52 protein-coding genes, 1 tRNA gene, 2 pseudogenes and 1 riboswitch (1 of these 56 only partly in view) are annotated in these 55,392 nt (G+C 62.4%); of the genes and pseudogenes, 28 read left to right on the top strand and 27 right to left on the bottom strand.

The features are described 5' to 3' along the window. Positions 1-65: 65 nt before the first annotated feature. The 5 genes from KI241_RS22720 to KI241_RS22700 all read left to right on the top strand — a co-directional run bounded on the left by KI241_RS22720 (position 66) and on the right by KI241_RS22700 (position 7,502). Positions 66-2,228, top strand: coding sequence for a methyl-accepting chemotaxis protein (locus tag KI241_RS22720; RefSeq protein WP_212803034.1), 2,163 nt, complete (start codon positions 66-68; stop codon positions 2,226-2,228). A 257-nt stretch (positions 2,229-2,485) separates the two neighbouring features. Then, complete coding sequence (locus tag KI241_RS22715; RefSeq protein WP_042729261.1) at positions 2,486-4,036, top strand: TerC family protein; 1,551 nt, start codon at positions 2,486-2,488, stop codon at positions 4,034-4,036. A gap of 114 nt (positions 4,037-4,150) precedes the next feature. Then, a complete protein-coding gene (locus KI241_RS22710; RefSeq protein WP_212803033.1) occupies positions 4,151-4,594 on the top strand; it encodes a DUF3592 domain-containing protein in 444 nt (147 codons plus the stop codon). A gap of 4 nt (positions 4,595-4,598) precedes the next feature. Continuing rightward, the gene (locus KI241_RS22705) at positions 4,599-5,186 is read left to right on the top strand and encodes a hypothetical protein (RefSeq protein ID WP_047735976.1); all 588 of its coding nucleotides are present in this window, start codon (positions 4,599-4,601) and stop codon (positions 5,184-5,186) included. Positions 5,187-5,438: 252 nt separating this feature from the next. Beyond that, a complete protein-coding gene (locus KI241_RS22700; protein WP_212803032.1) occupies positions 5,439-7,502 on the top strand; it encodes a calcium-binding protein in 2,064 nt (687 codons plus the stop codon). Between the two features lie 148 nt (positions 7,503-7,650). Here the strand turns inward: KI241_RS22700 and ychF are convergent, their stop codons facing one another. The 8 genes from ychF to KI241_RS22660 form a co-directional block, all read right to left on the bottom strand. Beyond that, a complete protein-coding gene (gene ychF / locus KI241_RS22695; protein ID WP_047735974.1) occupies positions 7,651-8,751 on the bottom strand; it encodes a redox-regulated ATPase YchF in 1,101 nt (366 codons plus the stop codon). A 23-nt stretch (positions 8,752-8,774) separates the two neighbouring features. Then, on the bottom strand, positions 8,775-9,359 hold the full coding sequence (gene pth, locus KI241_RS22690; RefSeq protein ID WP_212803031.1) for an aminoacyl-tRNA hydrolase: 585 nt from the start codon (positions 9,357-9,359) through the stop codon (positions 8,775-8,777). A gap of 161 nt (positions 9,360-9,520) precedes the next feature. Then, complete coding sequence (locus tag KI241_RS22685; protein ID WP_042730406.1) at positions 9,521-10,123, bottom strand: 50S ribosomal protein L25/general stress protein Ctc; 603 nt, start codon at positions 10,121-10,123, stop codon at positions 9,521-9,523. A gap of 143 nt (positions 10,124-10,266) precedes the next feature. Then, positions 10,267-11,208 (bottom strand): ribose-phosphate pyrophosphokinase, encoded by a 942-nt coding sequence (locus KI241_RS22680; protein ID WP_003171603.1) that lies wholly within the window; start codon positions 11,206-11,208, stop codon positions 10,267-10,269. A gap of 47 nt (positions 11,209-11,255) precedes the next feature. Further along, positions 11,256-11,330: transfer RNA gene (locus KI241_RS22675), tRNA-Gln, on the bottom strand. A 37-nt stretch (positions 11,331-11,367) separates the two neighbouring features. Then, complete coding sequence (gene ispE, locus KI241_RS22670; protein WP_047735972.1) at positions 11,368-12,219, bottom strand: 4-(cytidine 5'-diphospho)-2-C-methyl-D-erythritol kinase; 852 nt, start codon at positions 12,217-12,219, stop codon at positions 11,368-11,370. 1 nt (position 12,220) lies between these two features. Beyond that, on the bottom strand, positions 12,221-12,838 hold the full coding sequence (gene lolB, locus KI241_RS22665) for a lipoprotein insertase outer membrane protein LolB (RefSeq protein WP_042730408.1): 618 nt from the start codon (positions 12,836-12,838) through the stop codon (positions 12,221-12,223). A gap of 4 nt (positions 12,839-12,842) precedes the next feature. Next, the gene (locus KI241_RS22660) at positions 12,843-14,567 is read right to left on the bottom strand and encodes a tetratricopeptide repeat protein (protein ID WP_212803030.1); all 1,725 of its coding nucleotides are present in this window, start codon (positions 14,565-14,567) and stop codon (positions 12,843-12,845) included. Between the two features lie 172 nt (positions 14,568-14,739). Here KI241_RS22660 and hemA point away from each other — a divergent pair, with 172 nt between their 5' ends. The 6 genes from hemA (at position 14,740) to KI241_RS22630 (ending at position 20,123) form a co-directional block, all read left to right on the top strand. Continuing rightward, complete coding sequence (gene hemA, locus KI241_RS22655; RefSeq protein ID WP_212803029.1) at positions 14,740-16,029, top strand: glutamyl-tRNA reductase; 1,290 nt, start codon at positions 14,740-14,742, stop codon at positions 16,027-16,029. Continuing rightward, positions 16,026-17,108, top strand: a complete 1,083-nt coding sequence (prfA, locus tag KI241_RS22650) for a peptide chain release factor 1 (protein WP_042730411.1) — start codon at positions 16,026-16,028, stop codon at positions 17,106-17,108. Before hemA ends, prfA begins: the two co-directional genes overlap by 4 nt. A 14-nt stretch (positions 17,109-17,122) precedes the next feature. Next, positions 17,123-17,953 carry a peptide chain release factor N(5)-glutamine methyltransferase gene (gene prmC, locus KI241_RS22645; protein ID WP_042730412.1) on the top strand — a complete coding sequence of 277 codons (831 nt, stop codon included), beginning with the start codon at positions 17,123-17,125 and terminating at the stop codon, positions 17,951-17,953. Further along, positions 17,947-18,702, top strand: a complete 756-nt coding sequence (locus tag KI241_RS22640; protein ID WP_042730419.1) for a molybdopterin-synthase adenylyltransferase MoeB — start codon at positions 17,947-17,949, stop codon at positions 18,700-18,702. Before prmC ends, KI241_RS22640 begins: the two co-directional genes overlap by 7 nt. Beyond that, entirely contained in the window at positions 18,695-19,486 is a 792-nt protein-coding gene (gene murI, locus KI241_RS22635) for a glutamate racemase (protein WP_042730413.1), read from the top strand. The genes KI241_RS22640 and murI overlap by 8 nt, the downstream gene beginning before the upstream one ends. A gap of 118 nt (positions 19,487-19,604) precedes the next feature. Beyond that, positions 19,605-20,123 carry an acyloxyacyl hydrolase gene (locus KI241_RS22630; RefSeq protein ID WP_042730414.1) on the top strand — a complete coding sequence of 173 codons (519 nt, stop codon included), beginning with the start codon at positions 19,605-19,607 and terminating at the stop codon, positions 20,121-20,123. 134 nt (positions 20,124-20,257) lie between these two features. Here KI241_RS22630 and KI241_RS22625 read toward each other — a convergent pair whose 3' ends face one another. The 6 genes from KI241_RS22625 to KI241_RS22600 all read right to left on the bottom strand — a co-directional run bounded on the left by KI241_RS22625 (position 20,258) and on the right by KI241_RS22600 (position 26,119). Beyond that, complete coding sequence (locus tag KI241_RS22625; RefSeq protein WP_042730415.1) at positions 20,258-20,563, bottom strand: YkgJ family cysteine cluster protein; 306 nt, start codon at positions 20,561-20,563, stop codon at positions 20,258-20,260. A gap of 27 nt (positions 20,564-20,590) precedes the next feature. Further along, complete coding sequence (locus KI241_RS22620; RefSeq protein WP_042730416.1) at positions 20,591-21,361, bottom strand: SDR family oxidoreductase; 771 nt, start codon at positions 21,359-21,361, stop codon at positions 20,591-20,593. 141 nt (positions 21,362-21,502) lie between these two features. Continuing rightward, positions 21,503-22,945: a deoxyribodipyrimidine photo-lyase gene (gene phrB / locus KI241_RS22615; protein ID WP_212803028.1), complete on the bottom strand. Its 1,443-nt coding sequence runs from the start codon at positions 22,943-22,945 to the stop codon at positions 21,503-21,505. 12 nt (positions 22,946-22,957) lie between these two features. Next, positions 22,958-23,896 carry a MerR family transcriptional regulator gene (locus KI241_RS22610; RefSeq protein ID WP_042730417.1) on the bottom strand — a complete coding sequence of 313 codons (939 nt, stop codon included), beginning with the start codon at positions 23,894-23,896 and terminating at the stop codon, positions 22,958-22,960. Then, a complete protein-coding gene (locus tag KI241_RS22605) occupies positions 23,896-24,858 on the bottom strand; it encodes a 2-thiouracil desulfurase family protein (RefSeq protein ID WP_047739444.1) in 963 nt (320 codons plus the stop codon). Before KI241_RS22605 ends, KI241_RS22610 begins: the two co-directional genes overlap by 1 nt. Before the next feature lie 274 nt (positions 24,859-25,132). Next, positions 25,133-26,119, bottom strand: coding sequence for an NAD(P)/FAD-dependent oxidoreductase (locus tag KI241_RS22600; protein ID WP_047735967.1), 987 nt, complete (start codon positions 26,117-26,119; stop codon positions 25,133-25,135). A 197-nt stretch (positions 26,120-26,316) separates the two neighbouring features. Here KI241_RS22600 and KI241_RS22595 point away from each other — a divergent pair, with 197 nt between their 5' ends. Further along, positions 26,317-27,216, top strand: coding sequence for a TIGR01777 family oxidoreductase (locus KI241_RS22595; RefSeq protein ID WP_042732253.1), 900 nt, complete (start codon positions 26,317-26,319; stop codon positions 27,214-27,216). Between the two features lie 13 nt (positions 27,217-27,229). Continuing rightward, positions 27,230-28,255, top strand: coding sequence for a ferrochelatase (gene hemH / locus KI241_RS22590; RefSeq protein WP_047735966.1), 1,026 nt, complete (start codon positions 27,230-27,232; stop codon positions 28,253-28,255). A gap of 131 nt (positions 28,256-28,386) precedes the next feature. Here hemH and KI241_RS22585 read toward each other — a convergent pair whose 3' ends face one another. Together KI241_RS22585 and upp are read right to left on the bottom strand one after the other, a co-directional pair. Further along, the gene (locus tag KI241_RS22585) at positions 28,387-29,661 is read right to left on the bottom strand and encodes a uracil-xanthine permease family protein (protein WP_042732255.1); all 1,275 of its coding nucleotides are present in this window, start codon (positions 29,659-29,661) and stop codon (positions 28,387-28,389) included. Between the two features lie 2 nt (positions 29,662-29,663). After that, positions 29,664-30,302 (bottom strand): uracil phosphoribosyltransferase, encoded by a 639-nt coding sequence (gene upp / locus KI241_RS22580; protein ID WP_042732256.1) that lies wholly within the window; start codon positions 30,300-30,302, stop codon positions 29,664-29,666. A gap of 174 nt (positions 30,303-30,476) precedes the next feature. Between upp and KI241_RS22575 the strand changes: the two genes are divergently transcribed. Both KI241_RS22575 and KI241_RS22570 read left to right on the top strand, forming a co-directional pair. Continuing rightward, positions 30,477-31,034, top strand: coding sequence for a hypoxanthine-guanine phosphoribosyltransferase (locus KI241_RS22575; protein WP_042732257.1), 558 nt, complete (start codon positions 30,477-30,479; stop codon positions 31,032-31,034). Between the two features lie 3 nt (positions 31,035-31,037). Further along, positions 31,038-31,511, top strand: coding sequence for a WbuC family cupin fold metalloprotein (locus KI241_RS22570; protein WP_212803027.1), 474 nt, complete (start codon positions 31,038-31,040; stop codon positions 31,509-31,511). A gap of 1,000 nt (positions 31,512-32,511) precedes the next feature. Here the strand turns inward: KI241_RS22570 and dauA are convergent. Then, entirely contained in the window at positions 32,512-34,236 is a 1,725-nt protein-coding gene (gene dauA / locus KI241_RS22565) for a C4-dicarboxylic acid transporter DauA (protein WP_042732372.1), read from the bottom strand. 177 nt (positions 34,237-34,413) lie between these two features. Between dauA and KI241_RS22560 the strand changes: the two genes are divergently transcribed. After that, entirely contained in the window at positions 34,414-34,899 is a 486-nt protein-coding gene (locus tag KI241_RS22560; protein WP_042732371.1) for a hypothetical protein, read from the top strand. Between the two features lie 61 nt (positions 34,900-34,960). Continuing rightward, on the top strand, positions 34,961-35,248 hold the full coding sequence (locus KI241_RS22555) for a PA4642 family protein (protein ID WP_042732370.1): 288 nt from the start codon (positions 34,961-34,963) through the stop codon (positions 35,246-35,248). 115 nt (positions 35,249-35,363) lie between these two features. Here the strand turns inward: KI241_RS22555 and mqo are convergent, their stop codons facing one another. Both mqo and KI241_RS22545 read right to left on the bottom strand, forming a co-directional pair. Further along, a complete protein-coding gene (gene mqo / locus KI241_RS22550) occupies positions 35,364-36,872 on the bottom strand; it encodes a malate dehydrogenase (quinone) (protein ID WP_212803026.1) in 1,509 nt (502 codons plus the stop codon). Positions 36,873-37,609: 737 nt separating this feature from the next. Continuing rightward, a complete protein-coding gene (locus KI241_RS22545) occupies positions 37,610-37,843 on the bottom strand; it encodes a hypothetical protein (RefSeq protein WP_042732368.1) in 234 nt (77 codons plus the stop codon). Between the two features lie 205 nt (positions 37,844-38,048). On the opposite strand from KI241_RS22545, the gene KI241_RS22540 reads away from it, so the two are divergent. Continuing rightward, positions 38,049-38,633, top strand: a complete 585-nt coding sequence (locus tag KI241_RS22540; RefSeq protein ID WP_047735960.1) for a YajG family lipoprotein — start codon at positions 38,049-38,051, stop codon at positions 38,631-38,633. A gap of 127 nt (positions 38,634-38,760) precedes the next feature. Here KI241_RS22540 and KI241_RS22535 read toward each other — a convergent pair whose 3' ends face one another. Then, positions 38,761-38,967 carry a hypothetical protein gene (locus tag KI241_RS22535; protein ID WP_047735959.1) on the bottom strand — a complete coding sequence of 69 codons (207 nt, stop codon included), beginning with the start codon at positions 38,965-38,967 and terminating at the stop codon, positions 38,761-38,763. A 201-nt stretch (positions 38,968-39,168) separates the two neighbouring features. On the opposite strand from KI241_RS22535, the gene KI241_RS22530 reads away from it, so the two are divergent. Further along, positions 39,169-39,453: a hypothetical protein gene (locus KI241_RS22530; RefSeq protein WP_042732190.1), complete on the top strand. Its 285-nt coding sequence runs from the start codon at positions 39,169-39,171 to the stop codon at positions 39,451-39,453. A 175-nt stretch (positions 39,454-39,628) separates the two neighbouring features. On the opposite strand, the gene KI241_RS22525 is transcribed toward KI241_RS22530, so the two are convergent. Then, positions 39,629-40,795 carry a 1-acyl-sn-glycerol-3-phosphate acyltransferase gene (locus KI241_RS22525; RefSeq protein WP_053147695.1) on the bottom strand — a complete coding sequence of 389 codons (1,167 nt, stop codon included), beginning with the start codon at positions 40,793-40,795 and terminating at the stop codon, positions 39,629-39,631. A 139-nt stretch (positions 40,796-40,934) separates the two neighbouring features. On the opposite strand from KI241_RS22525, the gene KI241_RS22520 reads away from it, so the two are divergent. Genes KI241_RS22520 through KI241_RS22510 form a run of 3 tightly spaced genes read left to right on the top strand, consistent with a single transcriptional unit; the run spans position 40,935 to position 42,048 of the window. Then, entirely contained in the window at positions 40,935-41,117 is a 183-nt protein-coding gene (locus tag KI241_RS22520) for a CPXCG motif-containing cysteine-rich protein (protein ID WP_047735957.1), read from the top strand. Positions 41,118-41,128: 11 nt separating this feature from the next. Continuing rightward, entirely contained in the window at positions 41,129-41,389 is a 261-nt protein-coding gene (locus KI241_RS22515) for a DUF2007 domain-containing protein (RefSeq protein WP_042732193.1), read from the top strand. Between the two features lie 35 nt (positions 41,390-41,424). After that, on the top strand, positions 41,425-42,048 hold the full coding sequence (locus KI241_RS22510; protein WP_212803025.1) for an SOS response-associated peptidase: 624 nt from the start codon (positions 41,425-41,427) through the stop codon (positions 42,046-42,048). Between the two features lie 306 nt (positions 42,049-42,354). On the opposite strand, the gene KI241_RS22505 is transcribed toward KI241_RS22510, so the two are convergent. After that, on the bottom strand, positions 42,355-44,493 hold the full coding sequence (locus tag KI241_RS22505) for a methyl-accepting chemotaxis protein (protein ID WP_212803024.1): 2,139 nt from the start codon (positions 44,491-44,493) through the stop codon (positions 42,355-42,357). A gap of 215 nt (positions 44,494-44,708) precedes the next feature. Between KI241_RS22505 and KI241_RS22500 the strand changes: the two genes are divergently transcribed. Next, a complete protein-coding gene (locus KI241_RS22500; RefSeq protein ID WP_042732196.1) occupies positions 44,709-45,524 on the top strand; it encodes a M48 family metallopeptidase in 816 nt (271 codons plus the stop codon). Positions 45,525-45,648: 124 nt separating this feature from the next. On the opposite strand, the gene KI241_RS22495 is transcribed toward KI241_RS22500, so the two are convergent. From KI241_RS22495 to KI241_RS22485, 3 genes are all read right to left on the bottom strand, one after another. Beyond that, complete coding sequence (locus KI241_RS22495; protein WP_042730742.1) at positions 45,649-46,233, bottom strand: TMEM165/GDT1 family protein; 585 nt, start codon at positions 46,231-46,233, stop codon at positions 45,649-45,651. Between the two features lie 90 nt (positions 46,234-46,323). Further along, positions 46,324-46,444, bottom strand: a riboswitch (yybP-ykoY riboswitch). Between the two features lie 50 nt (positions 46,445-46,494). After that, positions 46,495-47,493, bottom strand: a complete 999-nt coding sequence (locus KI241_RS22490) for a class I SAM-dependent methyltransferase (protein WP_042730743.1) — start codon at positions 47,491-47,493, stop codon at positions 46,495-46,497. 33 nt (positions 47,494-47,526) lie between these two features. Further along, complete coding sequence (locus KI241_RS22485) at positions 47,527-48,492, bottom strand: 2-hydroxyacid dehydrogenase (protein ID WP_123579880.1); 966 nt, start codon at positions 48,490-48,492, stop codon at positions 47,527-47,529. Between the two features lie 298 nt (positions 48,493-48,790). On the opposite strand from KI241_RS22485, the gene KI241_RS22480 reads away from it, so the two are divergent. Then, positions 48,791-49,420, top strand: a complete 630-nt coding sequence (locus KI241_RS22480; RefSeq protein WP_042730745.1) for a LysE family transporter — start codon at positions 48,791-48,793, stop codon at positions 49,418-49,420. Between the two features lie 42 nt (positions 49,421-49,462). On the opposite strand, the gene KI241_RS22475 is transcribed toward KI241_RS22480, so the two are convergent. Both KI241_RS22475 and KI241_RS22470 read right to left on the bottom strand, forming a co-directional pair. Beyond that, positions 49,463-50,083: a CatB-related O-acetyltransferase gene (locus tag KI241_RS22475; protein ID WP_042730746.1), complete on the bottom strand. Its 621-nt coding sequence runs from the start codon at positions 50,081-50,083 to the stop codon at positions 49,463-49,465. Then, positions 50,080-50,994: a glycosyltransferase family 2 protein gene (locus tag KI241_RS22470; RefSeq protein WP_042730747.1), complete on the bottom strand. Its 915-nt coding sequence runs from the start codon at positions 50,992-50,994 to the stop codon at positions 50,080-50,082. Before KI241_RS22470 ends, KI241_RS22475 begins: the two co-directional genes overlap by 4 nt. Positions 50,995-51,102: 108 nt before the next feature. On the opposite strand from KI241_RS22470, the pseudogene KI241_RS27890 reads away from it, so the two are divergent. The 4 genes and pseudogenes from KI241_RS27890 to KI241_RS22455 all read left to right on the top strand — a co-directional run. Further along, positions 51,103-51,873 (top strand): annotated as a pseudogene (locus tag KI241_RS27890) (AMP-binding protein); the annotation flags it as partial. Positions 51,874-51,875: 2 nt separating this feature from the next. Then, a complete protein-coding gene (locus tag KI241_RS27885; protein ID WP_244868301.1) occupies positions 51,876-52,928 on the top strand; it encodes an AMP-binding protein in 1,053 nt (350 codons plus the stop codon). 329 nt (positions 52,929-53,257) lie between these two features. Then, positions 53,258-55,114, top strand: coding sequence for a DUF1302 domain-containing protein (locus KI241_RS22460; protein WP_123579879.1), 1,857 nt, complete (start codon positions 53,258-53,260; stop codon positions 55,112-55,114). 25 nt (positions 55,115-55,139) lie between these two features. Next, positions 55,140-55,392 (top strand): annotated as a pseudogene (locus KI241_RS22455) (DUF1329 domain-containing protein); it runs 1,111 nt beyond the window's last position.

Raw genomic sequence — 55,392 nt, 5'->3', positions numbered from 1 at the left:
TCGTGCACAAGTTGGAATGCCGCCGTCGTTGACGCTGGCCCTTTATAGAATCAGTAGGGGTTGATATGAAGTTCAAGTCATTGCAGGCACGTATTTGTGTCACGGCGGGCGTATGCCTGTTCATCTCGTCGATCAGTCTGGTTGTCTACGGGCTCTTTTCCGCTCGTTCCAATGAGCAGTATGTTTCTAACGAAGTGACTACGTTGATTGAAAAATCAACGATCCGGGAAATTCAGAACCTGGCCGGATCCCGGGCCAACGCCATCCAGGCCAAGTTGCAAAATGCCTTGGATGCGGCCCGCACCATGGCCAACACCTTTGCTGCCAGCAAGGCATCTCAGAGCCCGTTGGTGCTGGGGCGCGATCAGGTCAACAGCATCTTGCTCAGTGTTCTCAAGGACAACCCCGAGTTCAATGGCACCTATTCCTGCTGGGAGCCGGATGCGCTGGATGGACAGGATCTCGCGTTTCGTAATGAACGTGATGGCAACAACCCATTGACGGGACGTTTCACGCCTTACTGGACACGCAGCGCCGACGGCCATGTCGCGGTGCAACCCCTGGTGGAATACGACTCGGCAGACCGCCATCCCAACGGCGTACCGAAGGGAGGGTGGTACAGCGGCCCGCGCGACACCCTGAAGGAAAGCGTGTTGGACCCTATCCCTTACGTGGTCCAGGGCAAGAACGTCTGGCTGACCACCTTATCGGTGCCGATCGTGTCCGACGGCAAGTTCCGTGGCGTAGTGGGGGCGGACTTCGACATCGCTTTCATCCAGAAACTCAGCGAGCAGATGTCTGCCGATCTCTACGGCGGCAAGGGCTCCGTATCGATCATGAGCAACCAGGGGCTAGTGGTCGCCGACAGCCAGCGTACCGAACTGATCGGACAGCCCATCAAAACGCTGTTGCCCGACTCTTGGGAAAAAGTGTTACGCGATATCCAGAGTGGTCGTGGTGACGGCCAGCTCAATACGCAAACGCAGAACATCGAAGTGTTGATGCCCATTGAGCTGGGGCGCACAGGCAAGCCGTGGGCGGTGCTCATCCGGCTGCCCAAGGCGGTGGTCATGAGCCAGGCCATCGCCCTGGAGCAGGAGTTGCAGTCGCGCAGTATCAGCAACAGCATCTGGCAAGTGTCGGTGGGGTTGGGTATTTCCCTGTTGGCCCTGGCGGCCCTGTGGCTGGCCGCGGCCAAGATCGTCGGGCCGATTCGCGAGGCCGCGGCCCTGGCCGCCAACATCAGCCTGGGGGATTTCTCCCGGCGCCTGGTGCAGAAATCCGAAGACGAAGTCGGGCAACTGTCGATTGCCCTCAATGACATGTCCGAGAGCCTGCAGCGGCAGGTCAGGGTGGCCGAGCGCATCTCCGAAGGCGACCTGGATCTGGAGGTCCGACTGTCCTCGCCCCACGATACCCTTGGCAAATCGCTGGAGAAGATGGTCGGCAACCTCAACCAGTTGATCTGCGAAGTCCAGGCCAGCGCCACGCAAATCAGCGGCAGCTCGGCGCAGGTCACCGACCTGAGTCAATCCTTGTCCGAGGGGGCTTCCAATTCCGCTTCGTCGATCACCGAGATCAGCGCCGTGATGACGCAAATGGCTGCCCAGACCCGGGACAACGCCGCCAACGCCAAGAAAGCCGACGAGCAGTCCCAGGCGTCGCGCGCCGATGCCGGAGAAAGCGACAAGCTGATGAGCGAGTTGATTGCCGCGATGGCCGACATCGACAGTTCGGGCAAGGACATCACGGCGATCATCACCACCATCGACAACATTGCCGCGCAAACCAACCTGCTGGCGTTGAACGCTGCCATCGAGGCCGCCCGGGCTGGAGAGCTCGGGCGTGGTTTTGCCGTCGTGGCGGACGAGGTGCGCAGCCTGGCTGCCCGCAGTGCCGAAGCTGCACAGCAGACGGCGGCGCTGATTGCCGACTCCTCCGGCAAGACCCAACGCGGCATGGTCATTGCCGGCCGGACCGCCGAATCCCTCAAGAACATCGTCCATGGCACCAGTTCGGTCTCCAACCTCGTCTCGCTGATCTACCAGGCGTCCAGCGAGCAGGCCTCGGGCTTGCAGCAGGCCAGCGTCGGGTTGGAACAGATCGATGAAGTGACGCAGAAAAACCAGTCCAACTCACAGGAATGCGCAACGGCGGCCAAGGACCTGTCCGAGCGGGCCGGCGTGATGCAGCGGGTATTGAGTCGCTTCAAGGTCAAGCGCGCCTGAGGGCGCCAACGGCCTTCTGGCCCAGGCCCAGGGCCTTCGTCCAGGCATGACAAAGCCCCGCATCGGTGCGCGATGCAGGGCTTTGTCAGATCCTGTAATGATTCCTCTCGTATGACGTGTCCTGAAGTTATGTAGGATTTTTTTATCCCCAATTACTTTCAGGTCGATATGAACGCCCACGTGGAACCTCCCGGCAGCTTGCTCCATTTCATCCCCCGCCTTTTTGCGACGTCTTTTCGAGGGAGTGAATAATCCCCATGGAATGGATCGTCGACCCCACGGCCTGGCTTGGCCTGTTGACCCTGATCGTGCTGGAGCTGGTGCTCGGCATCGATAACCTCGTATTCATTGCCATCCTCGCGGACAAGTTGCCGCCCGAGCAGCGTGATCGTGCCCGGGTGATCGGCCTGTCGCTGGCGTTGTTGATGCGCCTGGGTCTGTTGGCCAGCATTTCCTGGATGGTGACCCTGACCGAACCGTTGTTCGAGGTGTTCGGCAAGACGTTCTCGGGCCGGGACCTGATCATGCTGTTCGGTGGCGTGTTCCTGTTGTTCAAGGCCACCATGGAGTTGCATGAGCGCCTTGAAGGCCATGTGGCGCAACGCTCCGGCAACGCGGCCTATGCGCTGTTCTGGCCGATCGTGGCGCAGATCGTGGTGCTCGATGCGGTCTTCTCGCTGGACGCGGTCATCACCGCCGTGGGTATGGTGGAGCACTTGTCGGTCATGATGATCGCGGTGATTTTCTCCATCGGCCTGATGATCGTTGCCAGCAAGCCGCTGACCCGTTTCGTCAACTCGCACCCCACGGTCATCATGCTCTGCCTGGGCTTCCTGATGATGATCGGTTTCAGCCTCACCGCAGAGGGCCTGGGCTTTCATATCCCGAAAGGCTACCTCTACGCCGCGATTGGCTTCTCGATCCTGATCGAGTTGTTCAACCAGCTGGCGCGGGCGCGTCGCAAGAAGAGCCTGCAAGGTCGCCGGCCGATGCGGGAGCGTACCGCCCATGCGGTGATGCGACTGCTCGGTGGGCAGAAGTTGAGTGCCGAAGAAGTGGGCGAGGAAATCGCCGACATGCTCGCCGGTGACGAGGTCGAGCAGGTGTTCGATCGGCGCGAGCGCGTCATGATCAGTGGGGTGCTGCAGTTGGCGGAGCGCCCGATCCGCACGGTGATGACAGCGCGTGCGGAGGTTGACCATATTGACCTGGACGACACGCCGCAAGCGATCCGCACGAAGCTGATGCATTCGTCGTATTCCCGACTGCCGTTGATTCGGGAAGGTCGCGTGGATGAGCCCTTGGGCTTCATCCACAAGAAGGAATTGCTCAAGGAAATGCTCGCCGGCAATGCGCCCAACCTGGAAGCCATGGCGCGCCAGGCCATCAACCTGCTGGACAGCTTCACGATCCTCAACGCGTTGGAGCAGATGCGCAAAGCGTCCACCCACATTGCGTTCGTGGTGAACGAGTTCGGCGACTTCATCGGCCTGCTCACCATGACCGACATCCTCGAATCCATCGCCGGCGAGCTGCCGGACGCCAGTGAAATCGAAGGGCCGAACATCGTCGCGCAGGAAGATGGCTACCTGGTCAGCGGCGCCCTGAACCTTAGCCAGATCCGCGAGCACGTCGGTTTCCAGGCGCAGGCGACCGATGATTACCAGACACTCGCCGGGTGGGTCATGAGCCTGCTGGATCGCTTGCCGGTCATCGGCGACCAATTGCATTGGGAGGGGTGGAACGTGACCGTCGTGGAGGTTCAGGAGCGTCGCGTTACGCGGGTCCTGATGCGCAGGGACGCGTAGGCGCAAGGGTTGACGGTCAGCCAGGTGCTTGGCGAAATGCTTGCCGAGGGTGCGACAGCGTGACACTTCTTGTTATCCTGACGGCCCTCTTTCAAGGACGATTGCGAGACAATCATGGCTAACGACTCTTCGTCACCCCTCGGGAAGATATTACTGGGCCTGCTGTTTGCCCTGATCGGTATCGGCCTGTTGGTCATCACGGTCAATCTCACCCTTGAGCGCCGCGAGTTTCTCGCGCGCGCACAGATCGCCGACGGTGTCGTCAGCCGCCTGAATGCCGGCGGCTCGCACCCTGAGATCGCCTTCACCAGCGCCAGTGGTGAAAAAATATCCTATCCCCAGGGCGGCTTTATCTTTGGCTACCAGCAGGATCAGGCTGTGCGCGTGCATTACCTGCCCGAGCAGCCGGCCGGCAGCGCCATCGTCGATGACCTGGGGGCGCTGTGGGGTACTTCGGCGGTCCTAGGCGCGATCGGCCTGGTGTTCTCCTTCGTCGGCCTGGCCAGCGTCTTGCGTCAGCGCGGCCGCGGTGCGGTTCATTCACATAAAGGATTTTGAACGTATGAGCTACAACATCCCAATCCCGGTCAATGAAAGTCGCTGGCAATACCAGACCGCCAGCGGTGGCGGCGTCACCGTGGCGATCGTGGCGGGCAGTGGCGGTTCGATCATCCTGCGTTCGCCAGAGGGCAAGGACGTCAGCTACTGCTACGGCGGTGTTGGCCTGGGCGTCGGGTTTGGTGCGCGGCTGCCACGCTTCGGCAAGGTCAATTTGCAGATCAAGGGCAAGAGCGTGGGCGCGGCCGGCGCGGCAGAGGCCTTTCCCAGCACTGGCAAGGTGTTTGTCAGCGATGCCTTGGCCAGCCGTGACCTGACCGACGACGACATCACCGGACCTTGCCTGTACACCGAGGTGGGCGCAGGCCTGGTGGTCGGTGGTTCGGCCACCGCCCTGTTGTTCGGGCTCGATCCCAAGCTGCTGGCCTTGTCAGTGGCGATGAGCTCCACTCCGGCCACCTCGCTGATCGCCCATAGCACAGTCAACCGCCAGCTGTTGCAGTCGGCCAAGGGCGCGTTGGTCATGGCGGGTATGAACGCCGGCGTACAGGCCGGTGGCGGCGCGGCCGTCTACATGGGCTATTTGTTCTAGCCCCGCGATTCAACGGGCATTACCCAGGGCAGGTTGATACCCGCCCACAAAAAAGCCGCGAATCAACGCGGCTTTTTTGTGGGCGACTACAGGGTACCGCATGCCAGGCCCGGCTCCTGAGCTCACCAGCGAAGCCAACCGGCCAGCACACGCCGCTCGTCGAGTGGGGCGCGTCGGCGCGTCGGGGCAGCGTGCAAATCCTGAACCCTTTACTAAAGTCACGGGTCCAGCTCCCCCTTAAAGGATTAAGCCATGGCAACCGCCGACAGTACGACGACAAGTACCCATACCGTGAGAACGGGTCCTGGCACTGTCCAGGTCGATCTCAACGGCCTGTTCGACGATAACCAGAGCATCATTATCCAACCGGACGGCAAGATACTGATTGGCGGCTATACCGAATACCTAGCCTGGGGATACCCCGGGGCGCCCGGCGAGGAAAGCTACGGTTACGAACAGAACCACTGCGTTGTTCGCCTGAACGCCGATGGCAGCCTGGACACCGGCTTCCATGACGCAGGCATCGACATTGTCCCTGCCGCGATAGCCCCAGCGTCGCGCTACGAGCTGACGGCGGTGCAGTCCGATGGCAAGGTGCTTGTTGCCGTGGCGCTGAATACCGGTATACAGGTGGAGCGCTACAACAGCGATGGGACGCGCGATGCAACCTTTGGCCAGGACGGTGTCATGACGGTCGGCATCAGCCATGACTTCAAGGATATCGATCTGACGGCCAATACCGATGGCACCTTCCAGGTCAGTGCCCGCGGGTTTGACCAGGCCACCGTGACGAGGATCGGCGACGATGGCACGTTCGTCGATGGCTTTGGCGACAAAGGCGTGCTGACAGTGAACATCCCCGCCGACCCGTACTACAACGGAGGGATTTCGACGGCGGTGCAGGCCGACGGCGGTGTCGTGGTCGCAGCGGCCTACAATGCGGCCGGCATGGGAGAACCGACGTACGCCCTGCAGCGCTTCACCCCTGATGGTCAGCGGGACAGCCATTTCGGTGACAACGGCGTCCTTTACCTGAGCCCCGCCATGGGCTTCGGCGAAGACTCGGTGGTTACCCTGCAGGCGGACGGCAAGATCATTGTCATGGGCCATGTCGCAGGCGACCCCTGGGCTACCGTGGCGCGGCTTAACGCTGACGGTTCCTTTGATACCGGCTTTGGTGCCCATGGCAAGGTAACCTTCGAGGCGGACACCCCGGTGGCCTTGGCGGTACAAGCCGATGGCAAGATCGTGGCTGCCGGCACGAGCAGCGGGGACTTCAGCGTCATTCGCTTGAACGCGGATGGCAGCGTAGATACCGGCTTCGGCAGCCAGGATGGCAATCTTCATGTGGAGGGGGGCGCCGGCGAGGAAATCCTGCAAGGCTCCGATGCCGCCGAGATCATCCACGGCCTGGCGGGCGACGATGTGCTCCAGGGCAATGGCGGGCGCGATCTTCTGCAAGGGGGCGCTGGCGCTGACATCTTCCGTTTTACCGAACTGAGCGACAGCTTCCGTACCGATACGCAAAACAGCAGCGACCGAATCCTGGACTTCGATGCCTTTCAGGATCGCATCGACCTTATAGGCCTGGGCTTCATCGGCATCGGCAATGGTCACGACGCAACCTTGGCCGTGGTGGCCAGCGCCGACGGCACGCGCACCTACCTCAAGAGCTTCGATGCCGACGCCGCTGGGCAGCGGTTTGAGTTGGCCCTGGACGGCAATTGGGTGGGGCAGTTGAACGGCACCCACCTGGTGTTCACCGCGCCCACTGTAGAAGGTTCGGCTACCCAGGACACGATCACCGGTTCTGCCTTGTCGGAAATCATCTATGGCCTGGACGGTAATGATCGCATCAACGGCGGTGCGGGCGCAGATGTCATCATCGGCGGCAGGGGCGCTGACCGCCTCAACGGCGGCGACAGAACCGACCTCTCTCTCTGGACCGATCATCAGCAGAACGCCGACATTTTCCGCTATACCTCCACCGAGGACAGCTATCGCACGGACAGCCAGAGCTTCACCGACCTTATCGAAGGCTTCACGGTCGACGACAGGATCGATGTATCGGCGCTGGGCTATACCGGCTTCGGAGAGGGGACGGGCACGACGCTGAAGGTGGTTTACAACCAAGCATCGGATCGCACCTACCTGAAGGATGTAGAGGCGGATGCACAGGGCCACTGGTTCCAGATCGGCCTTGCTGGAGACTGGCGGGAAAGCCTTGACGAGGACCGCATGATCTTCGCGCCTGATGCCGGGGTAGGGATGGTTGGCGTCGCGCCAGAGGTCGATCCAGGGCATCTGTTGACCTGATGCCTGCTCGAGACGGTCGCGTGGCGGTGGGTTGGCTGCCACGCGATGGCTTCATCCCTGTCGCCAGACAGCGAAAAGCCCCAATGAAGGGGCTTTTCAAACAGCAGCAGAGCTTTTTCCTACTTCCGATTACGCAAGCAGGCAGGCATTAGACGTTGAAGCGGAAGTGCATCACGTCGCCGTCCTTGACCACGTATTCCTTGCCTTCCAGGCGCCATTTGCCGGCTTCCTTGGCACCGGCCTCACCCTTGAACTGGATGAAGTCGTTGTAGGCGATGACTTCGGCGCGGATAAAGCCTTTTTCGAAGTCGGTGTGGATCACGCCAGCGGCTTGCGGAGCGGTGGCACCGACGCGGACGGTCCAGGCGCGGACTTCTTCGACACCAGCGGTGAAGTAGGTCTGCAGGTGAAGCATCTCGTAACCGGCACGGATCACGCGGTTCAGGCCCGGCTCTTCCAGGCCGAGGGCTTCAAGGAACATGTCCTTCTCTTCGCCGTCGTCCAGCTCGGCGATTTCCGCTTCGATCTTGTTGCAGACCGGAACGACCACGGCGCCTTCTTCTTCGGCGATGGCCTTGACCACGTCCAGGTGCGGGTTGTTTTCGAAGCCGTCTTCAGCGACGTTGGCGATGTACATCACCGGCTTGGTGGTCAGCAGGTGGAAGCCCTTGATCACCTGCTTCTCGTCGGCGCCCATGTTTTTCATCAGGCTGCGCGCAGGCTTGCCTTCGGTGAAGTGGGCGATCAGTTGCTCCAGCAAGCCTTTCTGGACCACGGCGTCCTTGTCGCCACCCTTGGCATTGCGGGCGACTTTCTGCAGTTGCTTCTCGCAGCTGTCGAGGTCGGCGAAGATCAGTTCCAGGTCGATGATCTCAATGTCGCGCTTGGGGTCGACGCTGTTGGAGACGTGAATCACGTTCTCGTCTTCGAAGCAGCGCACCACGTGGGCGATGGCATCGGTTTCACGGATGTTGGCCAGGAACTTGTTGCCCAGGCCTTCGCCTTTCGAAGCACCGGCCACCAGGCCCGCGATGTCGACGAATTCCATGGTGGTCGGCAGGATGCGCTTGGGATTTACGATTGCCGCCAGGGCGTCCAGGCGCGCATCGGGCATCGGCACGATGCCGCTGTTCGGCTCAATGGTGCAGAAGGGGAAGTTCTCGGCCGCGATACCGGATTTGGTCAGGGCGTTGAACAGGGTGGACTTACCGACGTTAGGCAGGCCGACGATGCCGCAATTGAATCCCATGGTGTTTCCCCGAGGAGTGAGTGTCAGGCCTTCTGGCTGTGCAGGTTTTTCATCGCGCGGTTCCATTCACCGGCGAGGATATCCGGCAGCACGCCGAGGGCAAAGTCGATGCTGGCATCGAGTTTTTCCTGTTCGGCGCGAGGCGCACGACCCAGGACAAAGTTTGAAACCATGCTGGCAACGCCCGGGTGGCCAACGCCGAGCCGCAGGCGGTAAAAGGTATTCTGATTGCCCAGTTGCGCGATGATGTCGCGCAACCCGTTGTGACCGCCGTGGCCGCCGCCCTGCTTGAGCTTGGCAACGCCCGGAGGCAGGTCGAGTTCGTCGTGGGCCACCAGGATTTCTTCCGGCTTGATGCGAAAGAAACCAGCCAATGCCGCCACGGCCTGGCCGCTACGGTTCATGTAGGTGGTGGGAATCAACAGGCGAACATCCTGACCCTGATGCGAGAAGCGCCCGGTCAGGCCGAAATATTTGCGATCGGCTGCCAGGCTGACGCCTTGCGCGTGCGCGATGCGCTCAACAAAAAGGGCCCCTGCGTTATGCCGGGTCTGTTCGTATTCAGCGCCTGGATTTCCCAAGCCAACGATCAGTTTTATGGCAGTCACGATAGGGGCCCTTCCTGGAGTGTGGATAACGTCGCGGTCAGTTCGAAGCGACAGTGGATGAACAGTGCGGATCTACCGTTAAGTAAACTTCGCGTTCTCGCCCGCTGTCTCGCTACGTTCCAGTCCGCGATGGTTCCGGTCACTCCGGCGACAGAGTGAAATTACTCTGCAGCGCCTTCTTCGGTAGCTTCTGGAGCAACACGTGGAGCGTGGACGTTGGCAACAGCCTTGTCATCGCCGTGTGCCAGGGCAACAAACTCAACGCCTTTAGGAGCCTTGAGGTCGGACAGGTGAATGATCGTGCCGATTTCGGCGTCAGCCAGGTCGACTTCGATGAATTCAGGCAGGTCTTTCGGCAGGCAGGACACTTCGATTTCCGAAGTCACGTGCGAGATTTCGCCGCCTTTCTTGACCGGAGCAGCTTCGTTGATGAAGTGCACTGGAACAACAGCAGTCAGCTTCTGACCGGCAACAACGCGGACGAAGTCGGCGTGCAGCACGTGGCCTTTGGCTGGGTGGCGTTGCAGGGCCTTGATCACGACGTTCTGCTTGGAACCACCTACGTTCAGCTCGATGATGTGGCTGTAGGCCGCTTCGTTTTCGAGCAGTTTGGCAACGTCTTTGGCCAGCATGCTGATGGACTCAGGGGCTTTGTCGCCACCGTAGACTACAGCTGGAACCAGGCTTGCGAGACGACGCAGGCGGCGGCTCGCACCTTTCCCCAGGTCGGAACGCACTTCAGCATTCAGAGTAAAATCGTTCATGTTGTATCTCCAGGATAACCATACTCGCCCCAGCGTTTGCGACCAGCGCTAAAGGCGATATGGGCAAAAAAGCCCCGCCCCGACAGTGAATGCCGGGGCGGGGCGCTTTTCGTCAACGAGATGTCATCGCGAGGGCAGGGCCCTTAGCGGAACATCGCGCTGATCGATTCTTCATTGCTGATGCGGCGAACCGCTTCGGCAACAACCGGTGCGATATCCAGTTGACGGATACGTGCACAGGCTTGTGCTGCTGCGGACAACGGGATGGTGTTGGTCACCACCAGTTCGTCCAGCACGGAATTTTCAATGTTCTCGATCGCCCGACCCGACAGCACAGGGTGTGTGCAGTAGGCAAAGACCTTGGCTGCGCCGTGCTCTTTCAGGGCCTTGGCCGCGTGGCACAAGGTGCCGGCGGTATCGACCATGTCGTCGACCAGGATACAGGTACGTCCTTCGACGTCGCCGATGATGTGCATCACTTCGGAGTGATTGGCCTTCTCACGACGTTTGTCGATGATACCCAGGTCCACGCCCAGGGATTTGGCAACGGCACGTGCACGCACGACACCGCCAATGTCCGGGGAGACGATCATCAGGTTTTCGAAGCGCTGGTCTTCAATGTCATCCACCAGAACGGGGGAGCCGTAGATGTTGTCCACGGGAATATCGAAGAAACCCTGGATCTGGTCAGCGTGCAGGTCAACCGTGAGAACACGGTCGATGCCAACGACGGTGAGCATATCAGCCACGACTTTCGCGCTGATGGCCACACGTGCGGAACGCGGACGGCGATCCTGGCGGGCATAACCAAAGTAAGGAATAACAGCAGTGATACGAGTAGCCGAGGAACGGCGGAAGGCATCAGCCATCACGACGAGTTCCATCAGGTTATCGTTGGTCGGAGCGCAGGTCGGCTGAATAATGAAGACGTCTTTACCGCGAACGTTTTCATTGATCTCGGCAGTGATTTCGCCGTCGGAGAACTTACCGACAGAAATGTCACCGAGAGGGATATGCAGCTGACGTACGACACGCCGAGCCAGATCGGGGTTAGCGTTCCCCGTAAAGACCATCATCTTGGACACGCGCAGTACCTGAAGGCTGAGGGTATACCTGGATGAGTATAGGAAAATGGCAGGGGCGGCTGGATTCGAACCAACGCATGGCAGGATCAAAACCTGCTGCCTTACCGCTTGGCGACGCCCCTGTATCTGTTGCTGCGAGTGCCCAGCACTCGATTCCTTTTAGAGCAGACTTTGCAGCTTGCGGTGCAACATCGAAACGTTGCTTCCTTTTGCTACAAACCCTGTAAGGGTCTCTGTAAGAAGGGCCGAGACTTTATCAGCTTCAGCTTTGCTTGGGAAGCCCCCAAACACACAACTTCCAGTTCCGGTGAGTTTTGCTTCGGTAAATTTACCTAACAAATTCAAGGCGTTACGAACATCTGGATAACGCCTCGCTACCACCGGTAAGCAGTCATTTCGACTGTTTCCCTTGGGAACGGGGCGCACTTTAATGGGAGGAGAGTTACGTGTCAACAGTGGATCTGAAAAAATTTCTGCTGTACTTACAGAGACTTGCGGCACCAGTACCAGGTACCAGGGTTCTTCGGGCTCCACCGGCGTGAGTTTTTCCCCGACGCCCTCGGCAAAAGCGGCGTGCCCACGCACGAAAACCGGGACATCGGCCCCCAGTTCCAGGCCCAGCGCCGCCAGCCGATCGGCGTCCCAACCCAGTTGCCAGAGGTGGTTGAGCCCAAGCAAAGTCGTCGCCGCATTTGAACTGCCGCCGCCGATTCCGCCGCCCATGGGCAGGATTTTTTCGATCCAGATGTCGATGCCCAGCGCGCAGCCGGTTTGTTCCTGGAGTTTTTTCGCGGCCCTGACGATCAGGTTGCTGTCATGGGGCACGCCCTCGAACTCGGTGTGCAGGCGAATCACGCCGTCGTCGCGCACGGCAAAAGTGATCTCGTCACCGTAGTCGAGAAACTGGAAGATCGTTTGCAGTTCGTGATAACCGTCCGGGCGACGCCCGAGGATGTGCAGCATCAGGTTGAGTTTGGCCGGGGAGGGCAGGGTCAGGCGTGAAGCGGTCATGTCATTGCCCCAGCTTGCGCGGCTGCCATTGCTTGATCACCAGCGTCACGTCGAGGTTGCTGCCGTGCAGTTTGATGCGCTCGGGCAGCCAGTAGCCGTTCTGCTGGGCGTAGCTGAGGTATTCGATCTGCCAATCGTCCTGTTCCAGGTTGGACAGGCGGCTGTCGGCGTCAAGGGTCAGGCGACTCTTGCTGTCCGGCGCCGGCAAGCCGCGTACCCACCAGGTCAGGTGGGAAACCGGCAATTTCCAGCCCAGTTGCTCTTCCAGCAAGGCTTCGGGCGTCGGCGCCTCGTAGCGCCCCTGGTTGGCCACTTCCAGCGCCACCTGGCCCGGCCGGCCGGTCAGGCGGGCCGCGCCGCGACCCAGCGGGCCCGACAGGCGAATGTCGTAGTAGTCCTGGCGCTGCAGCCAGAACAGCGTGCCGCTACCAGAATCCTTCGGTGCGCGGATGCCGATCTTGCCGTCGATCTGCCAGCCGTCGAGGCCGCTCAGTTGGGTCTTGTGCTCGCGCCACTGGGCCGGGTTGCCATGGCCCTGGACTGATTCACGGGCACCGAAGCCCGCGCAACCGGCGAGCAGGGCGATGAAGCTGAAAACGATGAAGTGGCGCAAAAACATGGTCTTAGAGGGTCTCTGATCCGGTCAGGCGTTTGATGGTACCGCGCAAGATCGGGCTGTCGGGCTGCTCCTTGAGGAAGCGGCTCCAGATCTGCCGGGCTTCGCGTTGTTTGCCGTTGGCCCACAGGACTTCGCCCAGGTGCGCGGCGACTTCCTGGTCGGGGAAACGCTCCAGGGCCTGGCGCAACAGGCGTTCGGCTTCGTCGAGATTGCCCAGGCGAAAGTTCACCCAGCCCAGGCTGTCGAGCACGGCCGGGTCTTCCGGGTTGATCTGGTGGGCCTGTTCGATCAGCAACTTGGCTTCGTCGTAGCGGGTGGTGCGATCCGACAGGGTGTAGCCGAGGGCGTTCAGGGCCATGGCGTTGTCCGGGTCGCGCTGGATGATCAGGCGCAGGTCTTTCTCCATCTGGCCCAGGTCATTGCGTTTTTCCGCCTGCATGGCACGGGTGTACAGCAGGTTCAGGTCATCCGGGTACTGCTTCAAGGCTTGTTGCAGCACATTCCAGGCCTTGTCGCCCTGATTGTTGGCCGACAGGGTCTCGGCTTCGATCAGGTACAGCTGGATGCCGTAGTCCGGTTGGGCGTCGCGCTGCACGGCCAGGCGGCTCTGGGCCTCGCTGGTCTTGCCGTTGCCCATCAGGATATCGGCCTGGCGCAGCTGGGCTGGCAGGTAGTCGTTGCCTGGGCCGACCTGGGCGTATTCGATCAGTGCGCTTTCGGGGTCGTTGCGTTCCTCGGCGATGCGTCCCAGGTTCAGGTGGGCCGAATCGACGTGGCTTTCCCTGGCGATCAGGTCTTCCAGATAGCCCCTGGCCTCGTCCCAGGCCTTGGCTTCCAGGCACACCAGCGCCAGGGAATAACGCAAGTCGTCGTCTTCCGGGTATTGCTGGACCAGGCTGGAGAACTCCACCTTGGCGTCGTCCATGCGGTTGTTTTCCACCAGCATGCGGGCGTAGGTGAGGCGCAGGCGTTTGTCGTCCGGGTACTTCTTGATGCTTTTTTCCAGCAGCGGCAGCGCTTCGTCACCGCGACTCAAGCCTTGCAGCAGGCGGGCGCGCAGCAGGATAGGCGCCACTTCGCCGGCTTCCGGCGGGTTGTCTTCCAGCAGGCTGAGGGCACCCTGGGTGTCGCCATCCTGTTGCATCAGCAGGGCCTTGCCAAAAATCAGCTGGCCGTTGTTCGGATGACGCTGCAACAGCCGATCGAAGCTTTTCATCAGGCCGTTGCGGGTTTCCTGATCGGTGTCGGCTGCCGACAGCGCCAGGAAGTCGAAATGGGTGTCGCCCTTGCCCAGCAGGACTTTCTCCATGTACATCATGGAGTCGTCGTAGCGCCCGGCCCGCGCCAGTTGCACGGCGGCGGCGCGCTGCGCTTCCAGGTCGTCCGGGGCATTCTTGGCCCAGATCAGTGCGGTATCCAGCGCGGGCTGGTCGGCGCCCAGGTACTCGGCGATGCGAAACGCCCGCTCGGAGATGCCCGGATCCTGGGTATTGATGGCCTGGGTCACATAGTTGTCCAGCGCAATGTCGAAGCGATTGCGCTGGCCTGCCAGTTCGGCGCTCAACAGGCTGAAGATGGTTTCTTCGCTGAACGAGCCGTAGACCTTGGGCTTTTCAGGGGCTTGCGTGCTGTCTTCGACCGGTGGGGAACCGTCTGTCGACACGGGGGCCATGGACTGGCAGCCGCTGAGCAAGGCAAGAGCGAGGAACAACGCGGAAGATCTATTCATATAGGAAGAGGACGACTAACCTGCGGTCGGATCATCATGACACAAGCCTTCGGTCAAACATAACCGCCCCGTCGATTTACGCGCGGGTGTCGGGCGATAGAGATCGAGTGGTTGTTCTGAATCTGGCGAAGTAGGACAATTGCCGGCTTCACGTCACCATCAGCGACCTTGAATGGCCTTCCTTGCACTTGGTATTAACCACAAGACTGCTTCAGTAGACGTCCGCGAGCGCGTGGCCTTTACGCCTGAGCAGCTGGTTGAGGCCCTGCAGCAGCTCTGCCGACTGACCGACAGCCGCGAAGCCGCGATCCTCTCCACCTGCAACCGCAGCGAGCTTTATATAGAACAGGATCACGTTTCGGCCGATTCGGTACTGCGCTGGCTGGCCGGTTTTCACGACCTGAGTCTCGAAGAGCTGCGTGCCAGTGCCTATGTGCACGAAGACGATGCGGCCGTTCGTCACATGATGCGCGTGGCCTCGGGCCTCGATTCGCTGGTACTGGGCGAGCCGCAGATCCTCGGCCAGATGAAGTCGGCCTACGCCGTGGCCCGCGAGGCCGGAACCGTTGGCCCGCTGCTGGGGCGGCTGTTCCAGGCCACGTTCAACGCCGCCAAGCAGGTGCGCACCGACACCGCCATCGGCGAGAACCCGGTGTCCGTGGCGTTTGCCGCCGTCAGCCTGGCGAAACAGATTTTCAGCGACCTGCAACGCAGCCAGGCGCTGCTGATCGGCGCCGGCGAGACCATCACCCTGGTCGCCCGCCATCTTCACGACCTGGGGGTCAAGCGCATCGTCGTCGCCAACCGGACCCTGGAGCGCGCCAGTATCCTGGCCGAACAGTTCGGCGCCCACGCGGTGCTGCTGTCGGACATTCCCGCCGAGCTTGTGCACAGCGACATTGTCATCAGTTCCACCGCCAGCCAATTGCCGATCCTGGGCAAGGGCGCGGTGGAAAGCGCCCTGAAGCTGCGCAAGCACAGACCGATCTTCATGGTCGACATCGCCGTTCCACGGGACATCGAACCGGAAGTCGGCGAGCTGGACGACGTTTACCTCTACAGCGTCGACGACCTGCACGAGGTGGTGGCCGAGAACCTCAAGAGTCGGCAGGGCGCGGCCCAGGCGGCGGAAGAGATGATCACCGTCGGCGCCGAGGACTTCATGGTGCGCCTGCGCGAGCTGGCGGCGGTGGATGTGCTCAAGGCGTACCGTCAGCAGAGCGAACGCCTGCGCGACGAAGAACTGCAAAAGGCCCAGCGCCTGCTGGCCAACGGCGGCAGTGCCGAAGAGGTGTTGGTGCAACTGGCGCGCGGCCTGACCAACAAACTGCTCCACGCCCCCAGTGTCCAGCTCAAGAAGCTGACCGCCGAGGGCCGTCTCGATGCGCTGGCCATGGCCCAGGAACTGTTTGCCCTCGGTGAGGGTTCACCGGATAGCTTTTCGGATAAAAAAACGCAATGAAAGCGTCACTGCTCAACAAGCTGGACATTCTCCAGGACCGCTTCGAAGAACTGACCGCCTTGTTGGGCGACGGCGAAGTCATTTCCGACCAGAACAAATTCCGCGCCTATTCCAAGGAGTACGCGGAGGTCGAGCCGATTGTCGTGGCTTACAAGCAGTTGCTCAAGGTGCAGGGCGACCTTGAAAGCGCCCAGGCGCTGCTCAAGGACAGCGACCCGGACCTGCGGGAAATGGCGGTGGAGGAAGTCCGCGAGGCCAAGGAACAGTTGGTCGAGCTGGAAAGCCGCCTGCAACGCATGCTGTTGCCCAAGGACCCGAACGACGGGCGCAACGTGTTCCTGGAGATTCGCGCCGGCACCGGTGGTGACGAAGCGGCGATCTTTTCCGGCGACCTGTTCCGTATGTATTCGCGTTACGCCGAACGGCGCGGCTGGCGCGTGGAGATCCTCTCGGAAAACGAAGGCGAACACGGCGGCTATAAGGAAGTCATCGCCAGGGTCGAGGGCGACAACGTCTATGGCAAGCTCAAGTTCGAATCCGGCGCCCACCGCGTGCAACGCGTGCCGGCCACCGAATCCCAGGGCCGCATCCACACCTCGGCCTGTACCGTGGCGGTGTTGCCCGAGCCGGACGAGCAGGAAGCCATCGAGATCAACCCGGCGGACCTGCGGATCGACACCTACCGTTCTTCCGGGGCGGGCGGCCAGCACGTCAACAAGACCGACTCGGCGATCCGCATCACGCACTTGCCCTCGGGCATCGTGGTCGAGTGCCAGGAAGAGCGCTCCCAGCACAAGAACCGGGCGCGGGCCATGGCCTGGTTGTCGGCCAAACTCAATGACCAGCAGACCAGCGCCGCCGCCAACGCCATCGCCAGTGAGCGAAAATTGCTGGTGGGCTCCGGGGATCGTTCCGAGCGGATCCGCACCTACAACTTCGCCCAGGGCCGGGTCACCGACCATCGCGTCAACCTGACCCTGTATTCCCTCGACGACATTCTTGCCGGCGGGGTCGATGCGGTCATCGAGCCGTTGCTGGCCGAGTACCAGGCCGACCAGTTGGCGGCGATTGGCGATTAAGCACAGGTGAACACATGACCATCATCGCCAGTTTGTTACGCGCCGCCGAGTTGCCGGATTCACCCACGCCGCGCCTGGATACCGAGTTGTTGCTGGCGGCTGCGCTGGGCAAGTCCCGCAGCTTCCTGCACACCTGGCCCGAGCGGATCGTGCCGAGCGAAGCCGCGCTGCTGTTCTCCGAATACCTGCGCCGCCGCCGTTCCGGCGAGCCGGTGGCCTACATCCTGGGGCAACAGGGCTTCTGGAAACTCGACCTGGAAGTCGCCCCCCATACATTGATCCCGCGTCCCGACACCGAACTGCTGGTGGAAACCGCGCTGACCTTGTTGCCGGCCGCACCGGCGCGGGTCCTCGACCTCGGCACCGGCAGCGGCGCCATCGCCCTGGCATTGGCCAGCGAGCGCCCGGCCTGGCAGGTGACGGCGGTAGACCGGGTGCTGGAGGCCGTGGCCCTGGCCGAGCGCAATCGCCAGCGCCTGGACCTGCGCAACGTCATGGTGCTGAGCAGCCACTGGTTCAGTGCGCTGGAAGGCGAGCGGTTCGGGCTGATCATCAGCAACCCCCCTTACATTGCCGCCACCGATCCGCACCTGGCCGAAGGCGACGTGCGTTTCGAACCGGCCAGTGCGCTGGTGGCCGGCCAGGACGGGCTGGATGACCTGCGCGACATCATTGCCCAGGCACCGGCCCATCTCGAACCCGGCGGCTGGCTGATGCTCGAGCACGGGTACGACCAGGCCGCGGCGGTGCGAGACCTGTTGCAGGCCCAAGGCTTGCGCGAGGTCCACAGCCGCAAGGACCTGGGCGGCCATGAACGCATCAGCCTGGGGTGCCTGCCGTGCTGAACGATCAGGAATTATTGCGCTACAGCCGGCAGATCCTGCTGCAACACGTCGACATCGACGGTCAGTTGCGCCTCAAGCAGAGCCGTGTATTGATCGTCGGCCTTGGCGGTCTCGGCGCACCGGTGGCGCTGTACCTGGCGGCCGCCGGCGTTGGCGAACTGCACTTGGCGGATTTCGACACGGTTGACCTGACCAACCTGCAACGCCAGGTCATCCACGACACCGACAGCGTCGGTCTGGGCAAGGTCGACTCGGCGATGCGGCGCCTGGCGGCGATCAATCCCGAGGTTCGATTGGTGCCGCACCGGGCAGCGATGGATGCCGACAGCCTGGCCGCCGCGGTCGCGACCGTGGATCTGGTGCTCGACTGCTCCGACAATTTTTCCACCCGCGAAGCGGTGAACGCCGCCTGTGTCGCGGCAGGCAAGCCCCTGGTGAGCGGCGCGGCGATTCGCCTGGAAGGGCAGTTGTCGGTCTTCGACCCACGGCGCGCCGAAAGCCCTTGCTACCACTGCCTCTACGGCCACGGCAGCGAGGCCGAGCTGACGTGCAGCGAAGCCGGGGTGCTGGGGCCCCTGGTCGGGCTGGTCGGCAGCCTGCAGGCCCTTGAAGCCTTGAAGCTGCTGGTGGGCTTTGGCGAGCCGCTGGTGGGTCGCTTGCTGCTGATCGATGCCCTGGGCTCGCGGTTTCGCGAACTGCGGGTCAAGCGCGATCCCGGTTGCAGCGTCTGCGGTGGCCGTCATGAGTGAAGCGCCGGTCGGCGTGATGGACTCCGGTGTTGGCGGGCTCTCGGTGCTGGGGGAGATCCGGCGGCTGTTGCCCAATGAATCCCTGCTCTACGTTGGCGACTGTGGGCATATTCCCTACGGCGAGAAGAGCCCGGAATACATCCGCCAGCGCTGCGCGGTCATTGCGGACTTTCTCCTGGGCCAAGGCGCGAAGGCACTGGTGGTGGCCTGCAACACTGCAACGGTGGCGGCGGTGGCCGACCTGCGTCGCGACTTCCCGCAGTGGCCCATCGTTGGCATGGAGCCGGCGGTCAAGCCGGCGGCGGCCGCCACCCGCAGCGGCATCGTCGGTGTGCTGGCTACCACGGGCACCTTGCAGAGCGCCAAGTTCGCGGCGCTGCTCGACCGCTTTGCCGCCGATGTGCGGGTCATCACCCAGCCGTGCCCGGGGCTGGTGGAAATGATCGAGGCGGGGGACTTGCACAGCCCGGCCCTGCGTCAACTGTTGCAACACTACGTCGAGCCGTTGCTCGCCGCCGGATGCGACACATTGATCCTGGGCTGCACCCACTATCCATTCCTCAAGCCGCTGCTCCAGGAAATGATTGCGCCGCACATCAGCCTGATCGACACCGGTGCCGCCGTGGCCCGTCAGCTCCAGCGCCTGCTGGCGGATCGGGCGCTGCTGGCCGAAGGGCCGCCCAGCGAAACTCAATTCTGGAGTAGCGCAGACCCGACACATTTAGGAAAAATCCTACCAATGCTATGGCAATCGTCTGGCGTTGTGCGAAGCTTCGGCCTGTAAGAAAATGTGAAAATTCTGTAAAAAGTGCTGAACTTCTGCTTCAGCGCGGATTTCTATAGCTTTGTCTGTTTGTAACAAAAAACTAACTACTAAGTCTGTTCGGAAAAGGATGTTTCTAATGAAGCGCTTATTCTGCTTTGCCGCGCTTGCGGCTGCACTACTGGGGCACACCTACACCGCACAGGCGGCTGGCGTGGAGTTTGGCATTGGCCAGACCAGCGATTCGACCATGACGTATCGTTTGGGGATGCAGTTCGATTGGGATAAAAGCTGGTTGCAGAGCGATGTCGGCCGTCTGACCGGCTACTGGAGCGGTGCCTACACCTATTGGGAAGGTGACGAGACTTCCAGCAACCACAGCCTGTCGTTCTCGCCGGTATTCGTTTATGAGTTCGCCGGTGAGAATGTGAAGCCTTACATCGAGGCGGGTGTCGGCGTTGCGTTGTTTGCCAACACTGAAGTGGAGAGCAACAAGCTCGGCACGGCATTCCAGTTTGAAGACCGTATCGGCCTCGGCCTGCGCTTCAATGGCGGGCATGAAGTGGGCATTCGCGCCACGCATTACTCCAACGCTGGCATCAAGTCGACCAACGACGGTGTGGAAAGCTTCGCGCTTCACTACACAATGCCGCTGTAACGTCATACCGCAAGACCCTCACTGTGGACGCGAGCTTGCTCGCGAAGAGGTTGAATCAGGTACCGTCAGGGTGCCTGGCGAATCCTCTTCGGGGGCAGGCGCGCTGCCACAGGTTTATTGCAGATAAGTCTGTCCTAGCGATACGCCGTCGCAATTGCCTTGCGCTCTTCAATGCACTCCGGTGCGCCCATCTCGAACTCGCGGCAGATCAGTGGGCGTTTCTCGTAGATCGTGCACATCATGCTGTCGCGGTCCAGGGCTGCGCACCAGCCGTCGTCGAGCCGCCGCATGACTTCCCCGCCCCAATCATCGGTGTCGATGAAACGCTCCGGCACCCCGGTGTCAGTGATCAGCATCACTTCCAACTGGCAGCAGCATGCCGCACACGTCGAACACGTGACGGCGGGTGTGGCGATGTCATGGAGGGGGATGGTTTTCATGCGCGCAGTGTAAGGCAACCGGGGTGCTCAGGGTTGACCCTTGATCGGCGACCGGTTTGTCGAGTCCCCGGGGGCGGCCTGGGCCTGACGGCCGTTGGCGGCAGTCGATAGCGGCCAGAGTGACGACACGGACGAGACCGAGAGTGTCACTTCGGCCGGGCGTTCTGCCAATTGACCGAGCAGGTAGGTCGCGGCATCGCCTGCCGACCAATGGGCCGGCTTGGGGAAACAGTCGTCGACGCTCAGTGACGCACTGTCGACCCCTGGAGTGACCAGCGTCACGTCGGTCCCCTCGGCGACCAATGTCTGGCGAGCCGTCTCGAACAGTTCGCGCAACGAACTGCCACCGGCGGCTTGCAAGGACGTCAGGTAGGTCACGGGGCTGGTAAGGCCCACCAGGTGCGGATAGCTGCCAGCGCCCAGCAATGGCCGGGCCGTCTCGATGCAGAAGCTGGCGGCCAGCAGGTTGCTGCGCACGATGTGCTCGATCATCGTCTGTTCCAAGGGCTGCCCGTGGACGTATTCGGCGGTGCCGGCGTTTAGGATCACCCGGTCCAGGGCGCCCCATTGCCGGGCGATCGTCTCGCCGATCTCGCGCACGGTCTGGCTGTCACTGAGGTTGCCGGGCACGGCGAGGACTTGTCCTGGATAACGGGCCGAAAGGGCTTCGCACGCTTGTGCCGAGCAGGCACTGACTGCCACGCGGGCGCCGGTTTCGAGTATCGCTTCGGCCAATGCAGCGCCAATGCCGTTGCCGGCACCGGTCAACCAATACCGAGGGAGCGAACTTCGATCCATTCCATACTCCTTTTTTCGAAAGGCCGCGTGCTGGTTGATAGGGGTCTCGCGTGAAGTCCATGTGATTAGTAAGACTATAAGCCTGGGCCCTAAATAAACACTGTTTACGCCAATTATTTATGTTCGCTAATCGCACAGCGGCTAAACGGCAGTGTCCTGCCTTTTCGGCAGGTTCTTGAACGCTGCCAGGGCCCGCGCGCGGGACTGGCCAAGATCGACGATTGGCGCGGGATAGTCCACCGCGCTGAACAGATCGCCCCCGTTCCGGCGGTTTGGGTTATGGACCTGCTGGTTGTCCAGATCGTTCAGTTGCGGCAGCCAGTGCTTGATGAACCGCCCTTCAGAGTCGAACTTCTCCGACTGGCTCAACGGGTTGAAGATGCGGAACCAGGGGGACGCATCCGTGCCGGTGGACGCGCTCCACTGCCAGCCGCCGTTGTTGGCCGCCAAGTCGCCGTCGATCAGGTGCTGCATGAAGAAGCGCTCGCCTTCACGCCAGTCGATCAGCAGGTTCTTGGTCAGGAACATGGCGACGACCATGCGCAAGCGGTTGTGCATCCAGCCGGTTTCCAGCAATTGGCGCATGGCCGCGTCAATGATCGGCAGGCCGGTGCGGGCCTGCTTCCAGGCGGCCAGTTCCTGCGGGGCGTCGCGCCAGGCCAAGGCTTCGGTTTCCAGACGAAACGCGCGATGGCGGGAGACGCGTGGGTAGCCCACCAGGATATGTTTATAGAACTCGCGCCAGAGCAGTTCATTGATCCAGGTGACCGCGCCGGCGCTGCCGCTCTCGAACTCGCCCCGGTTGGCTTGCAACGCAGCGTGCAGGCACTGGCGCGGCGAAACCACGCCGGCCACCAGGTAGGCCGACAGTTGGCTGGTGCCGGATTTGGCGGGAAAGTCCCGCTCGCTTTGGTAATAGTCGATCTGCTGGTCGACGAACGTATCGAGGCGCCGCCGGGCTTCCTGCTCACCGGCGGGCCAGAGTGCCCTCAGCGCCTGGCCGGGACGCTCGAAGCCTTCGACGTGCGTCGGCACCGGGTCACTGGCAATGCTGGTGGGGGCCTGGCGGACCGGTGCAGGCACCAGGCCCGGCAGCGAAAAGTGCAGACGGCTGTAGCACACCTTGCGGAACTGGCTGAACACCTGGAAGTAATTGCCGGTCTTGGTCAGTACGCTGCCGGGCTTGAACAGCACCTGGTCGATGTGGCTGTGGAAGTCGATGCCTTCCCCGGCCAGGGCCTGGGCGACCTCGGCGTCGCGCCGGGTTTCGTTCAGGCCGTATTCCTCGTTGATGTGAACGGCGCTGATCTTCAATTCCCGGCACAGCGTGAGCAGCACCTGCGGCGCCTGGTCCCAGTGCGCAGCGGTGCGGATCAGCAGGGGAATGTTCAGGTTGCCCAGGCTTGCGCTCAGCGACGCGAGGTTGCGCAGCCAGAAATCGATCTTGCACGGGGCATCGTCATGGGCGCGCCATTGCTCTGGGCTCAGCAGGTACACCGCTACAACGGGGCCCTTGGCTGCGGCGGCCGCCAGGGCGGTGTTGTCGTGCAGACGCAGGTCACTGCGTAGCCAGATCAATTGCATGTTGTTTTCCATTCAAAGAAGTTCTCGGCGGCTCAGTTCGTGGTAGGCCGATAGCGGGTCTTCGGCCCAGGCCACGTCGATCGCCGACACACCGGTGGATAACCGCGCGTGGTGAATCGAAGCGGCCGGGCCGGCAATGATGATCGGGCAGGCGACACCGACCAGCAGCCGGGGCAGTTGCGACAGGTTGATGGCGTTGCTGGCGTACAGCAGCACGCCGCGAGCCCCGAGGCGCTCGACCGCCAGGGCCAGTTCGCCTGGCGGGATCGGACCGTCGAACACTTCCACCGGGCAATCGGCGCTGCTGACAAGCCAGGCGGTGAGCCACAGGTGCGGCTCCAGGACCTGGTCCGAATGGTTGACCAGCAGCAACGGCGCGCCGCGCAACTGGCGGTTGTTGTGATAGATACGGCTGCCGAATTTGCTGCGCAGCCACGAGTGCAGGAAGACCCGTTCCAACTGCGCCCCGAACTGGCCCTGCCAGCGCAACTGCAGGTCGGCCAACAACGGCAACAGCAATTGCTCGCACACGGTCCGGGGCGGGTAGAGGGCCATGGCCTGGTTGACCAGGTCGTCGATCTGCCGCTCGGCCAGTTGCGTCACCGCCTGCACCAGGGCGTGACGCTGGCGTTGCCAGTCGTTTTCCAACGGTTCGGCGGCCGGCTGCGGGGTGTCGAGCAAGGGCTTGATCTTGCTGACGGCCACGCCGCGGTTGATCCAGGTGAGGATGCTCTGGATCTGCTGGACATGCTCGGCGTTGAACAGTCGGTGGCCCTTGGGGGTGCGGTGCGGCACGATCAAGCCGTAGCGACGCTCCCAGGCACGCAACGTGACGGCGTTGACGCCGGTTTGCCGGGCGACTTCACGGATCGGCAGCCAGCCTTGCGCCAAGGCTTCGGCGAAATCCGTCCCGAGGTCTTCGCTGGCACTGGAATCGGTTGGGCGCTTCATCAGATGGCGTTTCGCAGGCTGAGGTTTTCCGGGTGCGGTTGCAGGTAGACCTGCTGCGCCAGGTACGGGTCGGGATGCAGGCGCAAGTGATGCTTGAGCAGGGTCAGCGGCACCACCAGGGGCACGATGCCGAGGCGATACTGCCCGATGAGGTGCTGCACCTCCTGTTTGTCCTCCGTGCCGATGGCCCGCTTGAGGTAACCGCTCAGGTGTTGCAGCACGTTGGTGTGGGTGCGGCGGGTGGCGCATTTTTTCAGGGCGCTCATCAGCGCGCTGAAGTAACGTCGGCCCAGTTCATCGGGGTCTTCCTTGCCCATGTTGCCCAGCCAATTGCCCAGGGCTTTGTATTGCGCCGGGTTGTGGGCCATCAGCAGGTATTTGTGGCGCGAATGGAAGTCGATCAGGTCGCGGCGGGTCAGGCCCCGGCGACGCAAGGGCTGCCAGGCGGCATAGGCGAACACCCGTGTGAGGAAGTTCTCCCGCAGCACGGGGTCGTTGAGGCGACCGTCTTCTTCCACCGGCAAGTCGGGATGGCGTTCGCAGAAGGCCTGGGCGTAGACACCGCGCCCGCCACCGTCCTGAGGCGCCCCGTTGGGGGCGTAGACCTTGACCCGTTCCAAGCCGCAGGATGGGGATTTCTGCATGAAGATGTAGCCGCAGATGTCATCCAGCTCCCCGGCCATCTGCCGCCCGTAATCGGCCAGCGGTTGCGTGACGTCGAGCTCGCGATTGACCGTGCCCACCGCATTTGGCGCTGTGGGGTTGCCTACCAGGCGGATAGGCTCACGGGGGATGCCCAGGCCGATGGCGACTTCGGGGCACACCGGCACGAAATCGAAGTAATCGACCAGGGTGCGACTGCACAACGACGATTGCTTGTGCCCGCCGTTGTAGCGCACTTCGGCGCCCATGAGGCAGGCACTGATGGCGATTTTTGGTTTGGCGACGGCTTCGTTGGGCATGGGCACCTCGGATGACATAATCTTGTACAGGTAATGAAATTTGTACAATATGTTTCATCATAGAGGTGAAGTTGTACAAGTCAAACGGTTTTGCCGACCTGAGGGCAGCCAGGCGTCTTCGTGCGTGTACGAGCGAGCTCGCGATAGCGGTGGACCTGCCAACAGCATTGTCGGCTTGAGAACCGCTTTCGCGAGCAGGCGGGCATGGGCGATGTTTTTTCAAAGAGGAGCTGCTGTCCGTTTCGACAGCAGCGAGCAGGGCGGGTGAGGCGGTTTACTGCAGGCTGGCGTGCAAGCGACGGGCTGCTTCCTGGCCGCTGAGCCAGGCACCTTCGACCCGGCCGGACAGGCACCAGTCGCCGCACACGTACAGGCCCAGGTCGGCATCGGCCAGGGCGCCCCATTCATGGCTGCCGGCGGGGCGGGCGTAGAGCCAGCGGTGGGCCACGCTGAAGTGCGGGGCGGGCATGGCGCTGTGCAACAGTTCGGCGAAGGCGCCGTGCAGGTGCTCGATCACCGCCTCCTTGGACAGGTCGATGTGCTGCCGGCTCCAGTCGCTGGTGGCGTGCAGCACCCAGGTGTCGAGCGTGCTGTCGCGCCCCGGTTTGCTGCGGTTGCGGGCCAGCCAGTCGAGGGGGCTGTCTTGTACGAAGCAACCTTCCATGGGGGTGTCCAGCGGCGTTTCGAAGGCCAGGGCCACCGCCCAGGTCGGGTCCATTTTCACGCCGGCCGCCACGCCGGCCAGCTTCGGTACGGCCGCTAGCAGTGCGGTGGCCTGGGGCGCCGGGGTGGCGATCACCACCTGGCCGAAGGGGCCGTGGGTGAAGCCTTCGGCGTCCTGCAGATGCCAATGTTCCTGGCCGCGATACACCTCGGTGATCCGGCAGGAGAACTGCACTTGCAGCGTGCCGAGCAGGGCCCGGGTAATGGCGCTCATACGGGGCGTGCCGACCCAGCGGGTCTGCTCGTCCGGCGAGGGGCTCAGTTGCCCGCCTTGGAAATTGTAGAGTTGCGGGTTCCATTCCGCGGCCCAGCCGTTGGCTTGCCAGCGCTGCACTTCCGTGACGAAGCGCCGGTCGCGGGCGGTGAAGTACTGGGCGCCCATGTCCAGCGCGCCGGCGTCGCTGCGCTTGCTGGACATGCGTCCGCCGCTGCCATGGCTTTTATCGAAGAGTTGAACGATGTGCCCGGCCTCCGTCAGGGCCTGGGCGGCTGAGAGTCCGGCGATGCCGGTGCCGATGATTGCGATAGGTACAGTCATGAGGGCCTCGTTTACCTTTTCTGTACAGACTACGCCGTCGTTTAAACCTGTACAATTCGGGTTTTTGGTATAAGTTTTACCGTTCGCGTTCGGATAGGTTGTCCTATTGTTAAACACAGACCCTGTCCGATACGAAAAATCCCTGCTTATAAAAATAGACTAGTGGGCTGGGTAAAACGCGATGCGAGGAACATCTCATGCACATATTGCTGACCGGCGGTACTGGTTTGATCGGGCGTCAGCTCTGCCGCCTGTGGTTGGGACAGGGGCATCGCTTGACGGTCTGGAGTCGTCGCCCCGAAGAGGTGGCGAAAATCTGCGGGGCGCAGGTCAAGGGCATCGCCCGGCTCGATGACATCGTCGAGCCCGTGGACGCCGTGGTGAACCTGGCCGGTGCGCCGATTGGCGACCGTCCCTGGACCCACAAGCGCAAGATGTTGCTGTGGAGCAGTCGCATCACCCTGACCGAAGTATTGCTGGCGTGGCTGGAACGTTGCGAGCAGAAACCGCGGGTGCTGGTGTCCGGTTCCGCCGTGGGCTGGTATGGCGATGGTGGCGAACGCGAGTTGACCGAGGCTTGCGGGCCGGTGAGCGAGGATTTCGCCAGCCAGTTGTGCATCGCCTGGGAAGAAACCGCGCAACGTGCCGAGGCCCTGGGCCTGCGCGTGGTGCTGGTGCGGACCGGCCTGGTGCTGTCCGCCGAGGGCGGCCTTTTGTCGCGGCTGTCGCTGCCGTTCAAACTGGCGCTGGGCGGGCGAATCGGCAATGGTAGGCAGTGGATGCCATGGATTCATATCGACGATCAAATCGCCCTGATTGATTTTCTTCTGCACCAGGACGACGCCAGCGGTCCTTATAATGCCTGCGCGCCGAACCCGGTGCGCAATCGCGATTTCGCCAAGGCCCTGGGTCGCGCGTTGCACCGGCCAGCCGTGGTGCCGATGCCGGAGCTTGCGTTGAAAGTCATGCTGGGGGAGTTGTCATTGCTGTTGCTGGGCGGGCAGCGCGCCACGCCGGCCCGATTGCAGGCGGCAGGTTTCACATTCCGCTTCACCGATTTACCCGCGGCCCTGGATGACTTGTCCAGCCGCCTTTGAAATAGGACGTTGCATGACCGATCACGCGTTGCTGCTGGTTAATCTGGGTTCGCCTGCTTCCACCTCGGTGGCCGATGTGCGCCGTTACCTCAATCAATTCCTGATGGACCCATATGTCATCGACCTGCCGTGGCCGGTGCGCCGCTTGCTGGTGTCGCTGATCCTGGTCAAGCGCCCCGAGCAGTCGGCGCACGCCTACGCATCGATCTGGTGGGACGAGGGCTCGCCGCTGGTGGTGCTCAGCCGCCGCCTGCAACGAGCCATGACCGCCCAGTGGACCCAAGGCCCGGTGGAACTGGCGATGCGGTACGGCGAGCCGTCCATCGAGTCGACGCTGGTGCGCCTGGCGAGCCAGGGGCACCAGAAGATCACGTTGGCGCCGTTGTATCCGCAGTTCGCCGACAGCACTGTCACCACGGTGGTCGAGGAAGCCAGGCGAGTGGTGCGGGAAAACAAGCTCAACGTGCAGTTCTCGGTCTTGCAGCCGTTCTACGACCAGCCGGAATACCTCGACGCCCTGGTCGCCAGCGCCAAGCCTTACCTGATGCAGGATCACGATCATCTGCTGTTGAGTTTCCACGGCTTGCCGGAGCGGCACCTGACCAAGCTCGACCCGACGGGGTTTCATTGCTTCAAGGACGCCGACTGCTGCAAGAACGCTCCACCGGAGGTCATTGCGACCTGCTACCGCGCCCAGTGCATCCGCACTGCCGAGCTGTTTGCCCAGCAGATGGGGCTCAAGCAAGGGCGGTGGTCCGTGTCGTTCCAGTCCCGCCTTGGCCGCGCCAAGTGGATCGAACCCTACACCGAAGCGCGCCTGGAAGAACTGGCCAAAAGTGGCGTGAAGAAAGTGCTGGTGATGTGCCCGGCGTTCGTGGCCGATTGCATCGAGACTTTGGAAGAGATCGGTGATCGTGGGCGCGAGCAATTCCGCGAGGCGGGTGGGGAGGAGTTGGTGCTGGTGCCCTGCCTCAATGACGATCCGCAGTGGGCGAAGGCATTGAGCACTCTGTGTGAACGGGCGCCGATGGCGCTATAAAATTCAAGGGCGCTTTCGCGAGCAAGCCCGCTCCCACAGTGGACCTCGGGTGTCACACATTCTGTGACCATCCAGCATCCACTGTGGGAGCGGGCTTGCTCGCGAAGAGGCCCGACCCGACAGCACATCTATCAGATCAGCGGCTCATCCGGTTTCTTGTGCTTCCAGCCGTCATTGCCCGGCAGCAGCAGGTTCAGCGCAATCGCCACCACCGCGCACAGCGCAATACCCTTGAGGCCGAAGTCGTCCGGGCCGGTGCCGGTGGCCACCAGCACGCCGCCGATGCCGAACACCAGGGTCACCGACACGATCACCAGGTTACGCGCTTCGCCCAAGTCGATCTTGTGGCGGATCAGCGTGTTCATGCCCACCGCCGCAATCGAACCGAACAACAGGCAGAGGATCCCGCCCATCACCGGCACCGGGATGCTTTGCAGCAGTGCGCCGAACTTGCCGATGAACGCCAGGCTGATGGCGAAGATGGCCGCCCAGGTCATGATCTTCGGGTTGTAGTTCTTGGTCAGCATCACCGCGCCGGTGACTTCGGCGTAGGTGGTGTTGGGCGGGCCGCCGAAGAGGCCGGCTGCGGTGGTGGCGATGCCGTCACCGAACAGGGTGCGATGCAGGCCTGGCTTTTTCAGGTAGTCGCGACCGGTCACGCTGCCCACGGCGATCACGCCGCCGATGTGCTCGATGGCCGGCGCCAGGGCCACCGGGACGATGAACAGGATCGCCTGCCAGTTGAACGCCGGTGCGGTGAAGTTCGGCAGGGCGAACCAAGGCGCGGCGGCGATTTTCGCGGTGTCCACGACACCAAAGAAAAAGGCCATGGCAAAGCCCACCAGCACGCCGGAAATGATCGGCACCAGGCGGAAGATGCCTTTGCCGAACACCGCGACGACCAGAGTGGTGAGCAGGGCGGGCATCGAAATCATCATCGCCGTCTGGTAGTGGATCAGTTCGGTGCCGTCGCCGGCCTTGCCCATCGCCATGTTCGCGGCAATCGGCGCCATCGCCAGGCCAATGGAAATGATCACCGGACCGATGACCACCGGCGGTAGCAGGCGGTCGATGAAGCCGGTGCCCTTGATCTTCACCGCCAGGCCCAGGAAGGTGTAGACGAAGCCGGCCGCCATCACACCGCCCATGGTCGCCGCCAGGCCGAACTGGCCCTTGGCAAGGATGATCGGGGTGATGAAGGCAAAGCTCGACGCCAGGAACACCGGCACCTGGCGCCCGGTGACGACCTGGAACAGGATCGTGCCCAGGCCCGCGGTGAACAGCGCCACGTTCGGATCCAGCCCGGTGATCAATGGCATCAGCACCAGCGCGCCGAAGGCGACGAACAGCATCTGCGCGCCGGACAGTACCTGGCGCCAGAGCGGATCGTTGAACTCATCCTGCATGCTCAGGCGTCCTTCTGCTTGGTGCCGAAGATCTTGTCGCCGGCATCGCCCAGGCCCGGGATGATGTAGCCATGTTCATTGAGCTTGTGGTCGATGGACGCGGTGTAGATGGTCACGTCGGGGTGCGCATCCTGCACGGCCTGGATGCCTTCGGGCGCGGCCACCAGCACCATCGCGCGAATGTCCCGGCAACCGGCTTTTTTCAGCAGGTCGATGGTGGCGACCATGGAACTGCCGGTGGCGAGCATCGGGTCGATGATCATGGCCAGGCGTTCGTCGATTTCCGGTACCAGTTTTTCCAGGTAGGTGTGGGCCTGCAACGTTTCTTCATTGCGCGCCACGCCCACGGCGCTGACCTTGGCGCCCGGGATCAGGCTCAGCACGCCCTCGAGCATGCCGATGCCGGCGCGCAGGATCGGCACCACGGTGATTTTCTTGCCGGCGATTTTCTCGACCTGGACCTTGCCGGCCCAACCGTCGATTTCATAGGACTCCAGGGGCAGGTCCTTGGTGGCTTCGTAGGTGAGCAGGGCACCGACTTCTTGGGCAAGCTCCCGGAAGTTCTTCGTGCTAATGTCGGCGCGGCGCATCAGGCCGAGTTTGTGTCTGATCAGCGGATGGCGGATCTCGAGGATGGGCATGGGGAAGGCTCCGGCGGCGGGCAAAAAAACCGGCCTAGATTAATCTATCCGAGGGTGTTGTCCTATAGACAATACAGAACGTTAGTCCACAAACGCTTGATCTGGCCGGGCGGGATGCGTACCTTTGCCCGCTTTTCTGAACCTCCCGCCCCCTCAACCCCCTTGGAGAGCGCCATGTCCGCTGATCTCGAGCATATCCGTCAAATCATGCGAGAGGCTGACTGCCTATACACCGAAGCCGAAGTCGAAGCGGCGATCGCCCGTGTCGGCGCGCAGATCAACGAGCAACTGGCCGAGTCCAACCCGGTGGTGTTCTGCGTCATGAACGGCGGGCTGATTTTCTCCGGCAAGCTGCTGACCTACCTGAACTTCCCGCTGGAAGCGTCCTACCTGCACGCCACCCGTTATCGCAACGAGACCAGCGGCGGCGACCTGTTCTGGAAGGCCAAGCCGGAAGTCTCGTTCATCGACCGCGACGTGCTGATCATCGACGACATTCTCGACGAAGGTCACACCCTCGGCGCCATCATCGACTTCTGCAAGCATGCCGGCGCCCGTGCGGTGCACACCGCCGTGCTGATCGACAAGGACCACGACCGCAAGGCCCGTCCGGACCTGAAGGCCGATTTCGTCGGCCTGCCGTGCATCGACCGCTACATCTTCGGCTATGGCATGGACTACAAAGGCTACTGGCGCAACGCGAACGGTATTTTCGCGGTCAAGGGGATGTAATCGATGACTCGGCCGAGCTTCCTGGATCAAGCGTTGTTTGATGAAGTGGCCGGGAAAGCCGCCGCCAGCGTGCGTGGGCGACAGCACCACAACTTTCATCAGATGGACGAACCTTGCCATCGCATGGCGGTAGGCTTGCAGCCTTCGACGTACATCCCTCCGCACCGCCACTTGAGTGCCGACAAGGCGGAAACCCTGCTGGTGCTCAAAGGGCGGCTGGGGGTGTTGATCTTCGATGAAGACGGTGCGGTGGTGGACAAGCGCGTCCTGCAGGCCGGCGGCGATTGCCTGGGCGTCGACCTGCCGGTTGGCGTGTATCACGGCCTGGTGGTGCTGGAAGCCGACAGCCTGATGTTCGAATGCAAGGCCGGTCCCTACCGCCCGGTGGGCGACGGCGAACTGGCCCACTGGGCACCCCGCGAGGGCGAGCCTGGCGTGGCTGAGTACCAGGCATGGATGCGGGCGCAGTTCGACTGAGCACCGCATCGGCACCGGCTGCGGAGGTTCTGTGGCGAGGGAGCTTGCTCCCGCTGGGCTGCGAAGCGGCCCCCTGGAACTGAAGCCTGGGTGTGTCAGGCACACCGCATTGATCGTTTTGGGCCTGCTGCGCAGTCCAGCGGGAGCAAGCTCCCTCGCCACGGTTGTGTGGTTGCCCACTATCCAACAAGACAAAAGAGGGTCAGGGCGAGTGCTTTTGTGGCGAGGGGATTTATCCCCGCTGGGCTGCGAAGCGGCCCCCCTGGAGCAGGCGCCTGGGTGTGTCAGGCACACCGCATTGATCTTTTTTGGGCCTGCTGCGCAGTCCAACGGGGATAAATCCCCTCGCCACGGTTGTGTGGTTGCCCACTATCCAACAAGACAAAAGAGGGGGCTGTGGCGAGTGCTTTTGTGGCGAGGGGATTTATCCCCGCTGGGCTGCGAAGCGGCCCCCCTGGAGCAGGCGCCTGGGTGTGTCAGGCACACCGCATTGATCTTTTTTGGGCCTGCTACGCAGTCCAACGGGGATAAATCCCCTCGCCACAGGAGTTTTGTGTGAGCTTGCTTTCGTGGCGAGGGAGCTTGCTCCCGCTGGGCTGCGAAGCGGCCCCCCTGGAACTGACGCCTGGGTGTGTCAGGCACACCGCATTGATCTTTTTTGGGCCTGCTGCGCAGTCCAGCGGGAGCAAGCTCCCTCGCCACGGTGTGGTTGCCCATTATCCAACAAGGCAAAAGAGGGGGCTGCGGCGAGTGCTTTTGTGGCGAGGGGATTTATCCCCGCTGGGCTGCGAAGCGGCCCCCCCCTGGAGCAGGCGCCTGGGTGTGTCAGGCACACCGCATTGATCTTTTTGGGCCTGCTGCGCAGTCCAGCGGGAGCAAGCTCCCTCGCCACGGTGTGGTTGCCCACTATCCAACAAGACAAAAGAGGGTCAGGGCGAGTGCTTTTGTGGCGAGGGGATTTATCCCCGCTGGGCTGCGAAGCGGCCCCCCTCGCCACAGGTCAGGCGCAGTGGGCTTGCAGCCAGCGCTCACTCTTGATCCGCGCTTGCTCCAGCGTTTTCACATAAGCCAGTTGGCGCTGCTCGCGATGGATGCCGGCGCGGCGCAGTTTCAGGCGTACCCGCGGCGCGGTCGCCACCAGGATCAGGCCGATGCCTTGCTTGCGGTAATCCTTCAGGATGTTTTCAAACGCGGCCAGCGCGGTCATGTCCAGCATCGGCACGGCACTCATCTCCACGATCACCACCCGAACCCCCGGGTCGAAACGGCGTAGCACATCCAGGGCTTTTTCGGCGGCGCCGAAGAACAGCGGCCCGCGGATGCCATAGCAGCGCACATGCTCGGGCATGTCTTGCAACGCCTGGTGGAAGTGGCGGGGCAGTTCGGCGCTGTCGGTCAGTTCACTCATGCGCTTGATGAACAACCCGGCGGCCAGCAACAGACCGACCGCGACGGCCAGCACCATGTCGAACAGCACCGTCAGGCCCAGGCAGGTCAGCAGCACCAGCACGTCGCTGCGCGGGGCGATGCGCAGGGTGTGCAGCACATGCCCGGCTTCGCTCATGTTCCAGGCAACCATGACCAGCAATGCCGCCAGCGCGGCCATGGGCAAGTAGCTGAACAGCGGTGCCAGCAGCACCATCGCCAGCAGCACCACCAGGCTGTGGATGATCGCGGCCAACGGTGACGACGCGCCGCTGCGCACATTGGTGGCGCTGCGGGCAATCGCGGCGGTGGCGGTGATGCCGCCGAACAGCGGCGCCACCAGATTGCCCAGGCCTTGGCCTATCAGCTCGGCATTGGGGTCGTGCTTGCTGCCGGTCATGCCGTCCGCCACCACGGCGCACAGCAGTGACTCGATGGCGCCGAGCATGGCGATGGCGAAGGCGGGGCCCAGCAACTGGCGGATCAGGTCATAGGAAAGGTTCAGGGGGTGGCCCTGGCCGTCCGGCAGATGCCAGGGCCAGTCGAAGCTTGGCAGAAACGGTGGGATGCCCGGGTAGGTGACGCCTTCCACCACGTAACCGAAGCGTTCGCCCAGTGTCGCGACCGGCAAGCCCCAGCGCTCCATCGCCAGCCCCAGCAGTGCGCCCACCAGCAAAGCGACCAGATGCCCGGGGACTTTCGGCACCCAGCGCGGCCAGATGATCAATAGCGCCAGACAGGTGACGCCGATCAGGCTATCGCCCAGGCGGGCGCCGGGCAGGGCGATGAGCAGTTCGCCGAGCTGTTCCATGTAGTGCCTGGCCTGGCCGACGTTGCTCAGGCCCAGCAGGTCCTTGAGTTGCAACGTGGCGATGACCACGCCGATCCCGGCGGTAAAGCCCAGGATGACCGGGTAGGGAATGTACTGGATCAGCCGTCCGGCCCGCATCAGGCCCAGGGCGATCAGGATCAGGCCGGCCAGCATCGTGCACAACAGCAGGCCGCCCAGGCCGTATTGCTGGGTGATGGGCAACAGGATCACCACGAACGCCGCCGTCGGTCCGCTCACGTTGAAGCGCGAGCCACCGGTGAGGGCGATCAGCGGCGCCGCCACCAGCACGGTGTACAGGCCATGCTGCGGAGGCACGCCAACGGCGATCGCCAGGGCCATGGCCAGGGGAATGGCGATGATCCCGACGGTCAGCCCGGCCACCAGGTCGCCGCGCAGGCGCGCAAGGGTATAACCGGCCTGCCAGCTCTGGCGCCAGGCGGCAAACAATGGTGGGGCGGAGAAAGACATGAATACTCCTCGCAAGGGGGCTGGCACTGGCCCTCGCCACAAAGGCATGCACCGCTAGACCGGGGCTGATGGCTCTTTGAGTATGCCGTGCTCGTTGCGCGGATGTATTGATCTGGATCGTTATTTTTACCGTCCAGGCTCATGCTAGAGTGCCCGGCCAAGACCCCGGAGCTTGCCATGCCTGTCTCGATTCGCCGTTGCGCCGCTGTACTGCTGATATCCAGCCTGCCTTTGACGGCGATGGCCGCACCGATGCACAGCCAGTTCCTGCCCCCCGACGACCTCGTGGCGCGCCAGGAACAGCCCGAACAGCAGCAATTGCTGCAGGTCACCGACTATTCGGTGGTGCTGGGCAATCAGCGTCAATCCAATCAACAGCCGATCCCGGTCACTTCACCCTTGCTGGTGCGCCTCAAGGGCAAGCCACTGAACAAGGGCGCCAGCCTCAACCAGGTGATCCTCAACTTCGACGGCGAAAGCAAAAGCCTGAAGAAGCCGGTTTTCGACGAGGCCAGCAAGACCCTCACCCTGACTTATCCACAGGCCCAATACCGGGTGGTCATCGATCTGCTGCGCAACAACACCGTGTATGTGCAGTTCCTCACCTACGCCAATGGCCACATCTGGGCTGATCTGCACACCGGGGCCGAACGCTCGCGTTGAGCCTCGGGGCCTGCCGGGGGTAAACTGCCCGCCCCGTGAATCGTGCGAGTTGGAGCCGGCAATGCGTAAAGACAAGAAACAGGTGATTGGTGACGAGATTGGCGACGAACAGATCAAGCTGTTCCTCAATTTCGAACCGGTCGATGCCACTTCGCCGTCGCTGCACAAACTGATCAAGGGCTACCGTGGCCTGCGGGTCGATGATTTCGAGCGGTTCCTGACCTTCTTCGTCGAAGCCGGCTACGACCTCCATGGCAAGGATGAGCACGGCAACGACTTCGTGGCATTGGTCCAGGACCAGCGCAACGCCGAGGAATACATCGAATTGATCGAGAAGGCGCGTGGCTGATTGATCATGGGCCTGCTTCGCAGGCCAGCGGGAGCAAGCGCCCTCGCCACAAAACGTCACCCATAAAAAACGCCCCGCTCTCATGGAGAACGGGGCGTTTTTTATGGGGCGAGCCTCAAGCGTAGCTTTGGGTCTCGCTGCTTTGCTCGACCAGTTCCAGCGCGACATTGTTCTGCGCGTTGATCTTGCGATACAGCGCCGCGTCGGTTTCCAGCACTTTTTCCCGGGCCGGGAAGATTTCCGCGAGCTTGGTGGCCCACTCGCCCTTGGCCTTGTCCGGGAAGCAGCGCTCGATCAGTTCCAGCATGATCGAAACGGTCACCGAAGCACCTGGCGATGCGCCGAGCAGGGCGGCGAGGGTGCCGTCCTTGGCCGCCACCAGCTCGGTGCCGAACTGCAGGATGCCGCCTTTCTTCGGGTCTTTCTTGATGATCTGCACCCGCTGGCCGGCCACTTCCAGGCGCCAGTCCTCGGCTTTCGCCTCGGGGTAGAAGCGCCGCAGCGATTCCAGGCGTTGTTCCATGGATTGCATCACTTCGCTGATCAAGTACTTGGTCAGGTCCATGTTGTCGCGGGCCACGGCCAGCATCGGACCGATGTTGCCGGCCCGTACCGACAGCGGCAGGTCCATGATCGAACCGTGCTTGAGGAACTTGGTGGTGAAGCCGGCGTAGGGCCCGAACAGCAGGGATTTCTTGCCATCGACCACGCGGGTGTCCAGGTGCGGCACCGACATGGGTGGCGAGCCGACCGCGGCCTGGCTGTAGACCTTGGCCTGGTGGTGCTTGACCACGTCCGGGTTGTCGCAGCGCAGCCACTGGCCGCTGACCGGGAAGCCGCCGAAGCCCTTGCTTTCCTCGATGCCCGAGGCTTGCAGCAGCGGCAAGGCCGCGCCGCCGGCGCCGAGGAAGACGAACTTGGCGTCGACTTCGCGGGTGTTGCCGGAATTGACGTCCTTGATGCTCACGGTCCAGCCACTGCCCTTGCGCTTGAGGCCGGTGACGCGCTTGCAATACTTGACCTGGGTGTCCGGTGCGCTGGTCAGGTGCTTGAGCAACTGGTTGGTCAGGGCGCCGAAGTTGACGTCGGTGCCGTTCATGACGCGGGTGGCGGCGATGACCTCATCGGCTGGCCGGCCCGGCATCATCAGCGGCATCCACTCGGCCATCACGGCCTTGTCCTCGGTGTATTCCATGTCGGCGAAGGCATGGTGCTTGCTCAGCAGCTCGAAGCGCTTCTTGAGAAACGACACGCCTTTTTCACCCTGGACGAAGCTCAGGTGCGGTACCGGGGCGATGAACGACTTGGAAGAACCGAACGTGCCCTTTTTGGTCAGGTACGTCCAGAACTCCTTCGACACCTCGAACTGGGTGTTGATGTGCACGGCTTTCTTGATGTCGACACTGCCATCGGCTGCCTGGGGCGTGTAGTTGAGCTCACACAGCCCGGCGTGGCCGGTACCGGCGTTGTTCCAGGGGTTGGAACTCTCCGCGGCACCGGAATCCATCAGCTCGACGACTTCCAGCGAGATCGCGGGGTCGAGCTCCTTGAGCAGTACGGCCAGGGTGGCACTCATGATGCCGGCCCCTACCAGAACTACATCGACTGCTTCGTTATGCGCCATTTAACGCGTCTCCAAAATCTGCAGCACCAAATTGTCGGCATAGCGGCCAGGATTGGCGGGGCAGGTGGTGGTGCCCCAGGTACCCATGGCCAGGATCGCCATGTCCGAATCTTCGCAATTTTTCGCAACTACTGCGGATGCATGCAGCCTGGCCTTACAGAGTCACATGAACTCATTTAAGCGCCGGGCAGGCAATTCGACTTATGGCCGAGACATCCGTTAGCGCAACCAAATCCGTAGCGGACAGGCTTCAGGCAGCGGTTCTTGAGCGATATCCGGTCCTGTATCGTTGGGCTGTTTCAGACGCTAATGGTGCTTGTTCAGACGCAAAACTCTTCATTTGCTCGCCACACTCTTGTGAAGTTGTGAAAACCCGTTTTTTCACGCTCTTTTGAAGACGTGAACCTCAAAAAAGGGCTGTCCCAGCCTGGCACCGCGCCCGGTTTGGTTGCCCCCATGTATTACATGACAGGCAAAACGGGCAGACAGCTCAGTGACCGAGCGTAATGACAGCTCTGCAGATGCGCGAAAAGTGGTCAATAGCTTGAGAAACAGCAAGCGCGCCAGCTTCACTCGATCTGTGTGGGCGGCTCTCTGTGGGCGGTGCGGGGTGCCAATACCTGCGCATCAGCGGCGTTGCGGGGCCCGATCAGGAGACGTCCTTATAATCGGGGGGAGATTGTATCGAAGAAACGCAGGGAAATGGTCGTGATTAATGACTTTTATTAGCCGTCCGGTCAGATGGTCAACAGTTGTCGGTTGCGTGCGCGAGCGCGCACCGGTTGCACGCGGGCGCTGGCGGGCAGTGGCTGGTGCAGCCAGTTGAGGCGGATCTCTTCGATTTCCACCCAGCCTTCGCCCATGGGTTGCAGGCTGCATTGCTTGAACGCCTGGCAAAGACCGTTGCGGTCCAGCAGGGCGAAGCTGCGGTGATGAGGGCGCGGTGTGAACAGGGAAATGAGCAAGCGCATGATCGGATACCGGGTCAGGGAGCTTGGGGCTAGCCTGACAGCGGGCCATGACATGGCGGTGTAAGGACCGTGACAATGGGGTGACAGGAACCGCGGTTACCGGCCCGTGTCAGACATTTGAGTATTCATCGTGCGGTGCTAGTTCCGAGGCCGAGCGCACCGCTATACTGCCGGCCTGTTCGTGCCCGATTCTGGAGAGAAGCGCATGTTGCAACGCCTGTTGTTCGGTTTGATCGCCGTGGCCAGTCTGACCCTCGTCGGCTGCGCCCACAGCCCGCAACAACTCAACCCCGAGCCCAAGCTCAACGCCCAACTGGCGCCCGTAGGACGTGGCCAGCCGGTGGTGGTACGGGTAGTGGACGGTCGTCCGTCGCCGACCCTCGGCACCCGTGGCGGGCTGTACCCGGAAACCAGCGTGATCACGGTGCAGGGCGCGCAGATCCTGCCCAAGCTGCAGGCCCAGGCTGAAGCCGCTGTCCGCCTGCTCGGCTTCACCCCGACCGCGAACGCTTTGAACGCGCCGCAACTGACCGTGACCCTGGCCGAACTCAAGTACCAGTCGCCCAAGGAAGGCATGTACGTGACCGAAGCCACCATCGGCGCGACCTTCCGCTCCGACGTGCAGAATGCCAACCGCCGCTACAGCGGTCGCTACGGTGCGTCGCTGGACCAGCGCTTCGGCATGGCGCCCAACCAGGACACCAACACCAAGCTGGTCAGCGATGTGTTGAGCGATGCCCTGACGCGTCTGTTCAAGGACCCGACCATTGGCCAGGTGCTGGCTGAGTAAAAGTCAACCATCCCCAATGTGGGAGCGAGCTTGCTCGCGATAGCGGCCTGTCAGTCAACAGATGTGTTGGTGTGCGGACGCTATCGCGAGCAAGCTCGCTCCCACAGGTGTTTTTGCAGGAGCGATTTCATGCCGCCTGTGAATACAACTCCAGCACACTGATCCCGGTCAGCAGGTCGGTCTCGGGCAGGTCGGCGTGCTGGTGGCCGCCGAGGGCGCAATACACCAGCCAGTGTCGGTCCTGCACATTGAAGGACAGGCTGTCGACGAGGTTCTGCTGTTCGTCGCTGGGGCTGATGAGGTAGAGGCGGTCCTGGTTTTCGGCGTGAAGCATGATGGGGTCCGGGCTGGTTTGAAGGGCGACAGGGTGGCTTATCCAGATGACGAAACCGTGACGGGGCAAATTAATCGGTCGCCCGGACCTTGCCCCCACAGGTCGGAAAAAACCGCCCAGGGCGGCAGGCTTTCGGTAGAATCCGCGCCCTGTTCGTAGGTCCCGGACGTGTCCTGTCCGTATTTCCGCTTGAGGTTCGTGATGTCGCTGCATCTGTTTTCGCTGTTCGCTGCCCACCCCGCCAAACTGATCAACCTGCTCGCGTTGCTGTTCGCCTGCCCGGGCGGTTGGGTGCTGCATGCGACGCGCCGCCGTGAGCAGCGGGCCCGAGCCTGCCTGCAAGCACGCAGCGGAAACGGTGAGGAGCGCTTCGAGGCGCTGCTGGACCTGGCGACCCAGCGCATGAACCGGTTCTTCTACCGGTTCGGTTTCGGTTGCCTGGCGCTGGCGTTGCTGGTGTCGTGGATCAGCACGCAGATTCACTGATCAGGTTATTGATGTAGGCGTTGTCTGTGGCGAGGGGATTTATCCCCGTTCGAGTGCGGAGCACTCGCCAGGCTTGGATAAGCAAACAATCCTGGGGGCTGCTGCGCAGCCCAGCGGGGATAAATCCCCTCGCCACAGGTATGGCGCTTCTCCTGAGGTCGAGACACGCTCCGCCTTACAACGCCAACCCCGCCTTGACCCGATACTGATTGCGCACCGGCGTCGCGTATTGCAGCACCAGGAACGGTCGGTAATCCGCCGGGCAAGCGTCCAGTCGGCGTTGCCACTCTTGCTCGGCCTTGGCCAGTTCCTCGGCACCAAACACCTCGGCCGCCGTCGGCACCTGCAATTGCGGGTCGGCGTCAGCCCATTGGGCGTAGGCCAGGTAGTGCACCGGGAACAACCGATAGCCGCCGAGAATCTGCCGGTCCATTTCCACGGCCAATTGCTTGGTGTCCTCGAAATATTCGGTGATGGGCGTGGCAAAGTTCACATGCACCCGGCCCTTGTAGCCGGTGATGCCCTTGGCAATGCTCACGTCGTCCTCGCCGGGCGCCTTGGTGTAGGTGCCGGTGGTGGCGCGGATGTACAGCTCGCGGGCCTTGGCCTGGTCGCACGGGTCGTATTCGTAGCTGATGGACACCGGCGTGAGGTTCAGCGACTGGATTACTTCGCCGAACGGCTCGTCCTTGCGGCTCATGTGGAACATCTTGAGGATCGCCGACTCGGTGCGGTCGTCGCCGTCCTTGGCCCGGCCTTCGGCCTGGGCGATCCAGATCGAGGCGCAGTCGTTGCGGATCGAGTGGTTGATGTAGGCCGACAGCAACTGGTAGGCCGCCAGTTTTTCCCGGCGTCCGGTGAGGGAGCGGTGCACGATGAAGCTCTTGTTCAGGCGCATCAGGTCGCTGACGAACGGTTTTTGCAGCAGGTTGTCGCCAATGGCGATGCGCGGTGTCGGCAGGCCGGCGTGGTACACGGCGTAGTTGACGAAGGCCGGGTCCATCACGATGTCGCGGTGGTTGGCGATGAACAGGTAGGCGCTGCCGGACTTGAATTGCTCCACGCCGGTATAGGTCACGCCGTCGGTGGCGCGCTCGATGGTGTGGTCGACGTAGAACTCTACCTTGTCCTGCAAAGTGGCGACGGAGCTCACACCGGCGAACTCACGACGCAATCTTTGCGCTATAAGGGGTTTGAGCATCCAGCCTAATGCGCCGGCCAGGCGCGGGAAGCGGAAGTGGGTGAGGATATCTAGAAACGCCTTGTCGCCGAGCAGCCGTGCCAGCACCGCTGGGACTTCACTGTCGTCGTAAGGTCGGATGGCATCGAATTCGCCCATCATGCTCTCTTGTTGGAAACGGCTAGGGTAAGTAAAGGTTCGCTCAAAAAACGATGGGGCACGGCCTGGCAGACAAGCCAGGCGAAAATAGCCCTGCAAACAGACCGGCGATTATACGCACAAGTCACCTGGGAGACCCGCGATGCTGGAAACTGCTCTTTATGATTGCCCCTATTGTGGTGAAGAGATCGAGACGTCCGTGGACCTGTCGGGTGGGGACCAGAACTACATCGAGGACTGTCAGGTCTGTTGTCGGCCGGTCACCTTTGTCCTGCAGGTGCATGGCGAGGAATGGCATCTTGAGGTCCACGCCGAAAACGACTGAGGGGCGCGCCCATGCAACGCATCTACGAGCTGGAAAACCTGATGGAGGGCGAGCTGCTGCAAGGCATGCTCGCCAGCGAGGGCATCACCGCGCATCTGGTGGGCCGCGACCTGGTGGGCGGCGTCGGTGAGTTGCCGATGCAAGGCTTGCTGGGGCTGGCGGTGGAGGACGAGCAGGCGCAATACGCCCGTGAGTTGATCGTTGCGTACAATGCGGCGATGCCCGTGCCCGGCGATGAGCCGCAGAGCTACCCCGGCACGCTGGTCTGTTAGGCTGGCGGCCGTTTGATAAAGAGTTGTGTTGCCCCATGTGTGGACGTTATGCCCTGTTTCGCTGGAACCCCGCTTTCGCGGCCTTGCCCGGCTTTCCGGCCGACCAGAAGGCCCAATGGAATATATCGCCCAACGATTCGGTGCTGATGCTGCGTGTCGGCGCCGACGGCCAGCGGGAACTGGCCCGGGCACGCTGGGGGCTGACGCCGCCGTGGCTGACCGACCTGTCCCGCACCCCGGCCCATGCCCGGGCCGAAACCGTGGCCGAGCAACCGATGTTCCGCGAGGCCTTGCGCCTGCGGCGCTGCCTGCTGCCGGCCAACGGCTTTTATGAATGGCGCGGCGGCACGCGCAAGCGCCCGTACTGGTTGACCCCGGGCGAAGGGTCGTCGTTGTTCTTCGCCGCGATCTGGGAGGCGTATCCGGTGCAGGAACAGGTGTGGTTGAGCACGGCGGTCATTACCCAGCCGGCGGCGGGGCAGCGCCGGCCACTGATTCTGGACGAAGAAGGCCAGCGCCAGTGGCTAGACCCCGAGACGCCATTGCATGCCTTGCAAGGGCTGCTGGCCAGCGAACCGACCGCCTTGCGCGAGCGGGTGCTGGCCAACATGGTCAATGACCCGAAGCTCAATGGGCCGGAGTGCCTGACGCCGGCTTGAGGGCATTGGTGTATTGGCTGGCCTCTTCACAAGGGGTTGTGGCGAACGTTAATCCTGCGGCCAACCCGAATGACTGTGGGAGCGGGCTTGCCCGCGAAAGCGGTCTAACAGGCAAAGAAGTATCGCCTGACACCTCGCCTTCGCGGGCAAGCCCGCTCCCACAATGGTTTGTGGCGAACACTAATCCTGCGGCCAACCGAATGACTGTGGGAGCGGGCTTGCCCGCGAAGGGGCCGGTACATCCAACATCTTTGCAAGCTGAGCCAACGCATTCGCGGGCAAGCCCGCTCCCACAGGGGCTTTCTGTTAAACCCTGAACTGATTGATCAAGCGTCGCTGCTGCTCCGCCAGTTTGGTCAGCCCGGCGCTGGCGGCGCTGGACTCGTCCGCGCCGCTTGCGACTTCATTCGCCACCTGGCCGATGTTGATCACATTGCGGTTGATGTCATCGGCCACGGCGCTCTGTTCCTCCGCGGCGCTGGCGATCTGGGTGTTCATGTCGTTGATCACCGACACCGCCTGGGTGATCGTCTCCAGGGCCTGGGCCGCCTTCGCCGCGTGCTGCACGCTTTCATCGGTACGGTGCTGGCTGTCTTCCATCACCCGCACCACATCCCGGGTGCCTTGTTGCAACTGTTGGATCATCGCCTGGATTTCTTCGGTGGCCTGTTGCGTCTTCTGTGCCAGGTTACGCACCTCATCGGCCACCACGGCGAAGCCGCGTCCCTGTTCACCGGCACGGGCCGCCTCGATGGCCGCGTTGAGGGCGAGCAGGTTGGTCTGCTCGGCGATCCCGCGAATGGCGGTGAGGATCGCGTTGATGTTCTCGCTGTCCTTGGCCAGGGCCTGCACCACGCTTACGGCCTTGCCGATTTCCGTTGCCAGGGCCCCAATGGCCGTGGAGGTGTCCTGGACAATCTGCATGCCCTGGCTGGCGGCCTGGTCGGCGTGGCTGGCGGCCTGCGCGGCCTGGGTCGCATTGCGGGCCACGTCCTGGGCGGTGGCGGTCATTTCCTGTACGGCGGTGGCCACCTGGTCGATCTCCGACATTTGCTTGTGCACGCCCTGGTTGGTGCGGATGGCGATGTCGGCGGTGTGTTCCGACGAATCGCTGACGCTCTGCACCGAGGTCACCACCTGGGTGATCATCCCCTGCAACTTGCTCAGGAAGGTGTTGAAGCCCTTGGCGATCGAGCCCAGCTCATCGGCGCGGTCGCTCACCAGGCGACGGGTCAGGTCGCCTTCGCCCTGAGCGATGTCATCGAGCATCGCCACCATTTGCTTGAGCGGTCGGGCAATGCCATGGCCCACCAGCCAGATCACCAGCAAGCCGATCCCGGCGATCACCAGGCCCACCATCGCCATGCCGAAAATATCCGCCTGGCGCTGGTGGTCGAGGTCGTTCTGCAACGCTTGCAGGTCGGCCATCACCGCGTTCAGCGGCAGTTGCAGCATCAGCGTCCAACGCGCGTTGGTTTCGCCAATGCCGAATGGCATGTACACCTCGATATGCCCGTGTTCTTCATCGACGTCGTAGCGCACTTCGCCGTTGCCGAGCTTGCCCAGGTTGTCCAGTTCGCTGGCGTCGAGCAGGTCGCTGGCTTTCTCTCCGAGCTTGCTCGGGTCCTTGGTGAAGGCCACGAAGCGGTTGTTGCTCGAGAGCAGGGCCATTTCCCCGGCGCCGTCGTACAGCTTGCCGTCGGCGGCCACGAGCATGTCCTGGATGAAGTTCACCGACAGGTCGGCCCCGACAATGCCCTGGAACTTGCCGTCGATGAGAATCGGTTCGATGAACGAGGCGAGCATGGTCATGGTGTCGCCAACCCGGTAGGGCGCCGGGTCGATCACGCAGGCCTTGCGGCTGTCCTGGGAGCACAGGTAGTACTCACTGGCGCGGATGCCGGTGGAGAGCAGTTTCTGGTCGGTCACGTCGGCGAGTTTTTCCAGGCCGAGGGTGCCGTCCTGGTTGCGAAACCACCAGGGCAGGAAGCGCCCGTTGGTTTCCATGCCCACCACCTGGCTGTTCGCGTAGTTGGCGTCGTCGTGATCGATGGCGTTCGGTTCCCAGGCGATGTAGGCGCCCAAGACCTTGGGATTGCGCACCACGGTTTCGCGCAGCAGGCTGATCATCTGCTCGCGGGGCATCTTCAAGGACTGGTTACCGTCCGCGCCCTTCATGCCCATCAGTGCGTTGGTGGTGGCAAGGCCCTTGGCCAGTTGCAGCGGCGCCTCCAGTTCCCGTTGGATCAGACTGGCCTGGGTTCGGGCCAGGGCGCTGAGGCGCTGTTCGATGAGCTGTTCGAATTGCGCCTTGGTCCGCTGTTGCACCATCTCCTGGGTGCGGGCACCCGCAAACAACGCGTACAGCACCAGGGCGCCGACCACGCTGAGAACGATGGCACCCGCCAGGGCCGCCACGGAAAACTGGATCGATTTGAATTTCATAAAGGCTCCGGACGCAGGATGACGTCTGGAACCTGTATCGGCGTTTGGCCGCCCCGGCATAAGGCGCTGTTCGTCGGATGACTGTTTTGGAGGGGTGAGTGTCGCAAATGGACAGGGTGGGGTGCTGTGCGAAAAATTGTAATCCGTCGTGATGTATCTGGCGCCGATACAAATCACCGCCTAGGATACGCCCACGTTTCCAGGGAGCTTCTTATATGCACAAGACATTGATGGTGAGTGTACTGGGCGCGGGCCTTCTGCTCGCCGGTTGCCAATCGGTGAATACCACCAGCGGCGGAGCCGTGGGCGTGGAGCGCAAGCAGTACATGTTCAGCATGTTGTCGACCGACGAGGTCAACCAGATGTATGCCCAGTCCTACCAGAAGACAGTGGGCGAGGCGAGCACCCAGGGTGCGTTGGACAAGACCAGCAATGAAGCCAAGCGCGTGCAGGCCATTGCCAGCCGACTGATCGCCCAGGCGCCGGTGTTCCGTCCGGACTCGGCGCAATGGAAGTGGGAAGTGAACCTGATCAAGAGCGACGAGCTCAACGCCAACTGCGGGCCTGGCGGCAAGATCATCTTCTACACCGGGCTGATCGATTCGCTGCAACTGACCGACGATGAAATCGCTGCGGTCATGGGCCATGAAATCGCCCACGCCCTGCGCGAGCACGGTCGTGAGGCGATGTCCAAGGCCTACGGCATCGAGATGGCCAAGCAGGGCGCCGGTGCCTTGTTCGGCCTGGGCCAGGACAGCCTGGCGCTGGCCGACACCGTGGCCAACTATGGCATGACCTTGCCCAACAGTCGCGCCAACGAGAACGAAGCCGACCTGATCGGCCTTGAACTCGCCGCCCGCGCCGGTTACAACCCGAACGCCGCGATCACCTTGTGGAACAAGATGAGCAAGGCCTCGGAAGGCGCGCCGCCGGAGTTCATGAGCACGCACCCGGCATCTAGCAGCCGGATCGCTTCGTTGCAGGCGGCCATTCCGAAGGTGATGCCGCTTTACCAGCAGGCCAAGAAGTAACCCGCGCGATGCGCTGATGTGCTTTTGTGGCGAGGGAGCTTGCTCCCGCTGGACTGCGCAGCAGGCCCAACTGGCGACTGCTGCGCAGCCGATCGGGAGCAAGCTCCCTCGCCACAACGCCTCTTTAAACCCACCCGCTGCTCTGCATCGCCTTGTACACCGCGACAACCGCCAGGACGAAGAAGGCCGAGGCGGCCAGGCGGCGGATCAGGTTCAGGGGCAGTTTCTCGGCCGCGAAGTTGCCGGCCAGTACCACCGGCACGTTGGCAATCAGCATGCCCAGGGTGGTCCCGATGATCACCAGCCACAGCTCCGGGTACTGCGCAGCGAGCATTACCGTGGCGATCTGCGTCTTGTCACCGATTTCCGCCAGGAAGAACGCGATCAGCGTGGTCAGGAATGGGCCGAACGTGCGGGCGGTGGTGGTTTCCTCGTCGTCCAGCTTGTCCGGGACCAGGGTCCACAGCGCCGTGGCCGCGAAACTGGCCGCCAGGATCCAGTGCAAGACCGCATCCGAGAAGATACTGCCCACCCAGGCCCCCACGGCCCCGGCGGCCGCATGGTTGGCGAGCGTTGCCGCGATGATGCCGGCGATGATCGGCCAGGGTTTGCGAAAGCGTGCCGCGAGGATGAGCGCGAGCAATTGCGTCTTGTCGCCGATTTCGGCCAACGCAACGATGGCGGTAGGTACGAGAAATGAGTCCAGCATCAGGTAGTTCCTAAAGGGGCGGGTCGACACGGCTATGACACGTACAGCCTTCCCGCCCCGGGTAAGGTGTGCGTGTCATAGGTCTTGTCAAACCCAGCGACCATCTGCGTGGACGCTTGGGCCGCATACGCCATGGTCTGCTGACCAAGTGTGTTGACGTATGCCGGGCGAGCAGGGCGCTCGCGGGAGACTACTCCCCTAGGACGGAGCGGATTCTGCCTAGGCAAATCCGATAGGGCAAGCGTTGTTTTCCAAAAAGCCTCAGCCGCGCCTGGCCTGGTAGATGCGAAACCCTTGGCCCTCGGCCTTGATCGAGCAGGCACCCAAGTGCTCTTCGATCAGTGGCTGGTACTTGAGGAAACTGTTGGCGACCAGTCGCAGTTCGCCGCCGTTTTTCAGGTGTTTCGCGGCTTTTCGCAGCAGGTTTTCCGTGGCGAAGTAATCGGTGTGCACGCCGACATGGAATGGCGGGTTGCTCAGGATCGCGTTCAAGCCCATCGGTGCAGCGTCGATCCCGTCACCGGTCAGCACCTCGGCGTCCAGGCCGTTGGCCGCCAGGGTCAGGCGACTGCTGGCGGCGGCGAAGGCGTCCACGTCCAGCATTGTGACGGTGTTGTGCGGATAACGTCGTTTGACCACGGCTCCCAGCACGCCGGCGCCGCAGCCGAAGTCCAGCAAATGGCCGCCGGGCAGTTTGTCCAGGTGTTCGAGCAGTAGTGCACTGCCGCGATCCAGGCGACCGTGGCTGAACACGCCGGGCAGGCTGACGACGGTCAGCGGGCCTTCGGCCAGGGGCAATTCGTAGGTCTGGGCCAGGCTTTCCAGAGGCTTGGCCTCGGGGGCGTTGGCCACGGTGACCTGCCACAACTGGCAATGCCGCGCGCTGTCGAGCTTGCGCGGCTTGCCAAAGGGGTTGAGCTGCTTGGACGCGCCTTCGATGCCGCTGCGTTTTTCCCCGACCAGGTACACCTCGCGGCCGGCCAGGCGCGCCGCCACGGCGTTGAGGATGTAGTCGGTGAGGTCCTTGGCCTTGGGCAGGAACACCACGGCAGTGTCGAACCCGCGTTCGGGCACGGTGACGCCAAAGTGGCTGCGCTGTGGGAAACGCGCGTCCAGCGCTGCCTGATCGCCAGCGTGCCAGCACCAGCCGTGGGCGTCGGGCAGGCGGCCGAGCAGGTCGTCGGCGGGCAAGCCGGCCAGCAGCACCGAGCCCTGGAATAACTCGGCCTGACGAAGCAGTACTTCACTGCGCGGGTCCATGGTCTGCTCCTTGAAAAAAAGTGCGGCAGTTTATCAACTGACGACCCGTCGCGCTGTACCGCTGAAAAAGCCCTGGGCGTTTTCGCACATTTGCCCAACGATCCGCTGCCGCGCCTCGCGGCTGCCCCAGGCATTGTGCGGGGTGACAATCAAGCGCGGGATGTCGCTCGCCAGCAGGGGGTTGCCCTGGCTAGGCGGCTCCACGCTCAGCACGTCGGTAGCGGCACCGCCCAGGTGGCCGCTGCGCAGCGCCTCGGCCAGGGCCTGTTCGTCGATCAGGCCACCGCGGGCAGTGTTGATCACGAAGGCGCCGGGTTTGAGTTGGGCCAGTTCGCGGGCTCCGATAAGGTTTCGCGTGTGTTCGTTGAGCGGGCAGTGCAGGGTCAGGGCATCGACCTGCGGCAGCAACTGGTCAAGCGCCAGGCGGTCTGGACGGGCCGGGCGTCCGGGAATCTGCCCCAGCAGTACCCGCATGCCGAAAGCTTCGGCCAGCCGCCCGACGGCGCTGCCCAGTTCACCGTGGCCCAGCAGACCCAGGGTCTTGCCTTGCAGCTCGACGATCGGGTAGTCCAGCAGGCAGAACTGCGAAGCCTGCTGCCAGCGTCCTGCACCAACCGCTTTCTGGTAGTCGGCCAATCGTGTCGCCAGGTTCAGCAACAGCATGATCGTGTGTTGGGCCACCGACGGCGTGCCGTAGCCCTGGCAATTGCACACGGTGATGCCATGGTTGCGGGCAGCCATCAGGTCGACATTGTTGGTGCCGGTGGCGCTGATCAGGATCAGCTTCAATCCGGGGTTGGCGGCCATCGCGGCCGCGTCGATCACCACTTTGTTGGTGATCGCCACGGTGGCGCCCTTGAGCCGTTCGGCCACCTGCTCCGGCGAGGTGCGGGCGAACAACTGCAACGTGTCGAAGCAGTTGCGCAGCGGCTCCAGGTCCAGGTCGCCGAGGTCCAGGGACGGGTGATCGAGGAAAACGGCGCGGGCGGTGTTTGTCATCAGCTGTACCTTTTATGTCTGGAACCGAAGGCGTAATGTGGCGAGCCTATCAGATGTGGTGTGGCCGCGACCTCGCTCGGTGTAGGGCTCATGAAGTCCCTTTGTGGCGAGGGGATTTATCCCCGTTGGGCTGCGAAGCAGCCCTGAAACCTGAACGCTAGGTGTGTCAGACAAAAGTCATATCTGAAGCTTTTTTGGGACTGCTGCGCAGTCCAACGGGGATAAATCCCCTCGCCACGGATCACACTCGCCATAAAGTAGATGTTCATTTCGAGATTGAGTTAGCCAAGGAGCCCCCATGTACCTCACCGAGTTTCTCACCGTCGCCCTGATCCACCTGCTGGCCGTCGCCAGTCCCGGGCCGGACTTTGCCGTGGTGGTGCGCGAAAGCGTGACCCATGGCCGGCGTGCCGGGACCTGGACGGCCCTGGGCGTGGGCACGGCGATCTTCCTGCACGTGGGCTACTCGTTGCTGGGCATCGGCCTGATCGTGTCGCAATCGATCGTGCTGTTCAACGCGCTCAAATGGGCCGCCGCCGCGTACCTGCTGTACATCGGCTTCAAGGCGCTGCGGGCGAAACCGGCCAAGCCCACCGCAGAAAACCTGCACAAGGAAGTCGGCGAGCGCAGCGCTCGCGGGGCGTTTACCGCAGGCTTCATCACCAATGGCCTGAACCCCAAGGCCACGCTGTTCTTCCTGTCGCTGTTCACCGTGGTGATCAACCCGCACACGCCGCTGGCGGTCCAGGCCGGCTATGGCGTGTACCTGGCGGTCGCGACCGCGGTGTGGTTCTGTCTGGTGGCCATGTTGTTCAGCCAGCAACGGGTGCGTGCCGGTTTCGCGCGCATGGGCCACTGGTTCGACCGCACCATGGGCGCGGTGCTCGTTGCCATTGGCGTGAAACTGGCCTTCACCGAAATGCATTGAGCCGCTGAATGCCCCGGGTTCATGCCCGGGGTGATCTGCCCATCAGGCCTGGCGTCGGCGGGCGTAGTCCAGGAATGCTTCGAGGTCGTCGCTGCACAGCAAGGGCGAGATGGCCTTGACCTCCTCCAGTGGCCACTCCCACCAGGCTGACGCCAGCAGGGCCTGGCGCACCGGTTCCTCGAAGCGCCAGCGGATGAACCGACAAGGGTTGCCGCCGACAACGGCGTAGGGCTCGACATCACGCGTCACTACGGCACCGGCGGCCACGACAGCGCCGTGGCCGATGGTCACGCCGGAGAGAATCATCGTTTCGGCGCAGATCCAGCAGTCGCTGCCAATCACCACGTCGCCCTTGGTCGGGTTGCTGCCGGGAATGTGCCTGGCCTCGTCGATCATCAGTGGGAAAGGAAACGTACTGACCCAGTCCATGCGATGCCCACCCCCCAGAAGGATCTTCACACCGTTGGCGATGGAGGTGTAGGCGCCGATCTTGAGCACCGTGTCGTCGCCGAACTCGGTCACCTCGGGGATGCCATAAGTGCCGACGCCGACTTGATACCGGGGGTAGCGCAGGCGGATTTTCTCCGGGGCCCTTTCGAGCTTTTCCAGGCGCTTGAGGTACTTGCGGGTCCTGCGTTCCTTGAGCTTCTGCAAAAACTTCACGAACCGGACCTCACGGTCGAGCGTGACAGCAGCAGCCGCCGGAAACGCCGCAGGCTGGTCTTGTTCCAGTGACGCCATGGAATGCTGCGCAGCAGTTTCCAGGCGTCTTTCTTGTCTTCCACCACGGCGTACTTCAGTGCCTTGTGAATCAGCACGATGCGGGCTGATTCGTACTCGGGATGATCACGATAGGGGGCGATGGCCGCCAGGTCCGCTTCGAGCATCAACTTGTACTTTCGCGACAGGTTGTCGGGGTGGCGTCGATAACGCGTGACCGTGACGGGCAACTCGTGGACTTCATAGCCCTGGTGCGCGATGCGCAGGGTGATCTGGAAGTCCTGGACCCGCAGCAACGGGTCATAGAAGTCGGCGCTGCGCAGGGCGCTCATGCGGTACAGCGCCGTTGGCGCGCCAATCACCACGGCCTCGCGCAGGATGTCGTCGAAGGTGTAGACCCGGGTGGTGGTGCGGCGTTGTTCCTTGATGGCCTGGCCGTTGCTGTTCATGTAGATGATCAGCGCGCCGACACACCCCGTCTCGGGATGATGGTCGAGGTAGTCGGCGCGCACGCGCAACGAGTGCGGCAACATCACGTCATCGAGGTCCGGCGTCGACACATACGCGCCCCTGGCGTATTTCAGGCCATGGTTGAGTGCGGCGCTGACGCCTTGGTTCGCCTGGGAATAGAGCTGGAAGTCATAGGTCTGCTGCAACTGCCGGAGCATGGCAAGGCTGTTGTCGGTCGAGCCGTCGTCGACCACGATGACTTCGTAGTTCGGGTAATCCTGCGCGAAGATGCTGTGAATGGCCTCTTCCAGGTACTTCTCGGCGTTATAGCAAGGCGCCACGATTGAAACCAGCGGCAGCGTTTGCGACGCGGTGGCCTGGGGAGGCGCTAGTTCAGTGCTCATTGTTCTCCGTAATGGCCAGGCGGCAATCTTTATTCGTCCATGGGTTTTGTAACAAAGCGGATGACATATGCTCGCCTTTGAAGACCGTTCTGACAAGGTTTAGTACAAATGGCCCGGGAACCGAGTGCTAGCTGGCTCAAGGCTAGCATTCATGGCCCGATCAAATCATTCCTTTGGCTGATTTGGTCGGTGTATAAGCCCTCTAGAGTGCTTACCTCCAGCCAAGACCGTGCAGTCAGAAAAGGGACTCCCATGTTGCAGACTCGCGTTATTCCCCCAGCCGAAGGCGCTTATCAATATCCGTTGCTGATCAAACGACTGCTGATGTCCGGTGCCCGTTATGAGAAAACCCGCGAGATCATCTACCGTGACCAGTTGCGCTACAGCTACCCGACGCTGATCGAACGGGTCGCGCGCCTGGCCAATGTCCTGACCGAGGCCGGGGTCAAGGCGGGCGATACCGTGGCGGTGATGGACTGGGACAGCCATCGCTACCTGGAGTGCATGTTCGCCATCCCGATGATCGGGGCCGTGATCCACACCATCAACGTGCGTCTGTCGCCGGAGCAGATCCTCTACACCATGAACCACGCCGAGGACCGCTTCGTGCTGGTCAACAGCGAGTTCGTCGGCCTGTACCAGGCCATTGCCGGGCACCTGACCACGGTCGAGAAGACCCTGCTGCTCACCGACCTGCCGGAAAAAACCGCCGAGCTGCCGAACCTGGTGGGCGAGTACGAGCAGTTGCTGGCCGCCGCCAGCCCCACCCATGACTTCCAGGACTTCGACGAAAACTCCGTCGCCACCACGTTCTACACCACCGGCACCACCGGCAACCCCAAGGGGTGTACTTCACCCACCGGCAACTGGTGCTGCACACCATGGGCGTGGCGACCATCATGGGGTCCATCGACAGCGTGCGGTTGCTGGGCACCAATGACGTCTACATGCCGATCACGCCGATGTTCCATGTACATGCCTGGGGGCTGCCGTACGTGGCGACCATGCTCGGCCTCAAGCAGGTCTATCCGGGCCGCTACGACCCTGAACTCCTCGTGCAGCTGTGGCGCAAGGAAAAGGTCACCTTTTCCCATTGCGTGCCGACCATCCTGCAGATGCTCCTCAACGCCAAGGGCGCCCAGGGCACCGATTTCGGCGGTTGGAAAATCGTCATCGGTGGCAGCGCCCTGAACCGCAGCCTCTACGAAACGGCCAAGGCCAGGGGGATCCAGCTCACCGCCGCCTATGGCATGTCGGAAACCGGCCCGCTGGTTTCCTGCGCGCACCTCAACGCAGAATTGCTCGCGGGCAGCGAGGACGAGCGCACCACCTACCGGATCAAGGCCGGCGTGCCGGGGCCGCTGGTGGAGGCGGCGATTATCGATGCCGAGGGCCGCTTCCTGCCTGCCGACGGCGAGACCCAGGGCGAACTGGTGCTGCGTGCGCCGTGGCTCACCGAAGGCTACTTCAACGAGCCGCAGAAGGGCGCCGAGCTCTGGGCGGGCGGTTGGCTGCACACCGGTGACGTCGCCACGCTCGACAGCATGGGCGTGATCGACATCCGCGATCGGATCAAGGACGTGATCAAGACCGGTGGCGAATGGATCTCGTCCCTGGACCTGGAAGACCTCATCAGCCGTCACGTGGCGGTACGCGAAGTAGCAGTCGTCGGCGTCCCCGATCCACAGTGGGGCGAGCGTCCGTTTGCCTTGCTGGTGATTCGCGAAGGGCATCAGATCGGGGCGCGCGAGCTCAAGGAACACCTCAAGCCGTTCGTCGAACTGGGGCACTTGAGCAAGTGGGCGATCCCGAGCCAGATCGCTCTTGTTACTGAAATTCCCAAGACCAGCGTCGGCAAGCTCGACAAGAAGCGCATCCGCGTCGATATCACCGAATGGCAGAGCAACAACAGCACTTTCCTCTCGACGCTTTGAGCCTTTTTACCGTGCCCGGAAGGGCACGGCAGCCCCACCAAGCAAGCGCTTGCCTTGTCAAACCGCAAATTTCAGCCATCCTTGCCGTGCCGACACCTGTCGGCCTGGCGAAAGGACTGTTCCAGAGTGGTCGGGGCTGCAAATCACACTTTAGAGGGATCAAGCCGTACTACCTGCTGGCTATAGTCCGTTGACGGATTTTTCAGGAACGGGGCGCACGCACGAAAGGGTGATGCGACTTCGACGGATGTCGGGACGCTGCCGCTCCCAGTCGTTGGGGTGTTCCTGGATAACCACTGCCATAACAATAATGCAATGGAGTAGCGTCGATGACCTCAGCAACCACGTTCTGGCGCCGGGCAAAATTGCCTCTGGCGGTCAGTCTCGCCTCTTCGCTCGCCGGGCCAGCCTTCGGCGTCAGCTTCAACATCGGTGAAATCGAAGGCCAGTTCGACTCGTCCCTGTCGGTCGGCGCGAGCTGGTCCACGGCCAAGCCCAACAAGGACCTGATCGGCGTCAACAACGGCGGCAAGGGCCTGTCCCAGACCTCCGATGACGGCCACCTGAACTTCAAGCGTGGGGAAACCTTCTCGAAGATCTTCAAGGGCATCCATGACCTGGAGCTGAAATACGGCGATACCGGCGTGTTCGTACGTGGCAAGTACTGGTACGACTTCGAACTCAAGGACGAAAGCCGCCTGTACAAGGACATCAGCGACAACAACCGCAAGGAAGGCGCCAAGTCCTCCGGCGGGCAGATCCTCGACGCGTTCGTCTACCACAACTATGCGATCGCCGATCAGCCGGGCTCGGTCCGCCTGGGCAAGCAGGTCGTCAGTTGGGGCGAAAGCACCTTCATCCAGGGCGGCATCAACTCCATCAACCCGGTCGACGTGTCTGCGTTCCGTCGTCCTGGTGCCGAGATCAAGGAAGGCCTGATCCCGGTCAACATGTTCTACGTGTCCCAGAGCCTGACCGACAACCTCTCGGCCGAGGCGTTCTACCAGTTGGAATGGGACCAGACCGTGGTCGATAACTGCGGCACGTTCTTCTCTCAGCCGGATGTGATTGCCGATGGGTGCGACAACAACCTGCGGGTGTTGAACAAGCGTTCGAGCGTTCCGCTCCCGGGTCTTGTTCTACCGATATTGGAAGGCCAGGGCGTCGATATCAACGAAGAAGGCGTGCTGGTGCGCCGTGGCCCGGACCGCGACGCACGCGACAGCGGCCAATGGGGCGCATCGTTGAAGTACATGTTCGAACCGCTGGACACCGAGTTCGGTGCCTACTTCATGAACTACCACAGCCGTGCGCCGATTTTCAGCGCCCAGGGTGCTGCGCCACAGTTCTATACCGCGGGGCCCATCGCGGCACTGCGCCCGCTGATCGTGGCGGGTAATTCCAACTATTTCGTCGAGTACCCGGAAGACATCCGCTTGTACGGCTTGAGCTTCTCCACGACGCTGCCCACCGGCACGGCCTGGAGCGGTGAACTGAGCTACCGCCCGAATGCACCGGTGCAACTGAGCACCACCGACATTCTCTTCGCCGGCGTGACACCACTTCCCGGGTTTGGCAATGCATCGGTGCTCCAGGGCACGCCGGGCCAGGACCTGCATGGCTATAGCCGTAAAGAGATCACGCAATTCCAGACCACCTTCACCCACTTCCTCGATCAGGTCATGGGTGCCAGCCGCCTGACCCTGGTGGGCGAAATCGGTGTCACCCACGTGGGGGGCCTGGAAAGCAAATCCGACGCGCGCTACGGCCGTGACCCGGTGTTCGGTCCGGGCAAACTGCCCAATGACTTCTGTAACTCGCTCAACACCTCGACGGCAACAGGTGGCGGCCAGACCATTGGTAACGTGAACAGCAACTGCAACAACGACGGCTTCACCACCTCCACGTCCTGGGGCTACCGCGCGCGCGCCATCTGGGAATACCCGGACGTCTTCGCCGGGGTGAACCTCAAGCCCAACGTGGCCTGGTCCCACGACGTCAAAGGCTACTCGCCAGGCCCTGGCGGCAACTTCGAGGAAGGCCGCAAGGCCGTCAGCCTCGGGCTGGATGCCGAATACCAGAACACCTACAACGCGAGCCTGGCCTACACCAACTTCTTTGGTGGCGATTTCAGCACCGTGGACGATCGCGACTTCCTGGCGCTCAGCGTCGGCGTGACCTTCTAAGCACCGTATTTCAGGACGACACACTATGAAAAAAACAAAGAGTCTGTTGCAGGTCGGCGTTTTGGGACTGTCCCTGCTGGCCGCCAGCGTCATGGCGGCAGTGCCTGCCGCCGAAGCCGACAAACTGGGCAAGAGCCTGACGCCGATGGGCGCCGAGATGGCCGGCAATGCCGATGGTTCGATCTCGGCCTGGAAACCCATGGCCAAGAATGCCGGCGCCGTCGACAGCAAGGGTTTCCTCGCCGACCCGTACGCCAGTGAGAAACCCCTGTTCACTA

It is taken from the genome of Pseudomonas sp. Cab53 (assembly GCF_018325965.1).
GTDB classification, from domain to species: domain Bacteria; phylum Pseudomonadota; class Gammaproteobacteria; order Pseudomonadales; family Pseudomonadaceae; genus Aquipseudomonas; species Aquipseudomonas chlororaphis_E.
This window is presented reverse-complemented; position numbering and strand designations above follow the sequence as displayed.

What these genes read in the sequence shown, in the direction of transcription:
- phrB (WP_212803028.1), bottom strand. Translation starts at nt 22,945, where the DNA reads ATGCAATTGATCTGGCTACGCAGTGACCTGCGTCTGCACGACAACACC.
- hemH (WP_047735966.1), top strand. Translation starts at nt 27,230, where the DNA reads ATGACCGATCACGCGTTGCTGCTGGTTAATCTGGGTTCGCCTGCTTCC.
- KI241_RS22620 (WP_042730416.1), bottom strand. Translation starts at nt 21,361, where the DNA reads ATGGATCGAAGTTCGCTCCCTCGGTATTGGTTGACCGGTGCCGGCAAC.
- KI241_RS22510 (WP_212803025.1), top strand. Translation starts at nt 41,425, where the DNA reads ATGTGTGGACGTTATGCCCTGTTTCGCTGGAACCCCGCTTTCGCGGCC.
- KI241_RS22595 (WP_042732253.1), top strand. Translation starts at nt 26,317, where the DNA reads ATGCACATATTGCTGACCGGCGGTACTGGTTTGATCGGGCGTCAGCTC.
- KI241_RS22585 (WP_042732255.1), bottom strand. Translation starts at nt 29,661, where the DNA reads ATGCAGGATGAGTTCAACGATCCGCTCTGGCGCCAGGTACTGTCCGGC.
- hemA (WP_212803029.1), top strand. Translation starts at nt 14,740, where the DNA reads ATGGCCTTCCTTGCACTTGGTATTAACCACAAGACTGCTTCAGTAGAC.
- KI241_RS22555 (WP_042732370.1), top strand. Translation starts at nt 34,961, where the DNA reads ATGCGTAAAGACAAGAAACAGGTGATTGGTGACGAGATTGGCGACGAA.
- KI241_RS27885 (WP_244868301.1), top strand. Translation starts at nt 51,876, where the DNA reads ATGGGCGTGGCGACCATCATGGGGTCCATCGACAGCGTGCGGTTGCTG.
- KI241_RS22470 (WP_042730747.1), bottom strand. Translation starts at nt 50,994, where the DNA reads ATGAGCACTGAACTAGCGCCTCCCCAGGCCACCGCGTCGCAAACGCTG.
- KI241_RS22460 (WP_123579879.1), top strand. Translation starts at nt 53,258, where the DNA reads ATGACCTCAGCAACCACGTTCTGGCGCCGGGCAAAATTGCCTCTGGCG.
- KI241_RS22540 (WP_047735960.1), top strand. Translation starts at nt 38,049, where the DNA reads ATGTTGCAACGCCTGTTGTTCGGTTTGATCGCCGTGGCCAGTCTGACC.
- KI241_RS22610 (WP_042730417.1), bottom strand. Translation starts at nt 23,896, where the DNA reads ATGAAGCGCCCAACCGATTCCAGTGCCAGCGAAGACCTCGGGACGGAT.
- KI241_RS22515 (WP_042732193.1), top strand. Translation starts at nt 41,129, where the DNA reads ATGCAACGCATCTACGAGCTGGAAAACCTGATGGAGGGCGAGCTGCTG.
- KI241_RS22575 (WP_042732257.1), top strand. Translation starts at nt 30,477, where the DNA reads ATGTCCGCTGATCTCGAGCATATCCGTCAAATCATGCGAGAGGCTGAC.
- KI241_RS22520 (WP_047735957.1), top strand. Translation starts at nt 40,935, where the DNA reads ATGCTGGAAACTGCTCTTTATGATTGCCCCTATTGTGGTGAAGAGATC.
- KI241_RS22625 (WP_042730415.1), bottom strand. Translation starts at nt 20,563, where the DNA reads ATGAAAACCATCCCCCTCCATGACATCGCCACACCCGCCGTCACGTGT.
- KI241_RS22480 (WP_042730745.1), top strand. Translation starts at nt 48,791, where the DNA reads ATGTACCTCACCGAGTTTCTCACCGTCGCCCTGATCCACCTGCTGGCC.
- KI241_RS22505 (WP_212803024.1), bottom strand. Translation starts at nt 44,493, where the DNA reads ATGAAATTCAAATCGATCCAGTTTTCCGTGGCGGCCCTGGCGGGTGCC.
- KI241_RS22705 (WP_047735976.1), top strand. Translation starts at nt 4,599, where the DNA reads ATGAGCTACAACATCCCAATCCCGGTCAATGAAAGTCGCTGGCAATAC.
- prmC (WP_042730412.1), top strand. Translation starts at nt 17,123, where the DNA reads ATGACCATCATCGCCAGTTTGTTACGCGCCGCCGAGTTGCCGGATTCA.
- prfA (WP_042730411.1), top strand. Translation starts at nt 16,026, where the DNA reads ATGAAAGCGTCACTGCTCAACAAGCTGGACATTCTCCAGGACCGCTTC.
- KI241_RS22545 (WP_042732368.1), bottom strand. Translation starts at nt 37,843, where the DNA reads ATGCGCTTGCTCATTTCCCTGTTCACACCGCGCCCTCATCACCGCAGC.
- upp (WP_042732256.1), bottom strand. Translation starts at nt 30,302, where the DNA reads ATGCCCATCCTCGAGATCCGCCATCCGCTGATCAGACACAAACTCGGC.
- KI241_RS22685 (WP_042730406.1), bottom strand. Translation starts at nt 10,123, where the DNA reads ATGAACGATTTTACTCTGAATGCTGAAGTGCGTTCCGACCTGGGGAAA.
- KI241_RS22720 (WP_212803034.1), top strand. Translation starts at nt 66, where the DNA reads ATGAAGTTCAAGTCATTGCAGGCACGTATTTGTGTCACGGCGGGCGTA.
- KI241_RS22490 (WP_042730743.1), bottom strand. Translation starts at nt 47,493, where the DNA reads ATGGACCCGCGCAGTGAAGTACTGCTTCGTCAGGCCGAGTTATTCCAG.
- KI241_RS22495 (WP_042730742.1), bottom strand. Translation starts at nt 46,233, where the DNA reads ATGCTGGACTCATTTCTCGTACCTACCGCCATCGTTGCGTTGGCCGAA.
- KI241_RS22605 (WP_047739444.1), bottom strand. Translation starts at nt 24,858, where the DNA reads ATGCCCAACGAAGCCGTCGCCAAACCAAAAATCGCCATCAGTGCCTGC.
- KI241_RS22700 (WP_212803032.1), top strand. Translation starts at nt 5,439, where the DNA reads ATGGCAACCGCCGACAGTACGACGACAAGTACCCATACCGTGAGAACG.
- KI241_RS22600 (WP_047735967.1), bottom strand. Translation starts at nt 26,119, where the DNA reads ATGACTGTACCTATCGCAATCATCGGCACCGGCATCGCCGGACTCTCA.
- murI (WP_042730413.1), top strand. Translation starts at nt 18,695, where the DNA reads ATGAGTGAAGCGCCGGTCGGCGTGATGGACTCCGGTGTTGGCGGGCTC.
- KI241_RS22500 (WP_042732196.1), top strand. Translation starts at nt 44,709, where the DNA reads ATGCACAAGACATTGATGGTGAGTGTACTGGGCGCGGGCCTTCTGCTC.
- ychF (WP_047735974.1), bottom strand. Translation starts at nt 8,751, where the DNA reads ATGGGATTCAATTGCGGCATCGTCGGCCTGCCTAACGTCGGTAAGTCC.
- KI241_RS22530 (WP_042732190.1), top strand. Translation starts at nt 39,169, where the DNA reads ATGTCGCTGCATCTGTTTTCGCTGTTCGCTGCCCACCCCGCCAAACTG.
- KI241_RS22525 (WP_053147695.1), bottom strand. Translation starts at nt 40,795, where the DNA reads ATGATGGGCGAATTCGATGCCATCCGACCTTACGACGACAGTGAAGTC.
- KI241_RS22485 (WP_123579880.1), bottom strand. Translation starts at nt 48,492, where the DNA reads ATGACAAACACCGCCCGCGCCGTTTTCCTCGATCACCCGTCCCTGGAC.
- KI241_RS22570 (WP_212803027.1), top strand. Translation starts at nt 31,038, where the DNA reads ATGACTCGGCCGAGCTTCCTGGATCAAGCGTTGTTTGATGAAGTGGCC.
- ispE (WP_047735972.1), bottom strand. Translation starts at nt 12,219, where the DNA reads ATGACCGCTTCACGCCTGACCCTGCCCTCCCCGGCCAAACTCAACCTG.
- KI241_RS22560 (WP_042732371.1), top strand. Translation starts at nt 34,414, where the DNA reads ATGCCTGTCTCGATTCGCCGTTGCGCCGCTGTACTGCTGATATCCAGC.
- KI241_RS22660 (WP_212803030.1), bottom strand. Translation starts at nt 14,567, where the DNA reads ATGAATAGATCTTCCGCGTTGTTCCTCGCTCTTGCCTTGCTCAGCGGC.
- KI241_RS22535 (WP_047735959.1), bottom strand. Translation starts at nt 38,967, where the DNA reads ATGCTTCACGCCGAAAACCAGGACCGCCTCTACCTCATCAGCCCCAGC.
- KI241_RS22710 (WP_212803033.1), top strand. Translation starts at nt 4,151, where the DNA reads ATGGCTAACGACTCTTCGTCACCCCTCGGGAAGATATTACTGGGCCTG.
- KI241_RS22630 (WP_042730414.1), top strand. Translation starts at nt 19,605, where the DNA reads ATGAAGCGCTTATTCTGCTTTGCCGCGCTTGCGGCTGCACTACTGGGG.
- KI241_RS22715 (WP_042729261.1), top strand. Translation starts at nt 2,486, where the DNA reads ATGGAATGGATCGTCGACCCCACGGCCTGGCTTGGCCTGTTGACCCTG.
- dauA (WP_042732372.1), bottom strand. Translation starts at nt 34,236, where the DNA reads ATGTCTTTCTCCGCCCCACCATTGTTTGCCGCCTGGCGCCAGAGCTGG.
- mqo (WP_212803026.1), bottom strand. Translation starts at nt 36,872, where the DNA reads ATGGCGCATAACGAAGCAGTCGATGTAGTTCTGGTAGGGGCCGGCATC.
- lolB (WP_042730408.1), bottom strand. Translation starts at nt 12,838, where the DNA reads ATGTTTTTGCGCCACTTCATCGTTTTCAGCTTCATCGCCCTGCTCGCC.